44 protein-coding genes, 3 tRNA genes, 1 rRNA gene, 1 other RNA gene and 1 riboswitch (2 of these 50 cut by a window edge) are annotated in these 57,671 nt (G+C 65.1%); of the genes, 25 read left to right on the top strand and 24 right to left on the bottom strand.

The features are described from left to right. Window positions 1–1,355, bottom strand: partial view of a methyl-accepting chemotaxis protein gene (locus M9921_02370; GenBank protein ID MCO5295678.1) — the 5' portion only. The gene continues 571 nt to the left of window position 1, outside the view; only the first 1,355 of its 1,926 coding nucleotides appear in the window; its start codon is at window positions 1,353–1,355; the stop codon falls past the left edge of the window. Between the two features lie 119 nt (window positions 1,356–1,474). Here M9921_02370 and M9921_02365 point away from each other — a divergent pair, with 119 nt between their 5' ends. The 4 genes from M9921_02365 to M9921_02350 all read left to right on the top strand — a co-directional run bounded on the left by M9921_02365 (window position 1,475) and on the right by M9921_02350 (window position 5,627). Next, window positions 1,475–2,602 carry a sugar phosphate isomerase/epimerase gene (locus tag M9921_02365; GenBank protein MCO5295677.1) on the top strand — a complete coding sequence of 376 codons (1,128 nt, stop codon included), beginning with the start codon at window positions 1,475–1,477 and terminating at the stop codon, window positions 2,600–2,602. Between the two features lie 4 nt (window positions 2,603–2,606). Beyond that, on the top strand, window positions 2,607–2,966 hold the full coding sequence (locus M9921_02360) for a hypothetical protein (protein MCO5295676.1): 360 nt from the start codon (window positions 2,607–2,609) through the stop codon (window positions 2,964–2,966). A gap of 69 nt (window positions 2,967–3,035) precedes the next feature. Beyond that, window positions 3,036–4,955 carry a GAF domain-containing protein gene (locus M9921_02355; GenBank protein MCO5295675.1) on the top strand — a complete coding sequence of 640 codons (1,920 nt, stop codon included), beginning with the start codon at window positions 3,036–3,038 and terminating at the stop codon, window positions 4,953–4,955. Between the two features lie 204 nt (window positions 4,956–5,159). After that, window positions 5,160–5,627 (top strand): hypothetical protein, encoded by a 468-nt coding sequence (locus tag M9921_02350; protein ID MCO5295674.1) that lies wholly within the window; start codon window positions 5,160–5,162, stop codon window positions 5,625–5,627. A 21-nt stretch (window positions 5,628–5,648) separates the two neighbouring features. On the opposite strand, the gene M9921_02345 is transcribed toward M9921_02350, so the two are convergent. From M9921_02345 to serS, 4 genes are all read right to left on the bottom strand, one after another. Continuing rightward, the gene (locus M9921_02345) at window positions 5,649–6,638 is read right to left on the bottom strand and encodes a lytic transglycosylase domain-containing protein (GenBank protein MCO5295673.1); all 990 of its coding nucleotides are present in this window, start codon (window positions 6,636–6,638) and stop codon (window positions 5,649–5,651) included. A gap of 21 nt (window positions 6,639–6,659) precedes the next feature. Further along, window positions 6,660–6,751 (bottom strand) — tRNA-Ser (locus tag M9921_02340). 51 nt (window positions 6,752–6,802) lie between these two features. Continuing rightward, a complete protein-coding gene (gene rpoN / locus M9921_02335) occupies window positions 6,803–8,158 on the bottom strand; it encodes an RNA polymerase factor sigma-54 (GenBank protein MCO5295672.1) in 1,356 nt (451 codons plus the stop codon). A gap of 132 nt (window positions 8,159–8,290) precedes the next feature. After that, a complete protein-coding gene (serS, locus tag M9921_02330; GenBank protein MCO5295671.1) occupies window positions 8,291–9,565 on the bottom strand; it encodes a serine--tRNA ligase in 1,275 nt (424 codons plus the stop codon). A 162-nt stretch (window positions 9,566–9,727) separates the two neighbouring features. On the opposite strand from serS, the gene M9921_02325 reads away from it, so the two are divergent. The 3 genes from M9921_02325 (at window position 9,728) to M9921_02315 (ending at window position 14,410) form a co-directional block, all read left to right on the top strand. Then, complete coding sequence (locus M9921_02325) at window positions 9,728–11,701, top strand: S-layer homology domain-containing protein (protein MCO5295670.1); 1,974 nt, start codon at window positions 9,728–9,730, stop codon at window positions 11,699–11,701. Between the two features lie 269 nt (window positions 11,702–11,970). Further along, on the top strand, window positions 11,971–13,860 hold the full coding sequence (locus M9921_02320) for an S-layer homology domain-containing protein (GenBank protein MCO5295669.1): 1,890 nt from the start codon (window positions 11,971–11,973) through the stop codon (window positions 13,858–13,860). Between the two features lie 127 nt (window positions 13,861–13,987). Continuing rightward, a complete protein-coding gene (locus tag M9921_02315) occupies window positions 13,988–14,410 on the top strand; it encodes a hypothetical protein (GenBank protein MCO5295668.1) in 423 nt (140 codons plus the stop codon). A gap of 19 nt (window positions 14,411–14,429) precedes the next feature. Here the strand turns inward: M9921_02315 and rnhC are convergent, their stop codons facing one another. From rnhC to M9921_02300, 3 genes are all read right to left on the bottom strand, one after another. Further along, window positions 14,430–15,065, bottom strand: a complete 636-nt coding sequence (gene rnhC / locus M9921_02310) for a ribonuclease HIII (GenBank protein MCO5295667.1) — start codon at window positions 15,063–15,065, stop codon at window positions 14,430–14,432. A gap of 26 nt (window positions 15,066–15,091) precedes the next feature. Beyond that, window positions 15,092–16,402, bottom strand: coding sequence for a hypothetical protein (locus M9921_02305; GenBank protein MCO5295666.1), 1,311 nt, complete (start codon window positions 16,400–16,402; stop codon window positions 15,092–15,094). A 191-nt stretch (window positions 16,403–16,593) separates the two neighbouring features. Next, window positions 16,594–19,773: a PDZ domain-containing protein gene (locus M9921_02300; GenBank protein ID MCO5295665.1), complete on the bottom strand. Its 3,180-nt coding sequence runs from the start codon at window positions 19,771–19,773 to the stop codon at window positions 16,594–16,596. A gap of 234 nt (window positions 19,774–20,007) precedes the next feature. Here M9921_02300 and M9921_02295 point away from each other — a divergent pair, with 234 nt between their 5' ends. Both M9921_02295 and ssrA read left to right on the top strand, forming a co-directional pair. After that, window positions 20,008–20,667, top strand: a complete 660-nt coding sequence (locus tag M9921_02295; protein ID MCO5295664.1) for a 50S ribosomal protein L25 — start codon at window positions 20,008–20,010, stop codon at window positions 20,665–20,667. A gap of 286 nt (window positions 20,668–20,953) precedes the next feature. Continuing rightward, window positions 20,954–21,306: a transfer-messenger RNA gene (gene ssrA, locus M9921_02290) on the top strand. Between the two features lie 16 nt (window positions 21,307–21,322). On the opposite strand, the gene M9921_02285 is transcribed toward ssrA, so the two are convergent. Beyond that, window positions 21,323–23,674 (bottom strand): MFS transporter, encoded by a 2,352-nt coding sequence (locus M9921_02285; protein ID MCO5295663.1) that lies wholly within the window; start codon window positions 23,672–23,674, stop codon window positions 21,323–21,325. 38 nt (window positions 23,675–23,712) lie between these two features. Between M9921_02285 and M9921_02280 the strand changes: the two genes are divergently transcribed. Further along, on the top strand, window positions 23,713–24,156 hold the full coding sequence (locus tag M9921_02280; protein ID MCO5295662.1) for a response regulator: 444 nt from the start codon (window positions 23,713–23,715) through the stop codon (window positions 24,154–24,156). Between the two features lie 28 nt (window positions 24,157–24,184). Here the strand turns inward: M9921_02280 and M9921_02275 are convergent, their stop codons facing one another. Further along, on the bottom strand, window positions 24,185–26,368 hold the full coding sequence (locus tag M9921_02275) for a fused MFS/spermidine synthase (GenBank protein MCO5295661.1): 2,184 nt from the start codon (window positions 26,366–26,368) through the stop codon (window positions 24,185–24,187). Window positions 26,369–26,717: 349 nt separating this feature from the next. On the opposite strand from M9921_02275, the gene M9921_02270 reads away from it, so the two are divergent. After that, window positions 26,718–28,226 (top strand): 16S ribosomal RNA (locus tag M9921_02270). 184 nt (window positions 28,227–28,410) lie between these two features. On the opposite strand, the gene M9921_02265 is transcribed toward M9921_02270, so the two are convergent. Next, on the bottom strand, window positions 28,411–28,881 hold the full coding sequence (locus tag M9921_02265; GenBank protein ID MCO5295660.1) for a hypothetical protein: 471 nt from the start codon (window positions 28,879–28,881) through the stop codon (window positions 28,411–28,413). Window positions 28,882–28,928: 47 nt separating this feature from the next. Further along, a complete protein-coding gene (locus M9921_02260) occupies window positions 28,929–29,705 on the bottom strand; it encodes a PEP-CTERM sorting domain-containing protein (protein MCO5295659.1) in 777 nt (258 codons plus the stop codon). A 170-nt stretch (window positions 29,706–29,875) separates the two neighbouring features. Here M9921_02260 and M9921_02255 point away from each other — a divergent pair, with 170 nt between their 5' ends. The 4 genes from M9921_02255 (at window position 29,876) to M9921_02240 (ending at window position 33,302) form a co-directional block, all read left to right on the top strand. Next, window positions 29,876–31,231 carry a replication-associated recombination protein A gene (locus M9921_02255; GenBank protein ID MCO5295658.1) on the top strand — a complete coding sequence of 452 codons (1,356 nt, stop codon included), beginning with the start codon at window positions 29,876–29,878 and terminating at the stop codon, window positions 31,229–31,231. A gap of 81 nt (window positions 31,232–31,312) precedes the next feature. Next, the gene (locus tag M9921_02250) at window positions 31,313–31,723 is read left to right on the top strand and encodes a hypothetical protein (GenBank protein ID MCO5295657.1); all 411 of its coding nucleotides are present in this window, start codon (window positions 31,313–31,315) and stop codon (window positions 31,721–31,723) included. Window positions 31,724–31,737: 14 nt separating this feature from the next. Further along, window positions 31,738–32,214, top strand: coding sequence for a hypothetical protein (locus tag M9921_02245; protein ID MCO5295656.1), 477 nt, complete (start codon window positions 31,738–31,740; stop codon window positions 32,212–32,214). Beyond that, window positions 32,211–33,302, top strand: coding sequence for a hypothetical protein (locus tag M9921_02240; protein MCO5295655.1), 1,092 nt, complete (start codon window positions 32,211–32,213; stop codon window positions 33,300–33,302). The genes M9921_02245 and M9921_02240 overlap by 4 nt, the downstream gene beginning before the upstream one ends. Window position 33,303: 1 nt before the next feature. On the opposite strand, the gene M9921_02235 is transcribed toward M9921_02240, so the two are convergent. From M9921_02235 to M9921_02215, 5 genes are all read right to left on the bottom strand, one after another. Beyond that, complete coding sequence (locus M9921_02235; protein ID MCO5295654.1) at window positions 33,304–35,325, bottom strand: SpoIID/LytB domain-containing protein; 2,022 nt, start codon at window positions 35,323–35,325, stop codon at window positions 33,304–33,306. Window positions 35,326–35,406: 81 nt separating this feature from the next. Then, window positions 35,407–35,907, bottom strand: a complete 501-nt coding sequence (locus tag M9921_02230) for a zf-TFIIB domain-containing protein (protein MCO5295653.1) — start codon at window positions 35,905–35,907, stop codon at window positions 35,407–35,409. A 22-nt stretch (window positions 35,908–35,929) separates the two neighbouring features. Beyond that, window positions 35,930–37,417: a DUF1501 domain-containing protein gene (locus M9921_02225; GenBank protein MCO5295652.1), complete on the bottom strand. Its 1,488-nt coding sequence runs from the start codon at window positions 37,415–37,417 to the stop codon at window positions 35,930–35,932. Between the two features lie 5 nt (window positions 37,418–37,422). After that, on the bottom strand, window positions 37,423–40,356 hold the full coding sequence (locus M9921_02220; GenBank protein MCO5295651.1) for a PSD1 and planctomycete cytochrome C domain-containing protein: 2,934 nt from the start codon (window positions 40,354–40,356) through the stop codon (window positions 37,423–37,425). A gap of 54 nt (window positions 40,357–40,410) precedes the next feature. Next, window positions 40,411–41,334, bottom strand: a complete 924-nt coding sequence (locus M9921_02215; GenBank protein ID MCO5295650.1) for a hypothetical protein — start codon at window positions 41,332–41,334, stop codon at window positions 40,411–40,413. 98 nt (window positions 41,335–41,432) lie between these two features. Between M9921_02215 and M9921_02210 the strand changes: the two genes are divergently transcribed. The 4 genes from M9921_02210 to M9921_02195 all read left to right on the top strand — a co-directional run bounded on the left by M9921_02210 (window position 41,433) and on the right by M9921_02195 (window position 45,499). Beyond that, window positions 41,433–42,026, top strand: a complete 594-nt coding sequence (locus tag M9921_02210) for an RNA polymerase sigma factor (protein MCO5295649.1) — start codon at window positions 41,433–41,435, stop codon at window positions 42,024–42,026. Beyond that, on the top strand, window positions 42,023–42,310 hold the full coding sequence (locus M9921_02205) for a hypothetical protein (protein MCO5295648.1): 288 nt from the start codon (window positions 42,023–42,025) through the stop codon (window positions 42,308–42,310). The genes M9921_02210 and M9921_02205 overlap by 4 nt, the downstream gene beginning before the upstream one ends. Window positions 42,311–42,432: 122 nt before the next feature. Further along, window positions 42,433–43,917 carry a hypothetical protein gene (locus tag M9921_02200; GenBank protein ID MCO5295647.1) on the top strand — a complete coding sequence of 495 codons (1,485 nt, stop codon included), beginning with the start codon at window positions 42,433–42,435 and terminating at the stop codon, window positions 43,915–43,917. 334 nt (window positions 43,918–44,251) lie between these two features. After that, window positions 44,252–45,499 carry an OFA family MFS transporter gene (locus M9921_02195; protein ID MCO5295646.1) on the top strand — a complete coding sequence of 416 codons (1,248 nt, stop codon included), beginning with the start codon at window positions 44,252–44,254 and terminating at the stop codon, window positions 45,497–45,499. A gap of 114 nt (window positions 45,500–45,613) precedes the next feature. Here M9921_02195 and M9921_02190 read toward each other — a convergent pair whose 3' ends face one another. From M9921_02190 to M9921_02165, 6 genes are all read right to left on the bottom strand, one after another. Further along, window positions 45,614–46,387 carry a DUF817 domain-containing protein gene (locus M9921_02190; GenBank protein MCO5295645.1) on the bottom strand — a complete coding sequence of 258 codons (774 nt, stop codon included), beginning with the start codon at window positions 46,385–46,387 and terminating at the stop codon, window positions 45,614–45,616. 116 nt (window positions 46,388–46,503) lie between these two features. Beyond that, a tRNA-Gly gene (locus M9921_02185) sits at window positions 46,504–46,578 on the bottom strand. A 26-nt stretch (window positions 46,579–46,604) separates the two neighbouring features. Beyond that, window positions 46,605–46,678, bottom strand: a tRNA-Gly gene (locus tag M9921_02180). Between the two features lie 102 nt (window positions 46,679–46,780). Beyond that, window positions 46,781–47,539, bottom strand: a complete 759-nt coding sequence (locus tag M9921_02175) for a fibro-slime domain-containing protein (protein ID MCO5295644.1) — start codon at window positions 47,537–47,539, stop codon at window positions 46,781–46,783. Window positions 47,540–47,630: 91 nt separating this feature from the next. Continuing rightward, window positions 47,631–49,358, bottom strand: a complete 1,728-nt coding sequence (locus M9921_02170) for a carbohydrate ABC transporter permease (protein MCO5295643.1) — start codon at window positions 49,356–49,358, stop codon at window positions 47,631–47,633. Continuing rightward, window positions 49,359–51,803 (bottom strand): extracellular solute-binding protein, encoded by a 2,445-nt coding sequence (locus tag M9921_02165; GenBank protein ID MCO5295642.1) that lies wholly within the window; start codon window positions 51,801–51,803, stop codon window positions 49,359–49,361. A 166-nt stretch (window positions 51,804–51,969) separates the two neighbouring features. Further along, window positions 51,970–52,114: riboswitch (cyclic di-AMP (ydaO/yuaA leader) on the top strand. 25 nt (window positions 52,115–52,139) lie between these two features. Between M9921_02165 and M9921_02160 the strand changes: the two genes are divergently transcribed. The 4 genes from M9921_02160 to M9921_02145 all read left to right on the top strand — a co-directional run bounded on the left by M9921_02160 (window position 52,140) and on the right by M9921_02145 (window position 53,760). Beyond that, complete coding sequence (locus tag M9921_02160) at window positions 52,140–52,418, top strand: hypothetical protein (GenBank protein ID MCO5295641.1); 279 nt, start codon at window positions 52,140–52,142, stop codon at window positions 52,416–52,418. 117 nt (window positions 52,419–52,535) lie between these two features. Further along, entirely contained in the window at window positions 52,536–52,871 is a 336-nt protein-coding gene (locus M9921_02155) for a hypothetical protein (protein ID MCO5295640.1), read from the top strand. A 120-nt stretch (window positions 52,872–52,991) separates the two neighbouring features. Further along, window positions 52,992–53,426: an MOSC domain-containing protein gene (locus M9921_02150; GenBank protein ID MCO5295639.1), complete on the top strand. Its 435-nt coding sequence runs from the start codon at window positions 52,992–52,994 to the stop codon at window positions 53,424–53,426. Continuing rightward, window positions 53,419–53,760, top strand: a complete 342-nt coding sequence (locus M9921_02145; protein ID MCO5295638.1) for a hypothetical protein — start codon at window positions 53,419–53,421, stop codon at window positions 53,758–53,760. The genes M9921_02150 and M9921_02145 overlap by 8 nt, the downstream gene beginning before the upstream one ends. 4 nt (window positions 53,761–53,764) lie before the next feature. On the opposite strand, the gene M9921_02140 is transcribed toward M9921_02145, so the two are convergent. Continuing rightward, complete coding sequence (locus tag M9921_02140) at window positions 53,765–55,753, bottom strand: hypothetical protein (protein MCO5295637.1); 1,989 nt, start codon at window positions 55,751–55,753, stop codon at window positions 53,765–53,767. A gap of 90 nt (window positions 55,754–55,843) precedes the next feature. Here M9921_02140 and M9921_02135 point away from each other — a divergent pair, with 90 nt between their 5' ends. Beyond that, window positions 55,844–56,227, top strand: a complete 384-nt coding sequence (locus M9921_02135; GenBank protein MCO5295636.1) for a hypothetical protein — start codon at window positions 55,844–55,846, stop codon at window positions 56,225–56,227. A gap of 54 nt (window positions 56,228–56,281) precedes the next feature. Next, window positions 56,282–57,671 carry the 5' portion of an SEC-C metal-binding domain-containing protein gene (locus tag M9921_02130; GenBank protein ID MCO5295635.1) on the top strand. 1,667 nt of this gene lie beyond the right edge of the window, so only the first 1,390 of its 3,057 coding nucleotides appear in the window; the start codon lies at window positions 56,282–56,284; the stop codon falls past the right edge of the window.

Genomic DNA, 57,671 nt, shown 5'->3' with positions numbered 1-57,671 from the left:
GCGACGACGGCGAATCCGCGGCCGTGCTCTCCGGCCCGGGCGGCTTCGATCGCCGCGTTCAAGGCGAGCAGGTTGGTCTGTTCGGCGATGTCCTCGATCGTCCGCACGATGCGCCCGATCGTCTCGGACATTTGGGACAGCGAGCGGACCTCGTCGGCGGCCAGGGTCGTTTCCTCTCGAATCGACGCCATCGCGTCTCGCGCGCCCTGCAGCACCTCGCTCGTGCGGTTGGAGAGCACGGCGGCTTCCGTGGCCGAGTTGTCGACGCGTTGGATCTTCTCCATCAACCGGCTCGACACCGAGGAGACGGACTGGATCTGCTCGAATCCGCGGCCCGCGGACGTGGCTGTCTGTTCCGCGCCGATGGCCACCTCGTGGGCGGCGGAGGCGATCTGCGAGAGGCTCTCGTCGGCCTCGGTCAGCGAGCGGTACTCCTGGGTCACGTTGTCCGCCACGGCGTTGGCGTGTTGGCTCACCTGTTCGGCGACGTCGCTGGACTCGCGCGCGGCCGAGACGAGTTGGTAGGAGAGCTCGGACACCTCATGGGCGACCGACATCGTCCGGTCGACCATCTGGGAAAGCGCTTGGGTGCCTTGGTTGAAACTCTCGGCCATCGCTCCCATTTCGTCGCCCATGCTGGCATCCATTCGGGTACGCAGATCGCCGTCGGCCAGCGAAGCGAGCGCGGCGCGCGCGGTTTTGACCGAGCGGGTCAGCCACCGCGTGATCGCCCATGCCGTGAGGCAGGAGACGATGACGACGAGGATCTGGAACAGCCAACCCAGGAAGATGCTGTGCGTCATCTCCGCGTTGCTCCGCCCCACGAGGTCGGTGCGGTGGCGCGCCAAGAGACCTCCAAAGGCCTCGAACTGTGCATCGAGTTTGTCCAGTTGGGGCAGGTAGCGCGTTTCGAAGACCGATCGCGCCTCCGAGTTCTCGCCGCGGGCCGACAGGGCGAAGATCTCCGTCGCGATGGGTTGGGCCGCGGACCACTGGCTGCGCGTGTCGCTCCACTCGGAGTTGAGGTCTGTCGATCGGTCGAGGTTCTGGATCGACTTCGAGGCGGCGGCGAACTGCCGATCGGTCTGCTCGGCGAGTTTGGTGTAGCTCGTTTGGTAACTCTTCTGGCCGCCGTAGACAAACTGGGTGAGGTCGTTGGTGGTTCGCAGCACGTCGGCCCGGACGCCTTGGCTCGTGAGCGCGGCCGCGTGCACCGTCGCGATCTTGCCGTTCATGGAAGCCGAGTAGGCGTACAGCTCGCCGACCGCGCCCATGAACGCAAAGAAGCCCAGCGTGATCACCACGCCGAAGCCGACCGTCAGTTTCTTGCCGAGACTCCAGTTTTGGAAGCGCATCCCCACACCCTGGCCCTGTTGCCGGGCCCCTGATTACTCTCGGTTCGCCCGCGTTCGTTTTGGAGGGCCCGGCGGCCCTGACCTCACACGCGGTGTAGACTTCCCTCCAAGGAGAGACCATGAAGTTCGACGCGGAGCGGTTGGCCCAGTTGGGCGAGTTCGACGGGTACTTGGAAGGCGACGCGGTGGACGCCTTGTTCGAGCGGTTCGAGATCCGCTTCGCCGCCGGACACTGGTGCGCGGGCGAGTTCTTCGACCGGTTCTGCCCGGTGGGCTACAACAGCGACAACCCGGATTTCGATCCGTCCGTGCCCGCCCAGATTCGGCGGGTGCGAGAGGCTGGCATCGACGGGGTGGAGTTCCACGAATCGTGTTTCATCGACGCGCATCGGCAGCGCGATTCCGCCAAGATCCGCGAGATCTTGGCCGCCCTCGAGGAGCATGGCGTCCAGCCCACCAACATGAATTTCAACACGTGGACCGACCCGAAGTGGAAGTTCGGCGGCGTCACCCACCCGGACGCCGGCGTGCGCTCGGAGTGCCGCGCGCTCGTGCGGCAGGGCATCGAGATCGCCAAGGAGATCGGATGCGTGAGCTGCGGGCTGTGGCCGGGATCCGACGGGTGGGACTACCACTTCGAGGTGGACTATGGGAAACGGCTCTCCTGGTTTATCGACGCGTGCGCCGAGGCCGCCGAACACTGCGACCGGCTCGGGCTGAAATTCGGAACCGAGCCCAAGCAGAAAGAGCCGCGCGAGGGGAACATGGTGTGCAACACCGTGGCCAAAGCGGCTTGCGTGGCCGTCGAAGTGAACCGCACCGTCGGAAAGACGGTGATGGGGGTCGCCATCGACTACGGCCACGAGCAGATGGTGGGCAACACGCCCGCGGATTCGCTGTACATGCTCAAGCGCCTTGGGGTCCCCATCGCGAACTTCCACGTCAACGCGGCGAAGTACAACTCGAACGACGAGGATCGCATCGCGGGCACGGACGACCTGTGGCGCTTCGTCGAGTTTTGCTACGCCGCGCTGGACACGGACTACCAGGGGTGGTTTGGCGAAGACCAGTTCACGTACCGAACCGAGCAGGTCGCGTCCATGGCGCTCTCCCGGGAGTTCTTCGCGAACTGCATGAAGAAAGCGCTCAAGATCTACGCGAAGAAGCCCGATCTCGACCGGGCGATGGACACGGGGGACGCCGTGCAGACCATCAACCTCGTCAAGCGGATCCTCTACAACGGGTGACCCCATGCCACACATCGTTTTGGAAACCTCGGCCGACGTTCTCGAGAACGACCGTATTCCCGACATCCTGGAGGGGCTCGTCGCGGAGCTTTCGGGTTGCGAGTCCGTGGATCCCGCCTCGATCAAGGCGTACCACGGCCTTCGCGGGAACTGGGTGATGGGGGCGGGCGCCCCTCGCGGGTTCGTGCATTGCGAGGTGCGCCTGCTTGCGGGCCGCTCGGCGGAGTTGCGGGCGGAGATCGCGGAGCGGATGCTGGGGCGGCTGCGGAGCCACGTGTCGGAGTCGCTCGAGGCCGGGGAGATCTCGTTGACCGTGGAGGTTCGCGAGATGGACTCCGACGCGTATCGCAAGACCACGAGCTAGGCTCGACGATTTCGCAACCCTCAACCTGCAAATCAGGGTTGAACGTTCCGAAACCTAAAGTGACGCTTTATGGTTGAGCTGAGCATTCGACTCCTGATCGCCGCCGGCGCCATCTTGACGGCAGGGTGGCTCGGTCGCCCCGACTTCGATGTTGCGTGGAAGGTGGGCGCCCTGGTGGCTGTGTATGCCGTGTTGGCGTACCGGATGGACCTTCGCGACCTTCGCAATCCGGGATTGCGCGGCTTCGTGGCCGTGGCCGACGCGTTTGCGATCGCGTTCTTGGCGACGTCTGCCGGCGTGGCCGGCGAGTTTGGATTCCTCGTGCTGGCGCCATGCGCCTACGCAGCCGCGCGGTTTGGCTCCCAGCCGGCGGCGATGGCCCCCTTGGCGGGTGCGGCGCTCCTGTGCGCGGCATCCGCGGTCGGAGAGCCGGGGTCCGTCGGCGTGCGCGTTCTCGCCCAGGCCGGGGCTGTCCTCGGCGTCGGCCTCCTGCTCAACCACCGTCGGATCGTGATGACGGTGACTCGACCCATCGAACCTGTCTCGGAAACCCCCCAACACGCCGCCGAACCTGACGGATACCTCGAGCTGCGCGAGAACTTCCGCAAGCTGCGGGACGCTTATCACGATCTCGAGCGCAAGAGTCGGCGCGATCGTCTCATCGCCCAGCTTCAGGAAGCGAAACTCGGGCGTGGGGAGCGGTTCCTGCCTCGCCTCGCGGCTCGGATTCAAGAGCTCACCGGCGCCCAGAGCGTTGCGTTGTACACCGTCGCCCAGTTCGCCGAGAAGCTCGTGCTGCGCACCGTGACCGGAGACGTTCCGGAGGAGTTGCGCACCCACGCGTTCGAAGTCGACCTCGAACGCGCTCCCGGACAGGTGCGCCACGCCGTGGGCGCCCTCACATCGGCTCTGCTCTCCGAGGCGGACCGCGCGAAGATCGCCCAGGTCGTGCTGACCGAGGGCGGCGCCGTCTCGGGCATGATGGTCGTCTCCCACGATCGCCCGGGTCACCTCGACGAGGCCCGCGAGCGCGCGGAGGAGTTGGCCCCGTACGTTGCGGCGCTGCTTCGGGATCGCGACGAGCGGGAGCAGGCCGATCGCCGCCTGCGCGAAACCGAGATTCTGTACGAAACCGCTGTCGCGTCCGTCGGGGCGGAGACACCGCTGTCGCTTTGCGCGCGGGTCGCCAAGCGCTCGACCGGACTGTTCGAGGCAGACCACTTCGGCGTGTTCCTCCTCGAGGAGGGCGAGGCGATGGCCGCGGCCCACGCCGGGCGGGCCGTCCGCTTGCTCGAGGCGCTGGAGTTCGAATCGGGGTCGGGGGTCGAAGGCTGGCTGGCGTGCGGGGCGCCGGAGTTGGCCATGCACGATCTGGACGCGGACCCGCGATGCCCGCCTCGCGAGGCCCTCAAGCGACGGGTCCACAGTTTCTGTCTGGTTCCCCTGCGTTACGGTTCCGAGCCGTGCGGCTTTGTCACCGTGGCATCGCAAGTCGTCGGCGGCGTCGACGTCCGCGACTTGGAGGTGCTCCATACCGTGGCCGCCGAACTGTCCCTGGCGCTGGGGCGGCTCATCGAGGGGGCGCACCGTCCCGAGGGTCTTGTGACCGTGCCGGAGTTCCAGCACGCGGTCCAGGGTGCGACCGAAGGTGCGTTGGTCCACATCGAGCTCTTGCGCGTGGCCGAACTGGTGGAGCGGTTTGGGGCGCCCGCGGTGGAGCAGGCCGTAGGGGTGTTGATGCGGAAGCTGCGGGACCGTTTGCCCTTGGGGGCGGCGCTTTGCCGTCGGGAGGGCGGCGATCTGGTGGTGTTCCTTCGAGGGATGGACGCCGCATTCGCCCAGAGCTGGGCCAACGAAGCGACGACCTACGCGTCCCTGGTACCTCTGTCGACGCCCGACGGGAGTGAGACGATCCCCCTTGCGGTTCGGGCAAAAGCGGCTGCTCTGACCCGGCAATCCGGCGGGATTCTCGGTGAAACCGCCGCCTAGCTGCCAATCTCTGGCAAATTTGCCTGTTCGCCCAGACAGGTCACTAGGGCTACTCTAGGAGCGGCACTTGCGTGTGTTGACGAGCGTTTTTCGCCGTTCGTTCGCGGCACGCGAAGGCCTCGATTTTTGGGACCGTCGTTGCTGGGTTGGCAATCCGCGTGCCGGAGTCGTTGGTTTGACATGAAGAACGTAGGGAGGGATGCGATGGACCTAGCGAAGCGCCGAGTGGCTGCGGATCCGACCCACCTGGGGCACCTCGAGGAGTTGGCTCGTCTCCAATGGTCGGACGGCGATTGCAGCGGCCTGATCGACACCCTTCGCCGGCTCACCGCCCTCAATCCGTTCGAACCCGGCTACCACTTCCTGCGCGGGGCGGCCCTCCAGTGTCTCGGGATGTTCGGCGACGCCCTCACCGCGTACGACCGGTGCGCCCGATTCACGGATTCGAAGCTCGCCGAGGACGCACGCGCGGCGGCGAGCGAGTTGCGGCGCTGGCCCCGCGAAATCGTCTCGCGGTTGGCCGAGGCGGATCTTGCCTTCCGCCACCGCTACGAGAGGGACCCGGAGGGAACCTGGCGGATGCTCGGCTTCAAGGAGTCGGAAGAGGAGAGCCCCGGTGTTCGGCCGATGGCTCCCGACGCGCAGTTTCGGGCGATCCACCGCCCGAGCTGAGGGAGTTGGGAGCCGGAGTGCCTAGCGGCCGCTGAGGCGTTCGTACAGGGCGATCACCTTTCGGATGTAGTTCTGCGTTTCCCGGTAGGGAGGCACTCCGCCGTGGCGGGCGACCGCGCCCCCGCCCGCATTGTAGGCGGCGAGGGCGAGCACCAGCGACTCGTACGATCCGGCGTTGCCGGTCTGCTTGCCGTACTTGTCCAGATGGCCGCGGATGAGCCGCACGGTTCCATAGAGGTTTTCGATGCTGTCGTACGGGTTCCCGACCCCCATCCCTCTGGCGGTGCCGGGCATGAGTTGGCCCAGTCCCATCGCCCCGGTCCGGCTGGTGGCGCCGGGGTCGAATCCGCTTTCCACCATCAGCATCGCCATGATCAGGCGCGCGTCGACGCCGTACCGAACGCTGAAGCCGATGACGCCCGTGGCGATCTTGACGGCCTCTTCGCGCGTGAGCTTCTGGTTCTGCTTGCGGATGAACGCGACGTAGGGCTCGAGCGCCTCGTGCGGGGAGAGGTTCCACTCGCGGGCCGGCGGGGTTGTGCCCCGGGACGGAAGTCTGGTGTTTCTCTTGGCCGCGGCGGCTTTGGCTGCGGCGGCCTTCGCCTCGGCGCGGGCCTGGGCGTCTTCGAAATCGCGCACCACGCGCTCCGGTGCGGCGGCGATCAGGGTCGAGTCGGGCTCCAGCATCTCGGATTCGCGGCTGGCCCGGATCAACAGCCGCGCGTGCACTTCGTTGCCTTGGAGCCACTCGGGAACGGCCTTCGTGGAGACGAACAGCGGTTTGCCGCCCGTGCCCTCCAGGAGCAGCAGCGAGTTGCCGTTGCTGCTCATGGTGCCTTTCACGATTCCCTGAACTTCGAGGACGCGCACGCCCACGAGGGTTTCGAGCGCCTCGACGCCCACCGCTTGGGTGATGCCGAGGCCTTTGCGCGCCCGCAGGTACTCGTCCGTGTTCTGCGCGAACCCGAAGGTCGCGGCGAGGACGGCGATCAAGGCGGCGGTGAGTCGCATGGCACGCTCGGTGGAGTTGTCTGGCGGAGAGATCGGGATTCGAACCCGAGAGGCGACTTTCGTCACCTACCCACTTAGCAGGCGGGCGCTTTCGACCACTCAGCCATCTCTCCGCGCTCCCCAGTATAACATCTCGGGTTGCGAGTCCGGTGTGCGCAGGGGTGTCAAGCGCTTCGGCGTTTGCGGGAAGAGAGGAGCTTGCCGCGGTCGCGGTACTTGTTCACCGTCCGTCGGGCTACCGAAACGCCCTTCTTCTTGAGAATCTCCGCGATCTCTTCGTCGGAGAGCGGGTTGTTCGGATTCTCCGTGGCGAGGATCTCGGCGATCATCTTCTGGACGCGGAGCGCGGGTTTGAAGAACACCTCGAAGCCGAGCAGCTCGCCGTTGGCGATCTGGACGAATTTGCCCATGGTCGCGCGGCTCACGGTGCTCTCGTGCACGCCGAGGTCTTTGGCCATCTTCGAGCGGGTGAGCGGTTTGAGGAACTCGTAGCGACCCGTGGAAACGAAGCCGTTCTGGTGCCGGACGAGGTACTCCCCGATCGCCTTCATGGTCTTGCGCCGTTGCTTGATGCTCTCGATGAACCGGCTCGCGCGGTTCACGTACTCGTTGACGTGCCGTGTCTCGCCCTTGGGCGGTCGCTTCATGGCCTCGAGCTGCCTTTGGCGGGCCTGGTACGTGCGGTCCACGCCAAGGATCGCGGGATCGGCTCCGCGCACGTGAACTTCCCAGCCCGCTTCCGAGTGGACCAGGACGAGGTCGGGGACCACCCCCACGGGGCGAGCCTGGTTTTGGTGCGTCGTCTTCACCCGGAAGAGCTCCCCGGGATACGGGGTGAGGGCAAGGATCTCGTCGAACGCCGCTTCGACCAGTTCCGTGACGATGCGGTAGCGGCGGGCGATTCGGGACGTGCGCCGAGCGATGAAATCGTCCATATGCGTCTTGAGGATCGCGCGGGCGAGTTTGCGCTCCATGGTGTCGGCGTCGCGCAGTTGGAGCAGCAGGCACTCCTTCACGTCCGCGGCTCCGACGCCGCTCGGCTCGCACTCCTTGAGGGCGGCGACGACCGTTTCGGCGTCCGCCAGCGAGCAGTTGTTCTCAAGGGCGATCTCCTCGACCGGAGAGTCGAGGTAGCCCCCTTCGTTCACGCACTCGATCGCATACTCTCCCACCTCGCGCAGCTCTTCGGGAAGCATGGGCAGAAGTTGGGCGCGCAGGTGGTCCCAGAGCGTCGTGGTGCTGGCGGCGAAGTCGATCCAATCGACGCGGTCGCCCTCGTCTCTGGGGATGCTGCGCAGGAACTCGAAATCCTCGCTGGACGGGCCGAGCTCTTGCGGGGCCACGGTGCGGAGGATGATCTCTTCGCTCAGGGGCTCGCTGTCGTCGTGCAGGCGCTCCAGGGCCGGATTGTCCGCCAGTTCGGCCTCGATCGCCTGATCCAGCTCCTGGATCGTGTACTGCATGATCTGGCTGTTGAGCACGACCTTGGGATCGACGCGAAGCCCGGTCGTGGTTTGCACGCGTTGAGACGCTCGAATGCCTTGACCCACTTGTTCCTCCGAAGCCGACCCAGACGGTCCAGCCTCGAGAAAATCATCGGCGCAAGGGGGGGCGCCCAACCCGCTCGAACTACCGGGGTCCTGGAGAACCTGTTAGGAACGCGTGATCCGGTCGGTGCCCACATAGGGCCGCAGGGGTTCGGGAACGAGCACCGAGCCATCGGGCTGAAGGAACGTCTCGAGGATCGCCGCGAACAGGCGCGGACAGGCGAGGCCGCTCCCGTTGAGGGTGTGGACGAACTCCGGCTTCTCCCCCTGCGCCCGCCGGAAGCGGATGTTGGCCCGCCGCGCCTGGAACGCTTCGAAGTCGCTGCAACTGGAGATCTCCAGGAACTTGCCGACGCCGGGCGCCCAAAGCTCGAGGTCGTACTGCTTGGCGTTGGAGAATCCCAGCTCGGCGGTGCACATCTCGGCGACCCGGTAGTGCAGGCCGAGGGCTTGGAGGATCTGTTCGGCGTCCTGCACGAGCGCCTCCAGCTCGGATTTGCTCTCCTCGGGCTTGGTGAACTTCACCAGCTCCACCTTGTCGAACTGGTGGACGCGCAGCAACCCGCGGGTGTCCTTTCCGGCAGCGCCGGCCTCCTTGCGGAAACAGGCGCTGTAGGCGGCGAGTTTGATGGTGAGGTCGTCTCCGTCAAGGATCTCGTCGCGGTAGAGATTCGTGACCGGCACCTCGGCGGTGGGAACGAGGTACAGTCCGTCGCCCGCCTTGTACAGGTCCTCCTCGAACTTGGGCAGTTGGCCGGTGCCGAGGAGACTCTGGTCGTTGACGAGATACGGAGGGAAGATCTCGCGGTACCCGTTGCGCAGGGTCTGGTGATCGATCATGTACTGGATCAACGCGCGCTGGAGCCGCGCGCCCCAGCCCGTGTAGACGATGAATCCGCTGCCGGAGATCTTGGCGCCCCGTGCGAGGTCGAGCAGCCCGAGATCTTCGGCGATCTCCCAATGCGGCTTCGGGACGTCGGGTTGCGCGGGCTCGCCCCACGTGCGCACGACGACGTTTTGCTCCTCGCCGTCTCCGTGCGGGACGCCGGGGTCCGGGATGTTGGGGATGCGCAGTTCGAGGGCGGCCATCTCCTCTTCGAGCGCGCGCTGGCGCTGCTCGCCGGCACGCACCTTCTCTTTGAGGGCGCCGGTTTGGGCTTTTGCCTGCTCGGCCTCTTCGCCTTTGCCCTGGGCCATCAGCGCGCCGATCGACTTGCTGAGCTGGTTCATCTCGGCTTGGTCGCCCTGAAGCTCGGCCAGCAAGGCGCGCCAAGACTCGTCCACCTTGAGGAAGGCGTCGATGGGAGCGTCCACCTTCTTGAGGCGGGCCCCTTCGCGGGCACGGTCGGGATGGGTGCGCAGCAGATTGCGGTCGAGCATCAACCTCGTTTTACCTTGGGTGGGGCTCCACATCTGCTCGTGGGAGCCGACCATTTGATTGGGTGGCGTCAAACGGACCCGAACGTGGATTCGCGCCATAATGGGGGTGTTCTCCCAGGGTCCGCGAAACCGTCGTACCCATCCGGGGGCAGATTGCCACGCATGAATCGGACGTTGAGAGTTGCCTTGGGTCTCGTGTTGGGAGCCGCGCTGGCCGTGCCGGGGTGGGCGCAGTCCGACGCGTTCCCCGACACGCCCAAGAACCACTGGGCGTACGAGGCGCTGGCTGCGATGAAGGCGAACGGGCTCCTCGTCGGCTATCCCGACGGGCTATGGGGGGGCGACCGTCCGACGAGCCGCTACGAGATGGCGGTGGCGGTCCACGCGGCGTACAAGCGCCTGAAAGAGATGATGGACCGCGTCGACGGCCAGATCAACGACATCAAGATGCTGACCGATCGCGACACCTCCTTCGGTGGCGATCAAGTCACGTTGGTCAGCCCGAAGCGCGCCTTGGAGGATTTGCGCGCCCAGGTCGCCAAGATGGGAGCCTGGGGGGACGACGTCGCCCGGCTTCACAAGCTCGCGCAGACTTTTGAAAAGGAGCTTGCGTCTCTGGGCGTGGACGTGGCGGCGATGCAGCAGGGGCTGGGATCGCTGGACAAGCGGGTGGGGGACCTCGAGAAGCAGTCCCTGCCGGTGAACATCGGGGGCGACCTCACCTTTGCGGCTTACGGCGGCTACAGCCAAGACGGGCTTTACGGACTGACGGTGGACAGTAGGCCCGTTGGAATCGGGCACGGCTCGTACAACGGGTTGCCCAGCGGCGCGACGCGCGACCTCTCCGTATTCCACGAGGCCGCGCTCACCCTTTCCAGTCGGGACGACAGCCCCACCCAGTGGCGAACGACGTTCGTGACCGGCAACGCGCTCGAGGGGTTTGGAGACCAGGCGTGGGTCGTGCCGGGGGCTCCGCTCAACTACGCCCCCGAAAACGAGTTCTATCTGAGCGAGGCTTGGCTCAAGTTCGACACGAGCCTGATGGGCCGCGATCTGAGCGCTTCGGTCGGGCGGGTCAACTATCGCGTGGGCCCTTATCTATTCCAGCGCGTGGACAACACGCCCTACTTCTCCAACGAGCGGTGGGACAACCGCGCGTGGACCCTCGACGGCGCGATCGTCGGGTTGGAGTTCGGCGGCGCCCGGCTCGATGTGTTCGGCGGGAGGACCAGCACGGGCATCTCGGGCGATGGCACCGTGCTCCAACCCATGTTCGCAGGGAACTTCACCGGCCCCGGCTACGCGCCGGGCGGGCCGAGGCCGCGCGGGATGAACTCCGGGCTCGACGTGCTGGTCGACCGCTCTCTTGGCGCCAATCTCGTCGTCCCGATCGCCTCCCTGGGAACGTTGAATCTTGCGTACCTGTGGTTGGACGGCGACACGGTCTCCACGGCATCCGCCGGCTTGGTCAACGGCGTGAACGTGTACGGCGGCGATCTGAATCTGAGGCTCGGCGAGGTCCGTCTGGAGGGTGGCTACTCCCAGTCCGACGTGCGCTACAACGAGACGCCCGTGGTCAACGAAGACAACCGCGCGTGGTACGTGAATGCCGGGCTGTCGGGTTCGCGCTGGGGTGTGAAGGGCTTCTACAAGGCGATCGATCCCTTGTTCGCCGCGCCGGGGGATTGGGGCCGCATCGGGGATTGGTGGAACCCTACGGACATCCGCGGCTACGGCGTGAACGCCCATTTCGACTTTTCCGACCGGGTGAGCATCTTGGGCTCGGCCGAGAGATACCAGGGAGCAGGCACGGCCAGGTCGGCGCTCACTTCGGACGACGAGCTGCATCGGTACCTGCTCGGCGTCGGGTACCAGCTCAACCGCAACTGGCAGTTCGGTCTGGGGTACGAGCACGTCGAGTGGTCGCTCGGCAACGTGGGCGGTGCCGGCAAGCCGACCGAGCGGTGGTGGAACATCGGTTTCGGCTACGCGATGGACAGCCGGACGACCGTGAACATCTTGTGGCAGATCTCCGACTTCGACGGCAAAGGCGCCGCGGGTTTCCAGCCCTTCGGAACCACGGGGGATCGGGCCAAGGGCGGGCTGATCACGACCCAGTTGAGCGTCAAGTTCTAGGATTCGACTGAGGAGATTCAGGTTCGAATCCACCCTTTTTACAACTCTTTTTCCCGGAGGGGTTGTGTTTTGCCTCCGGGGCGTCTATACTACACCTGAACCTGTAGTACTTACGGGTTCACGTTGCAGGATGCACGCTATCTGAGCTACGGCCGCGGAGCTTGGACTCATAGGAAACTCAAGGAAAGTTATGAGGACGGTTGCGGCGACCCGGAGTCCGGGGTGTGTCTCCTGCAGAGAAAAACTAATGCAAGGAGCATCAAACGGACATGAAGCGAACCCTTAAAATCGCTCTCAGCGTCGTCTTGGGCGCCGCGATGGTTGTACCAGCGCTGGCCCAGTCGGACGCTTTTCCCGACACTCCCGAAAATCACTGGGCGTACGACGCCCTGAAGGAGATGAAGAACAACGGCCTTCTCGTAGGCTATCCGGACGGACTGTTCCGCGGTCCTCGCCCGGCGAGCCGATACGAGCTGGCGGTTGCGATTCACGCCACGTACAAGCACCTGAAGAACATTACGGACGGTCTGGACAGCCGGATCTCCGATCTGAAGCGGATCGTCGACAACCTTCCTAAGGCTGGTGGCGGCGGCCCGAGCCAAGCCGATGTCGACAACCTCAAGCGGGGCCTCAGCGACCTTCAGGGCCAGCTGGGCAACATGAAGGCTTGGGGCGATGACATTGCCAATCTGAAGAAGCTGGCGAGCACGTTCGAGAAGGAGCTCAGCTCCATGGGCGTGGACGTCGAAGCGCTGAAGAAGGGCATGAGCGACCTCGCGGATCGCGTGGGCGCCCTTGAGAAGAAGAAGCTTCCGGTCGACATTCATGGCGACCTCGGCTTCGCGGTCTTCATGGGCTACAGCGACGACGAGTTCGGCGTGACCCGCGACGGTCGCCCGACCGGTTACGGTCGAGACGACTACAGCGGTCAGCCCGTCGGCGCGACGCGCGACACCTCGGTGATTCACGAGGCTGCGGTCACCCTTTCGGGGACGAACGACGAAGGACCCAAGTGGGGCTTCACGGTCGTCAACGGCAACGCGTTGGACTTCTTCAACGGGCAGAACTACCTCAACAGTGGCAACCCGTTCGATGACAACGTGGATTCCGAGTTCTACATCCAGAACGCATGGATCAAGTTCGACGACAGCCTTGTCGGTCAGAACTTCAGCGCGACGGTGGGCCGGCTCGGCATCAAGGTGAGCCCGTACATCTTCCAGAAGCAGGATACGACTCCCGACTACGACAACCCCCGGTTCGACGATGGCAAGTTCATGGTTGACGGCGGTTCGCTCGACTTCCACTTCGGTGGAGCCAAGCTCAACGTGTTCGGCGGTCGCATCAACTCGCAGACGGGTACGGACTTTGACAGCATCCAGACGATCATGGCGGGTGGCCACTCGTGGCTCGAGCCGCATCGCGTGCTCGGCACCACGTTCAGCACTCCGCTGACGCAGAACGGCAGCATCAATCTGTCGTACCTGTGGCTGGATTCGGACGAGGTCATCGGTTCCTCGCCTGGCGTCAACCGCGTCAACGTGTTTGGCGGCGATGCGAACTTCAAGTTCGGCAAGATCATGGTCAACGGTGGCTTCGCCCAGTCGGACGAGCGCTACAACACGACTTCGGTCTTCACGGACAACAACACGGCGTGGTATGCCAAGGCTGCCTACAATGCCGAGAAGTGGGGCGTCAAGGGCTGGTACCGGAACATCGAAGAGTACTTCGCTGCTCCCGGCGACTGGGGCCGAATCGCCTGGTTCTACAACCCGACCAACATCAAGGGTTGGGGCGCTGCCGCGCACTTCGACCTGAACGAGAACGTTCGCCTGTGGGCGTCCGGCGAGATGTACGAGCCTGAGAACGGTTCGGGCAACGACGTCGACATCTACAAGGCGGGTCTGGGCTACAAGCTCAACAGCAACTCGAAGGTCGGCGTGAGCTGGGAGAACGTCCGGTTCGACAACTCTGGTTCCGGCGGCGACCCCGAGGTCACCTGGTGGAACTTCGGGTTCGACCACATGCTGGGCGGCAACTCGACGTTCAGCATCAACTGGCAGATCAGCGACTTCGACGGCAAGGGTGTGATGACCACTCCGTTCGGAGCCGGCACCGCCAAGGGCGGCCTGATCACGACCCAGATCGGCGTCCGGTTCTAAACCCGATCGCCTCTCTCGGTTGCGGGCCCCGGCTTTCGAGCCGGGGCCCGTTCTTTTTGGCAAGCACCTGTCCCTCGCAACAAGGGGGCCGCCTCAATCGTCCAACTGGAAGGAGAACTCCCAAACCATGAAAACGAATCGCAAACTCATCCTCGCCCTTGTCGGAGCCTTGGCCCTGTCTACGGCGGCGGCCCCTCAACTCAAGCAGTTGATCAAAGTCGTCGGCATCGGCGCCGCCGTCAAGCAGTTTGGTCCCCAGATCAACTCGACCATCAACAAGGCGACGAAGCACGAGGACACGAAGGCCTCGGCCACCAAGGTGGTGCCGATCCTGAGCGTCGGCTCCGGCAGCGGCGCGATCGGCGCCGCTCAGGTGATGGGCGCCAAGGAGTCCGTCGATAAGGTGCAAGCCGTCGCGCAGATCGAGGGGGGGCTGTTTGGAGAAGTGCGTTTCCGCGCGTTGATTCCCGTCGAGAGCAAAGATGTGCTCAGCAACATCCGCCGAGTGGACGGTGTAGGCGTGAGCGGCATCGTCGACTTGAAGCTGTAGGAGCTGCGGGTACCGGGCGTTATCTTTGAGCGGCCGCCAAGACGTTGGCGGCCGTCTTGAAGTGCATCTTGGCGACGTTCTTCAACGCGTCCCGGCCGTGGGCCTGGACGTAGCGGACCCCGGCGTCGATCACGGGAGACGTGGCGCCTTTGGGAAGCGCGACGCCGTACTGCTCGCCCAAAGACCGGAGCTTCCAGAGGAACTCCGCCCGGGCGAGAATCGAAGCGGCGGCCACGGCGATGTCGCTCTCGGCTCGGACCATCGAACGCAGTTCGACTTGGCGGCCCCTTTCGAACAGGGCTCGGCGCAGGCCGGCCGGATCGGCGAACTGGTCGGAGATGACGAGCTGGCAAGGCGCAAGCTCGAGCACGTTCTCGATCGCCCGCGCATGACCCCATGCAAGCAGCTTGTTGAGGTTGCGGAACTTCTCGTACAGCTCGTTGTACTTGGCGGGTCCGATGGCGATCACCGAGTGGGGGCACACGGCCTTGATCCTCGACGCGAGATGGGTCGCGACGGCATCGGTGAGCTTCTTCGAGTCCTTGACGCCGTCGAGCTCCGCGAGGTGCTCGGGCCCCACGTAGCATGCGGCGATGACCAGCGGTCCGAAGAAGTCGCCCTTGCCGCTTTCGTCCACACCGATGTGTCCATCCATAGAAGGAGCAGTGTACCGGCGGCCGATCAGACGGAGGCGGGCAAAGCCCCGTCGAGGCGCGCCCGGCCCCGCCGCCAATTGCGCGTCAGCGCCCACAGCTCCGCCGCCATGGCGAAGCTCATCGCCAAGCCGGCCGTGACGACGCCGGGCCAGCGAAGCCCGACCCCGACTGCCAAGCCCGCGACCAGGCACGCCATCGACACGACCACGGCATGAAGCCTCGCGACGGTCAGGTGGTGGGCCGTCAGCATGCCGCGCACGTAGGATTGGAGCGCGCCGAGAAACGGCATCAGCATGCCCACCATGTAGGCGAGGTGCGCGGTCGCCACCGTCTCGGGTTGGCTCCCCAATCCCCGGGCGAAGAACAGGGTGTCCACTCCCGTCACGGCGAAGAGCACGATCGAACCGCTGGTTGCCAGGCCCACGTGGATGCAGAACCGGCGCAGCACGGCCGCGGAAGCCGAGTCGCGGTAGAGCGCGACGACCACCTCCGGGAGGGCGAACACGATCGTGCGGTGGAGGAAGAGGACCGTCGTCGCCACCTGCCACGCGGCCAGCGAGAGCACCGAGTTGGGTGCACGGGCCAGTGCGGCGCTGATCACCAATCCCGACATCAGCATCACCATCGTGGTGGCGGTGAGAGGCAGGTGGAACTTGGCGACCCTCTGCATCGTGAGATGCGCCTCGTCGGGCCGCTCGGGATGGTCGAGCGACTGGGCGACGGTCTTTCGACTGACCAGGTGGATGAACAGCGCTTCCGCGGCGACCGCGCAAAGGAGGGAGGTGGCCGCGATCGGAATCCCCGGCCACTCCGTCGCGTGGAACAGGATCCATGCGGCCGTGGCCATCATGGCCACGCGGACGCCGGTCCCCCAACCGATGAGCCGCGTCTGGCCGTGGCGAATGAGGACGCCCTGAAGGTACCGCCTCCATCCGATGAGTCCGCTCCACGGGATCATGACGATCATCCCAAGGTGGGCCGCCGCGGCCACGTCCGGGGGCAGGTCGAGGATCGAGCGGGTGACGAAGCCGTACAGGGGCGTGGCTGCCAAAAGGAAATGCACGCACGTCACTGCGGCGATGACCCATTGCACGAAGCGGGTCAAGACCACGAAATGTTGGCGGTTCCTGGCGAGGGTCGTCGCCGTCGAGAGAAGGTCGATCACCGGGCTCTCGATCCAGAGAGCAAGGCTCATCAGGACGAAGAAGGCCGCCGTATTCACCTGGCTGTCGGGCCGCCGTGCGATCAAAGCGACCGAAACCGGCCCTTCCACGGCCATGAACATCCAAGACAAGGCAAGGGGCCGGTAAAAGCGCAGGACAAGACTCTGCGTCAAAGGTGGATGAGGGCTCGCGCCGGACTCAGCAAGATCGGTGGGAGCGGCCAAGGGCAAGCAAAGAATACCCCTGACCAGGCTCCCAAGCCCCAAGCCCCAAGCCCAAGGCCCAAGCCCCAAGCCCCAAGCCCCAAGCCCAAGCCCCAAGCCCAAGGCCCAAGGCCCAAGGCCCAAGGCCCAAGGCCTAACGACTAGCTCCCGCCGCCGCCTCCGACACGCGGATACCCTTTCGGCTCCACGTACTTCACCGACCCTTTCTTGAGTTGCTCCATCAGGTACTCCACGGCCTTCGCAAGCTGCGGGTCCTGTCCCTTGGCCACGAGGTCGGGGCGTGCGTCCACCTCGATGTCCGGCGTCACGCCCGTGTTCTCGGCGATCCACTTGCCGGTCTTCACGTCGTAGATGCCGAACTCGGGCGAGGAGAGGAAGCCTCCGTCGATCAACGGCGCGCCGCCTTGGATGCCCACAAGCCCGCCCCAGGTGCGCGTGCCGATCAGCGGACCCATCTTCGCGTTCTGGAACAGCCACGGGAACATGTCGCCGCCCGATCCCGCATACCCGTTGATCATCATCGCCATCGGGCCTTGGAACGTCTGGGTGGGGAACTTGATGTCCTCGCCGTTGCGCTGCTTGAGCGCGGTCGCCACTTGGCGCCCGAGGCGCTCGATGAAGAACGTCGGGATCATTCCGCCACCGTTGAAGCGCTCGTCGATGATCATCGCCTGCTTGTCGCTCTGCGAGTAGTAGCCTTTGATGAACTCGATGACGCCGGGCATGGACGTGTCCGGCACGTGCATGTAGCCCACTTTGCCCCCGGTCGCTTCGGAGACCCAGCGGCGGTTGGCCTCGACCCACTCGATGTAGCGGAGTTGGCCCTCGCTGGCGATCGGGTGGACGCGGACTTCGCGCGATCCCTCCATCCCCGGGCGGTCGTTGACGGTGAGCGTCACGGTCTTGCCCGCCTTGTTCACGAGCAGCGAGTCCGGATTGGTGTCGGCTCCGAGAGGCTTGCCGTCGATCGCCAGCAGGTACTCACCCTCTTTGATGTTCACTCCGGGCTCGCCGAGGGGGCCGCGGCGACTCTCGTCGAAGTTCAGGCCGTAGTAGATCTTCTTGAATCGGATCTTGTTGGCGTGGCTCTCGTAATCGGCGCCAAGCTGGCCCGTGGGGATCGGCGGGGGCCCGTCGCCCATGTCGCCTCCCCCAACGTACGCGTGGGACGTTCCCAACTCTCCGATCATGAGGCCGATCACGTAGTTGAGGTCGTTGCGGTGCGCGACGTAGGGCAGAAGTTCGGCGTAGTGCTTGCCGATGGCGTCCCAGTTGAGTCCCAGCATCTCCGCGTCGTAGAAGTGGTCGCGCTCGTAGCGCCAAGCCTCCCAGAAGATCTGCCGCCACTCGGCGCGCGGGTCGATCACGGCTTCGACGCCCGAGACGTTGACCTTGCCATCCCCCAGCTTCTGGCCGGGTCGGGCGTCGATGATTCCGATCACGCCGCCACCTTGATAGGCGAGCTTGGTGCGCTTTGCGTTGAACGCCAATGAGGACGCTCCGGCGATGATCGGGGACGCCTCGCGGCTTCCAAGGTCGAACTTCTGGAGGGTGCGGTCGCTGAAGAAGTAGACGCCGTTGTTGGCGCCGACCACCGCGTTGTACGTGCCGGGAGGCATGGGCAGTGGCAACACCCTGGCCGCGAGGCCGTCGAGGTCCACCTTCATTCCTTCGGGCTTCTCGTTGCCCCCCTCCTCCTTCTTGCCATCGTCACCTGCCTTCTCCTCGTCGGAAGGGGGTACCAGGGGGTTGGACTCGTCCTTGGAGAGCGTCATCAGGTAGACGCGCTGCGAATTCTCCATCTGCATGATGAATTCGAAGTCGCCGGGGGTCGGAATGAAGGTCCGGCCGGAAATGAGGTAGAGGTACTTGCCGTTGAGGTCGAAGCTCACCGCCTGGTCGGGGAAGTAACCCTCGGTGACCTTGTGCGACGTGCCGGTTGCGACCTCATAGAGATAGAGCGCACCGAACAGGTTCTCCCCGTTGGCGATGTAGGCGATCCAGTTGCCGTCGGGCGACCAGTCGTACGGCGGCGTTCCCCCGAATCGCTCGGCGAAGATCTCCTGGCTTGACTTGGTCTTCGGATCGAGCAGGTAGACCTGCCCTTTGACGGTGGAGAAGCTGATCTTGTCGCCCTTGGGCGACCAGCGGAACGCTTGGATGCGGTTTGTCTTCTCGTCGCTGACCTGGGTGGCGGGTCCGCCCATCTGGGGGCGCGTGTAGATCTGGACCTCGCCCGACTCGTCGCTCATATAGGCGATCGTCTTGCCGTCGGGCGACCAGTCGGGAGCTTGTTCCCGGGCTCCGGGAGTCTCCGTCAGGTCGCGCGTATCGCCGTGCTTGGCCGGCACGCTGAAGATCTCTCCACGGGCTTCGGCCGCCAAGCGAACCCCCGAGGGAGAGAGCGAGAAGTTGGAGATCTGGTTTCCCAGCTCCTTAAGCTCGGGCCGGGCCGAGAGCATATCGCCGCGCACCGTCGGGGTGAGCCGTTCGACCTTCTTCGACGCCAGATCGTAGTCGTACAGGTAGCCGTCCCGCTCGAAGACGATGGTCTTGCCGTCGGTGCTCGGCCACTTGATATCGGCGTCGGTGAACTTGGTGAGCTGCTCGGTGCGCTTGCTCTTGGTGTCGTAGGCATAGAGGTTGACCGTGCTCTGGTTCTTGTCGCTGATGTAGTAGATGGTGTCGCCCACCCACATCGGCTCCCAGCTGTTTTCGCCGGCCGAAGGAATTTCGCTGTACGTCTGGGAGGGGAAGTCCCAGAACGAGATCTTGCCTTGGGACCCGCCTCGGTAGCGCCTCCAGTTGAACGCGTGCGAGCCGAAACGGTTGTAGGCGGCTTTGCGCCCGTCGGGGGAGTAGGAGAGGTCGGAAACCTCGATGAGATCGGTGGAGATCGGGAGACCGCCTTTGGGGTCCACGAGCCACAGGCGCTGCTGGCGGTTCGTGAAGCTGCCGTAGGTGGAGGCGTAGGCGATTTTGCCGTCGGGAGTCCAGTTCAGAACGATGTCGGTGTCGGGTTCGAACGTGAGCCGCACAGGCTCGCCGCCCTCCGCGGGCATCACGTAGACGTCCGCATTCCCCTCGTAGGTGCCCGTGAAGGCCAGCCACTTTCCATCGGGCGAGAAGCGCGCCCGCGATTCGCCCCCGAAGTGCGACGTGAGGCGACGCGCGAAACCGCCGTCCTTCTTCGACGTCCAGAGGTCGCCCGCGAACGTGAACACGACGGTGTCGCCGTGGACCGCGGGAAACCGCATCAGCCTCATGTCGGCGGTGCCGAACTGCACGGTGAGGGCGAGAGTCAGTGCTTGAATCAACATCGGTCTTGGTCACTCCCTGGGGCACGAGGGCCACACTGCCCGATTATGACGGACGGCTCGGTTTCGACCGGGCACTTTGCCCCTGAAAGTGTCGATCGAGCCGCCCCGCGGAATTCCCTTCCCGTCGCGATGGCCCGATGGAAGAGGCGTCTGCGAGCCGATGCCGCCTTCCGGGGTAAAATCCGCTCTCGTTGCCCGCGCCGATCGTGCGAGGCTGGACCAGGAGCTTTTTTGATGTCTGTTTTGAATGTGACCCCGAGGGACGGGACCAAACCGCACGCCCTCCGCCGAGAGGGCAAAGTGCCCATGGCGCTGATCGAGCGTGGGAAGGACCACCTTATGATCCAGGCGGACGCCGCCGAGCTGCGCCACGCGCTGGCGCACGCCTCCGGCACCGGAATGTTCGACTTGGTGATCGAGGGCGAAAAGAAGCCGCGCAACGTGATCGTGAAGCAGGTGGACCACGACGCGATCAAGCGGGCGATCCTCAACGTCACCGTGATGCAGATCAAGATGGACGACCTGATCACCGTCGATCTGCCCGTGGTTCCCGTGGGCACGCCGCCGGCCGTGGAAGAGCACGTGGCGATTCTCAACCACCCGACGACCCACGTCACCGTCCGCGCGAAGGTGTCCGACCTTCCCGACCACATCGAGGTGGACGTCGCGGGAATGGAGGTCAACACCACGATCATGGCGGGCGAGTTGAAGCTGGCGGAAGGACTCGAACTGATGAGTTCGCCCGAAGCCACGCTCTTCACCTGCACGCCGCCCCCGGTGGTGGTCCTGGAAACTCCGACCGAAGAGGAGGAGGGCGAACCCGAACTGCTCGGCGAAGAGACCGAGGAGGGAACGACCGAGTCCGCCGAGGCCTCTTCGACCGAATCCGAGTAGCGGCGGGCCTGCGCGGACCGACGCGCAGCCCAAAAGGGTGCCATGCCCGCTTGGCGGGCATGCAACTGTCGAACCCACGCCCGTCCAGCGGGCGTGGCACGCTGGTAAGGCCCATCCGACTCCCATCTCCGGTCTCCCACCCGTCTCCCGATTCCCGTCTCCCGACTCCCGATTCCCGATTCCCGATTCCCGTCTCCCGACTCCCGTCTCCCGATTCCCCCTTGCGTGAAACTCCCCGCGTGAGGAACCACGAACCGCCCGCCGACGTTCTATACTAATGACAACTGGGGGCGTCAGGGTTCGACAGAGCCGGATCAACCTTTCGTTGCGAGCCGAGGCGCCGTTGGCCTCGTAAAAAGCGGCAAAAAAAGTAACTGCGAATAACAGCTACGCTTACGCGGCTTAATTGACCGCGCGTCCCCTTTGGCCGAGCCGGTAGGCCGAAGTCGGGGTGTCAAACAAATCCGGATCGTCGGGCGAGCTTCTGTTCGGAGCGAACCCGCCTAGAACAATCGAACTGGACGACCGCTCAGGCATCCCCGGCAGAGAGCGGCGTCGAGACAAAGTACAGGGGAGACGCTCGTGGTAACGGCTGGACGACGGTTTTGGAAGCGAGTTCAATTCTCGCCGCCTCCACCAGTTCTTTCGATGGCTTCTACCGGCCCGCCACCAGGCTGGCGACCAGAAAGGCCTCTTCCACCGGGTTCGCCGCCAGGTGGTGCAGGGAAGCGTTGTCGGAACGGCGGGCCAACTCGGCCAGGGCTTCGGGCTCGTTTCCTGCCGAGTATCGCTCCAGGGCAACCTTCATCGCCGGCACGGATTTGATCGCGCCGCGCAAGGCCTCGAGCAGGGCCGAGTCTCTGGCCATGCCTTCGAGAAGCATCAGCTTGTAGGCGTCGGGCTCGACGCCCAGGAGGCGCGCCACGCCCAGGAGGCAACGCCGTCGCGTCGTCATCGAGACGCCTTGGGACGCTTCGTGCAGGATCGTCGGGATATCCTCGACCGTCCCCACGCAACCCAGCGCGTAGGCCACTTCGCTCGCCGCCTCGTCGTCGAAGTACTCGAGCGACTTGCGCAGGTGGGGGGCCAGGTCCCGCATCGCCATCTCGGCCACCACCTCTGCGGCGGCGATGCGGACGCTCGGGTGCGGATCGTAGAGGGCGTCGCCCACCACGGGCTGCGCCTCGCGTGCCCCGAGCACGCGCAGGGCCTGCAGGCTGGCGCGGCGCAGGTCGGGATCGCCCGGCTCGGCGGCCGCGGCCATCAACGGGCCGATGGCCTCGGCGTCGCCCACCCGGCCCAGCGCCTTGGCTGCGGCTCGCCGGACGAGCGAACGCGGGCTCTGCAGCAGGTTCACGAGCGCAGGGACGGCCTCGGCGTGCCGCAGCTCGCCCAAGGCCTCCACAGTCTCCTCCTCCACGAGGTCCGGGTGTTCGACGACCATGTGCACCAGGGCCTCGCCGGCACTCTCGTCCTGCAGTTGGGCGAGGGCTTGTGCGGCCCGCCGGCGCACGCGAGGCGAGGGGTCGTGCAGGGCCTTGACGATCTCGTCGGCGCCCAGCGCAAACCCTTTTGAAGCCACGCGGCCGATGGCGTCTTCGCGGCTCAGGGCGTCGGAACTGCGGGTGAGGCTGCGCATCGCGCGGATGCCGCCCGGTGTGGTGCGCCGAAGGTGCTTGAGCGTCGTCCGGATGCGGATCGCCCCCTCTTCGCGGACGGGGGCGAGGAAGAACACGGCGATGAGGCGCAGGGCCATGCTGGTGGCGAAGACCCACTTGTACGCCTGATCGGCCGGTACGAACCCGCGCATGGCCGTGAGCATCGATGCTCCAAGCAGCGGCGAAACGCCGCCGATGATCGCTTGGATCCCGAGCCCGACGCCGATGTAGGTCGAGCGCTCTTCGGGCTTGGCCGTCGCGAGCAGCAGGTTGAACTGGCACAGCGCCACCCCGGCCCAGATGATGCCGACGAAGAGGTGGCTCGAGAGCAACACGACGGCGTTGTGCACGTCGCGTCCGGGGTAGCAGAACAGCCACATCACCGGAGTCAGGGTGAGCCCGAACCCGACAAGGGTGAGAATGGGCTTGTTGCCGTACTTGTCAGCCAGGAACCCCCACATGCGCGCGGAGAGCAGATTGCCTGCGGCGTGCATGAACCCCGCCCCTTGGATGATGGTGAACGGGAGGTCAAGACTCTCGAGCGCGAAGGCGCTGAACAGGTTTCCCGCGAAGCTCTGGCCCGCGACGAAGAGCGCGAAGAAAAGAAGGACCTTGCGGAAGTTCGCGTCCTTGAACGGGACGCCGAACGCCCGGGTTCCCTCGCGCACCGTCTGCTTCACCGGATTCGGCCGGGGGATGTCCCGCATGCGCAGGTACATGGCAAGACTCGCGGTCGCACAGACGATCCCCAGGGCGAAGATCGTCGAGAAGCCGATCCCCTCGTTGCCGTTGCGGCGGAACCAGTCGAGAATCAAGGCTCCGATCACGCCGACGGAGGCTCCGACGCCGGTTGCGACGGCGTTGCGGCGGCTGAAGTACCAGCCGCGGGAACTGGGCGGGACCATCTCGGCCAGCCAATCGTTGTAGATCGGGCTGACGATGAGGACCGCGGCAGAGGCCGTCCCGATGCAGGTCGCGAGGATCCAGAGCTTGAGCTGGTTGTCCAGGGGAAGAAACGGAAGGACGATCAGCGGGACGTAAAGCGCCCGCCAGATGGAGCTTCCGACGAGCACGAACGGCTTGTAGCTGGGAAAGCCCCGCCCCCAGATCCCGCCCGGAATCTGCAGAATGCCGAGAAGGCTGGGAACCGCCGCCAGCAATCCGATCCAGATGTCCGAGCCGCCGAGGAACTTGATGAACCCAACGAGGAACGTGCCGGTGACGAGGGTGCCGAACGCGGTGGCGAAGCCGACATCGAGGTTGGCCATCCGGAGCGTGCGCAGGTTGTCGAGCCGGCTGGGCTCGCTTTGAAGCCCCGGGTTTTCGACGCGCGCGCTCGGACCTTCCATGGCGGTGCACTCATTGTGGCAGGGCTATACTCAGGTCCATGTGTCGCGTGCTCGTGATTGACGATGAAGAGGATGTTTTGAATGCGGTCCGGCGAAGGCTGGAGCGCGAAGGCTACCAAGTGTCGCTCGCATCGAACTCCGAGGACGGACTCGAAATGATCCAGAGCGCCGAGAAGCCGTTCGACATCATCGTCACCGACATGAGCATGGAGGACCCGGATTCCGGGTTGAAGGTGCTGAGCGGCGCGTTTTCGAGGGACCTCTTTGCCGAGGTGATCGTCATGACCGCGTACGGCAATGTGTCGAATGCGGTGGAGTGCATGCGGCGGGGCGCGTTCGACTACATCGAAAAGAACTCGCCCGGCGCCGACGCCTACGAGGTGCTGGCGATCAAGATCGGGCAGGCGATGGACCGCCGCCGCCGCGACGTGCGTACCGTGGCGATGTGGGAGCGGGCCGCCCAGGCGAAAGAGAAGCACTGATCGCGATCGGGGTCTGCGCGGCGCCCAACTAGCGATCCCCTTTCGTCGGCGCGAACACTTCAAGCAGGTTGGAGAAGTCGTCCGACCACGCCTCCATGCCCGTGGGTGCGAGATCTTCCCAACCGCCGCTCGAGGGCAAGGAGAGCAGGTCGGCCGGAGATCGCGCCATGACGACCCACTTGGAGGGCTCGATCCCGGTGGACTGTTCGTCCTCGCCGATGTAGAGGTCGAAATTGAAGAGCGCGACGAGGTCCAGATCGGCCGCGGCGGCCGCAAGCACGGGGCGCAGGTCGAGGTAGCGGTTCGAAATGTGGAACGCGAGAACTCCGTTCGGCTCGAGCTTCGCCAGGTACATGCGGATCGCCTCGAGGGTGAGGAGGTGTACCGGGATCGCATCGGAGGTGAACGCGTCGAGGACGATGAGGCCGTACGCGCCGTTGGGTTCGCGCGCGAGGGAGAGGCGCGCGTCCCCGAGGACGACATCGACCTTCGCGCGCGAATCCCTGAGGAACGTGAAGAGGGCAGGGTCCTTTGCGATCCGGTCGACCTCCGGGTCGATTTCGAAATAGGTCATGCGCTGGCCCGGCACGCCGTAGGCCGCGAGGGACCCGACCCCCATCCCCACGAGCGCGACCCGGTCCTTCGTATTTGGGCCGGAGAACGTGGCGAACACCTGGCCGATCGGGCCTTGGCGGCTGTAGTACGTCAACGGTGTTCCCGGTTCGCGGAGGCTCTGAATGCCGTGCGTGGTGTTGCCGTGCACGAGGTGGTGGAACACCCCGTGCTGGTTGGTGGTTTCCAGGACCCGGTGGACGCCGAAGAAACTTCGTGCCTTCACGAGCACCTGACCCGGAGCCGCGGTGTCGACGATCTGCGCCGCGAGGAACAGGGCGCCGAGGGCGAGACCGAAGCGCAGCGGGCGGTCGACCGCGAGGAAACAGAGGATCGCCGGCACGCCGATGGTGACCGCCGAGCGCCACGCGTTGGCCTCGTATCCGGCGGATCGCCAATAGAGCGCGGTGGCGGCCGCGAACAACCCGATCGCAGCGGCATAGCCCACGTCGAGCTTAAGCGGGCCCGGAGGGCGGTCGCCGCGGGGCCTGAGAAGACATGCGGCGACGAGCGCGACCGGATACTCGGCGAGGGTCTTGAAGACGACCGGGGCGACCAGCGCATTGAACGCCCCGCCCAGCACGCCTCCCACCGCGATCCACAGATAGAACTCCGTGAGATGGGACGGGTGGGGCCGTTCAGAGGCGAGGCGGGCGTGGCACATCCACGCCGCCACGAAGAAGGTGGCGAGATGGAGCGCGCCTAGCTCGCGGATCGGCTCGGTCGCCTCGAGGACCATCACGAGGGCCAACGGAGTGGCCAGCAGGGGCAAGACGCGGGCCAGCACCGAAGGGCCCGCGAGCGTTCGCCTGGCGAACGCGAGAATGAAGGTGATCAGATAGAGCGCGAGCGGAACGACCCACAACAGGGGGACGGGGGCGAGATTCGTCGTCAGGTAGGTCGTGACGCCCAGCATGAGGCTCGAAGGCACCGCCGCGAGGGCCGTCCATCGGAGCCGATCCGCCCGGCTCGGCCCTACGGGCGCGCGTTCCAAGTCGCTGCCCTCGAGTGGCAGCGGCTTGCGGATGCCCGTCGCCGCCGCCACCAAGCCGATGCCGAGAAGAGCAAAGCCCCACGACCAGTCGACGCGTTGGGCGTCCAGGCGCAGTCGGGGTTCGACCAGGAGCGGGTAGCCCACCAGCGCGATCATGCTGCCGAGATTGCTCGCGGCATAGAGGAAGTAGGGATCGTGGCCCTCGGGGTCGCCGGTGGCGGCAAACCAGCGCTGCAGGAGCGGGGCTCCCGCGGAGAGGGCGAAGAACGAGGGGCCGACGACCACGGCCAGGAGCCCCAGCAGGAGCCACGTGGGCTCGGCTCCGCCCTGAGGGAGCCAGTCCGGGACGCCGAGCGGCAGGGTGAGGGCCGCGAGGCCGAGTACGGCGAGGTGGGCGATCGCCTGCCAGCGCGGCGTCAGCCACCGCGCCCCCAGATGGGCGTAGGCGTAGCCGAGCAAGAGCACCGCCTGGAAGAACAGCATGCTGACGACCCAGACTGCGGGAGAGCCGCCGAACCGCGGCAGCAGCAGCTTGGCGATCATCGGCTGAACGAGAAACAGGAGTCCCGCGTTGAGGAAGATGGTGCTGGTGTAGAGGGCTCGCACGGGACTGAACGCTTCCTGACGGCTTGATCGAGGTGCTCCGTCGCGCTACCAACCTAGTGAAGACGAGCCGGGGGCCCGATCCGTCTCAAAAAAGCGCCTCAGGGGTTGACATTCGGGCATCCGCCTGCCTATAATATCCCCTGTTGCCCCGCTTGGGGCCGCACGCACCTTGACAGTTGGATAGAGACGCGCGATTAAGAAGTGTTCAAACGAGAACGTTCTTCGGAACGATTCTCAACCCCGGAGTCCCAAACCCTACGAGGTTCGCCTCGGTGGGCCAGGGAATCTCTATTTTGAGAAACTCCAATATAGTCAGAAACCAAACCCTTACGGGAAATTGGTAACAATTTCTTCGGAGAGTTTGATCATGGCTCAGGACGAACGCTGGCGGCGTGCCTAAAACATGCAAGTCGAACGGTGCCTTCGGGCACAGTGGCGAACGGCGGAGTAATACATAAGCAACGTGCCCCAAAGACTGGGATAGTCGCTGGAAACGGCGGGTAATACCGGATGTGGCCCACCCTTGGCATCTTGGGTGGATTAAATGGTTTTTCGCTTTGGGAGCGGCTTATGGCCTATCAGGTTGTTGGTGAGGTAACGGCTCACCAAGCCGACGACGGGTAGCGGGTCTGAGAGGATGATCCGCTCGAGTGGGACTGAGACACGGCCCACACACCTACGGGTGGCAGCAGTTGGGAATCTTGCACAATGGGGGAAACCCTGATGCAGCGACGCCGCGTGGAGGATGAAGGATCTAGGTCTGTAAACTCCTTTTATCGGGAAAGACTTAGGACGGTACCCGATGAATAAGCACCGGCTAACTACGTGCCAGCAGCCGCGGTAAGACGTAGGGTGCAAGCGTTGTCCGGATTTACTGGGCGTAAAGAGCGCGTAGGCGGTCTGTTAAGTGTGAAGTGAAATCTCCAGGGCTCAACCCGGAAACTGCTTCGCATACTGGCAGACTGGAGGGATGCAGAGGTAAGTGGAATTCCTGGTGTAGCGGTGAAATGCGTTGATATCAGGAGGAACACCCATGGCGAAGGCAGCTTACTGGGCATCTCCTGACGCTGAGGCGCGAAAGCGTGGGTAGCAAACAGGATTAGATACCCTGGTAGTCCACGCCCTAAACGATGGATACTAGGCGTAAGAGGTATCGACCCCTCTTGTGCCGCAGCTAACGCATTAAGTATCCCGCCTGGGGAGTACGGCCGCAAGGTTGAAACTCAAATGAATTGACGGGGACCCGCACAAGCGGTGGAGCATGTGGATTAATTCGATACTAACCGAAGAACCTTACCCAGGTTTGACATCGATCGAAAGCCCTAGAGATAGGGCCCTCCCCCACAAGGGGACGTGAAGACACTTGTTGCATGGCTGTCGTCAGCTCGTGCCGTGAGGTGTACGGTTAAGTCCGCCAACGAGCGCAACCCTCGTTCTATGTTGCCAGCACTAAAGGTGGGAACTCATAGGAGACCGCCGGTGTAAGCCGGAGGAAGGTGGGGATGACGTCAAGTCAGCATGGCAGTTACGCCTGGGGCTTCACACATGCTACAATGGGCGAAACAAAGGGCAGCAATACCGCGAGGTGGAGCTAATCTCAAAAATACGCCCCCAGTTCAGATTGCAGTCTGCAACTCGACTGCATGAAGTCGGAATCGCTAGTAAACGCAGGTCAGCTATACTGCGTTGAATACGTTCCCGGGTCTTGTACACACCGCCCGTCAAGTCACCTGAATTGTCTTCACCCGAAGTCCGTGGCCTAACCGTAAGGAGGGAGCGGCCGAAGGTGAGGGGAGTAAGGGGGACTAAGTCGTAACAAGGTACCCGTACCGGAAGGTGTGGGTGGATCACCTCCTTAAGGATAAGCACTCTTGGCTGCAAGTCAGGCAAGACATATCCTGGTCGATCGCTTTGAAATCGCCGTCTCTATCGAGCTGTCAAGGTTCGCAACAAGCCCGCTTTCCCGCAAGGCAAAGCGGGCTTATTTGCGTCTGAAATGGCCCGCGGTCCACCAGCGGACGCCCCGGAGCCGAGCCGAAAACTCAAAGGCGGAGCTTGAGAGGCTTCGAGCGGAGGGTTCCCGTCCAGACGCCACGGACCGGAGGAAAGTCGGCCATCGCGTTCTTGTAGATGGCGGTGACCGTGTAATCGCCGGGCGCAAGGCCCCCGTGATCTCGCGCGGCCGCCAAGTTCACCACGGGCAGGTGGAGCCGCTCGTGGGGAGCGAGTACGACTGCCGTCGCAACGCCGCCCGCGCGTGGCGGGACCGGGGGCCGGTACTCGACCACCTTGCCGCCCACCGCTTGGAACTCGAACCAGAGAGACTGGAGGCCCTCCACATTGTTGGGTGCCCAGAGCCGGACGTTCCTCTCGCCCGCGTTCTCAAGCACGACTTCCACAGGCAAGTTGGCGAGCGTCGCGTTGGCCCCGAGCGCGAAGGACGCGATCTTCAACGCGGCCGGACCTGATGAGGGCAACGGCAATCCCAGGGCAAGCAATAAGACACAAAGCATCGGTGGGGTTGGGAGGCGCCCCCCTTCCGGCGCCCCCATCCGTTATCCTACGCCACTTTGCGGCGGCGGCGCTTGGCGGCGACTCCGATCGCTGCGGCGCACAGCGCCATGGTGCCCGGTTCGGGAACCGGGTTGTACGTGAGCTGACAGTTGGCGTCTCCGAGCGTCATCGACCACTCCCGGAAGGTGGCCGGGTTGTAGTTGGCATCGGTGGTGTTGATGTGCAACGCCGTGTTGAACATGTCGACCGTGGCCTGGTTGTTCGCCATTTGAAGCAGCGGCTTGGCCGTGACCGTTCCGTTGGCGGCGACCGTGAAGCCCCAAGAGAATCCACCCATGTAGCTCGCGGTCTTGGCCGTGTTGTCGATGCAGACAACGGCGGTGAACGCACAGAACATCATAGGCCCGAAGGGACCCCAACCGGCAGGCGAGTCGTTGAAGAACCGCCCCGAACCGTTGGCGATCCGGTTCGTGTTCGTGTTGCGGTCCGCAGCCGATCCGTACGTGACGTCGTACCACGGCAACGTGTCCCAAGGGCCGCCCGGCTGATCCGGAAGCGGATCGATGAAGTTCGGCCGGTTGATGTAGCCGGGAACGTTGTTCTTGTCCGTCCCGTCCAGGTTCTTCAGCTTGATATTCTGGATCCAGCGGACGTTGGCCGGGTCGCACCACGTGGACGACCCGAGATCCCAGTCGGCTTGGATGTTGACGCCCCCATTCCCATGGGTTGCGTACTGAGTGACATTGAGCGACTGGGCGAACCCGGCATGGGTTCCCGCAACCACGAACAGCGTGGCCAGAGCGCAACGAAAAGTCCGATTCATCTCCTTTGACCCCCCTCCGAGCGAACTCCGCTCGGATGTTGATATCGCCATTATAGGGCAACTGTGTTGAAAATGGGGGACTTATTCACCCCCAATCGTTGCGAGCGTGACGCCGACTCTTTGCGAACCTCGATTCCCAACGAACGGTCCGCTGCCCGTAAACTGTCCGTGTGAGCCAGAGCGACTTGTTCGGCGCGGACGGTCCCACGGGCTTGGAACCCGCGGGGAGCGACGCGCCGCTCGCCGCCAGGATGCGCCCGCGTTCTTTCGACGAGTTCGCTGGGCAGCGCCACTTGGTTGCGCCCGACGCGGCGTTCCGAAAGATCGTGGAAGCCGACCAAGCGGGCTCCTTCATCCTCTGGGGCCCGCCCGGCGTCGGAAAGACCACGCTGGCGGAGATCGTCGCCCGCACGTCGAAGGCGCGGTTCGTCCGCATGAGCGCGACGTCCGCAGGCGTCGCCGACCTGCGCAAGGTGGTCGAGGAGGCCCGTCGGTTCAAAGCTCTGCGGGGCGAACGCACAATGCTGTTCATCGACGAGATCCACCGATTCAACAAGTCGCAACAAGACGCGATCCTTCCCCACGCGGAGGACGGCACGGTGACCCTCGTGGGCGCCACCACCGAAAACCCCTCCTTCGAGGTCAACGCCGCGCTGCTCTCCCGATGCCGCGTCTATACACTGAAGGCCCTCGAGGACCACGACATCGCGAACGTGATCAGCCGCGCCCTCGCCGACTCGGATCGGGGCTTGGCGGGACGATGCGGCCCTCTCTCTCCCGAGGCGGCGGACCTGCTGGTGAATTGGGCCAACGGGGACGCGCGCGCCGCCCTTGGGATACTGGAGTTGTGCGCCGCGGCCGCCGGACCGGGCGTCGAGATCACGAAGGAGCACGTGGAAGGGGCCGCGCAACGGCGCGCGCTCCTGTACGACAAGGAGGGCGAACAACACTTCGACCTCATCTCGGCGCTCCACAAGTCGGTGCGGGGAAGCGACCCGGACGCCACGCTCTACTGGCTCGCCCGCATGTTGGAGTCGGGGGAGGATCCCCTCTATCTCGCCCGCAGGCTGATCCGCATGGCGACCGAGGATATCGGACTGGCCGAACCCCAAGCCCTCGCCATGGCCATGGCCACCCAGCAGGCCGTTCACTTCCTGGGGATGCCGGAGGGCGAACTGGCGCTTGCCCAGTGCGCCGTCTTCTTGGCGTGCGCCCCGAAGAGCAACCGGGTCTACGAGGCGTACCGCCGGGCGAAAGAAGCCGTGCACGAAACGCGCAACGATCCGGTTCCGCTGCACCTGAGGAACGCACCCACGGGGCTCATGAAGAAGCTGGGGTACGGGAAGGAGTACCGCTACGCCCACGATTACGACGAAGGCGTCGTCGAACAACAGAACCTCCCCGACTCGCTGCAGGGCTCCCGCTACTACGAACCCACGGATCGCGGATACGAAGCCCGCATCGGCGAACGACTGGCCAAGTGGCGGAGGATCCTTGTCGATCGGGACGCAGAACCTGGCAAATGAACGGGTGGCATCGTCCACCAGGTACGGCATGATCCACACGGCAACCTTGCCGGGAGTCCCATGCGCGTTCCAACCACATTGATGCTCGTCGCTCTTGCCGCCACGTCCATGGCGCAGGGGCCTTCGGCGTACCAAGGTTGGCAAGAAGGGTCCGCGTTGAACGGTTCGTTCGATCCCAGTCGCGTCTTCGTGTTCACCGGGCGGGTGATCGGAATCGACGTCTCGGCGCCGCGACCCGATGTGGCCCCGGGGGTTGCCGTCCTGATTCGATTGGGGGACGGTCGCTCCGCACTGGTCGAACTTGGACCCCAGGCGTATCTCCGAGAGCAGGGCCTCATGCCCCGCATGGGGGACGAGATCGACTTCGCCGGTGCCAAACTTTGGGATGGCCACGGCTCCAGCTACCTGGCCTCGCGGATGCGGCGAGGCAAAAGCGAAGCAAGGCTGAGGACCGTGGAAGGCCGCCCGCTTTGGGTCGCCTCCGCGGAGTAAACTCCCGCGTAGGCATGGAGCATTCCAAAGCGACCGCGACGCGGTATCTCACCGTTCAGGACATCCTCTGGACCAACCTGCAGGCGACGAAGGCCGTCCAGGGGTTCCGCTACGCGCCCTTGGAAGAGGTCGCGAGCTACCAGTACGCATACGGTTCCAGCAACGCACCGATCGATCGGGCGGACCGGTTCCTGATGGGCTTCTTCAAGTTGCGCCCGTTCGATCGTGGAAACGAGGCCACCGGATTTCTCGCCTGCTTCGCGTTCTTGATGCTCAACGGGATCCAACCCACCCTGCCCGATGCCGAAGGCGCAAACTGGTTGGAGAAGATCGGCACCGAGGCCGTGCAGGCCCACAAAGCACTGGAGATGGTGGTCGAGCCCGCCGAAGGCCACGCTCCCGAGACCGTCGAGGCGGCCGTGAGAACCCTCCTCGATCGCTACCCGGCGACCCTCGCCTCGCTTCGGGAAGCGACGCCGTCCGCAGTTTGAACGCGCCGGATCCTTGGGCTCCCATCCGATGGGGCCGGTGCGAGGTCCCCAACCGCCTCGTCGTCGCGCCGATGACGACCTACTCGAGCCGACCGGACGGCGTCATTTCGGACGACGAGATTCCGTACCTGCGCAGGCGTGCCGAAGGCGGGTTCGGCGCGGTGATGACGGCCGCGTGCTGCGTCCATCCGGGAGGCAAGGCCTTTGTGGGCCAGTGGGCGTGTTGGGACGATCGGTTTCTCCCTTCGCTAAGAAGGGTTGCCGACTCGATCCGGGAAGGGGGAGCCGTTTCGGTCCTCCAGATCCACCACGGAGGCAGAAGGTGTCCCTCCTTGGTCTGCGGGGGACAACCCGTTTCGGCGTCCGCCGTTCCTTTGGACGACGCGGCCGAGGTGCCGCGCGCCCTGGCCGGGGACGAAGTCGAAGAGCTTGTGGAGGCCTACGGGGCCGCGGCGGCCCGGGGCCAGGCGGCTGGATTCGACGCGATTGAGATCCATGGGGCAAACACGTATCTTCTGCAACAGTTCGTGAGCCCGCACAGCAACCGCCGCACCGATGCGTGGGGACGCGACCGACTGCTCTTTTCGGAACGCGTCAGCCGCTCGGTCCTCGAAGCGGTGGGGCCGGAGTTTCCGGTGGGTTACCGGTTCAGCCCCGAGGAGCCGCTCACGCCCGGGATCCGCCTGGCCGACACGCTCGCGTTGATCGACCGCTTGATGGCCCTTCCGCTGGCCTACCTCCACGTTTCCCTGCGTGCATGGGACCAACCGAGCCTTCATGGTGGGACCGAACCCATCCTGGCCACGCTGGCCTCGCACATCGATCGCAGAGTGCCCTTGATCGGCGTGGGCGCCATCCGTTCGCTCGAGGACGTGCGAGGGGCCATGGCCCTGGGCGCCGACCAGGTGGCTTTGGCACGAGTCGCCATCAGCGATCCCGAGTGGCCGCTCAAGGTGCGAGCGGGAGCGGCGGTGCGGCTGAGGGTTCCACGCCACGAGCCGGGAACGCTGCTCACCCTTCCCAAGGGGCTGGAGGCGAAGATCCTCTCGACCCCGGGTTGGTTCGACGTGGAAGACCCTCCCGCTTAGGCTAGAACCCGCCCCAGGGCATCATCGTGAAGATCTTGGCTCGGGCGGTTCGAGTCGGGTCGGCGACGCTGGCCGCCTGCACGACCGTCTCGCCGCCCGCCGTGGACGAAGCGGTGAACAGGCCGTTCGCCGAGATCGTCCCGGGTCCCATCAACACGCTCCAGGCGACCGCCGTGTTGGAAGACCCCGTCACCTCCGCGTGGAACTGTTTCGACTGGCCGCGGCCGAGTTTTGCCCAGATCGGGGATACCGATACGGCAATCGGCGAGCGGACGCGGAGCGCGTTGTTGAACCGGCCGTCTTCGATCACAAAGTCGCCCGAGTCGATGACGAAGTTGTTGTTGCGGTCGTAATAGAGCGCCGCCAGCACGTCGTGCATTCCCCAGGGTTGGCCACTCGACACCGTGAACGGGCGGGTCTGCACCGAAGTGCCGGGTGGAAGATCGACGCGTCGGTCCCCCGCGGGGTTCGAAGACCAGTTGGAACTGCCCGAAGGAGCGATCGACGCCCCCAGCAGAACGCGAATGATCGGTTGGTTGGCATCGATCGCCTCGTTGAAAGTCGTCGTTTGGCCGACAACCACTTCGCTGGGATCGGCGCCAAAGCCGACAAACGTCGCCCGCCCACCCTGCTCGAGTGCGTAGTTCGGGTAGTAGTGCGCCAGGATCTGCTGCCAGTTCTTCGTCCCGTAACCGTGCAGGGGTGCGCTCGAAGTGCACGATTGGCTGCTGGAAAGGCGACGGCCGGTGGCCCAGCGTGCCGACCCCCATTGGCACAGGCCGCGACCATGCCCGTTGTCGGCGAATCCGGTGCACACGGGGTCCGAGATGCACGGCCAGGTCGATCCGGTTCCCGACCACCCGTCGCCGCAGCCGTTGTTGTTGTTCTCGGCGGAGTACTCCGATCGTGCGACGGAACCCGAACTGGTGAGCAGCACCCACCCTGAAGTCTGGTCGGTCGCATTGTTCGCGTTGGTGGTCGTCGTGTTTCCGAACACCTGGCACGCGGTGGTGTCGCAGATGTCGTAGTTGGAGGTCGCGGGCGAGTAGACGAACGACACCCCGTAGCTTCGAACCGCGACGGCTCCAGCCCGAAGGGAGTCCATCCCGCCAGCCACGTTGCCCCAGCACGAGTACCACTCCGCCGGCAAGACGCCCTTGACGTAGCGGTCGAGCGTGTACACCTCGACGATCGTGCACGTCGTCCGACTCGAGCAGTTCCGGCCGACCCGGATGTACTTGGGAAGGGCCGGACCGGTCATCGAGTCCTCCCCGCCTCCCCTAGGCACGTAGGCGCCCTCCTGCTTCGTGCACGAATCGCAATCGGAGTTGTCGGCGAGTTCGCCTCCGGCACGATCGCGCAGGCGCGCCTCGTCCACGATGCGCTCGCCGCGCCCCTTGGCCAAGGCGATGCGGAACAGCGTGTCTCCCCCGGGCCACGTCTCGAGATTGCGGTGCTCTTCCGACTGGTGGCCGGGCAGTTCGAACCGGATCGCGAGACCCGGTTTGACCGGGACGTACGCGCGGAAGAAGCCGTCGGCCTCTGTGGACGTCTCGCCTCCGGGGACGAGGACGCGAACCCCGCCGAGCGGTTCGCCGGATGCCTCGTCGGCCACGTAGCCGACCACCAGATGCGCGTCCGGCCGGGCTTCGTTGCGGAGGGTGCCCGATGCGATCTTCGTCGGAATCTCCTCCGGATCCATGTGGAACTTGAGGTTGGCCGGACCATTCGGCGAGAGGGTCGTCTCGCTGCTCATCGTGCCGTGGTCTTCAGACGTGGCCACGATTTCGTAGGTCCCCAAGACCAGGCGGGCCGTCAGAATGGCGGCTCCCGAGCCTCGGGCAACGACCTTTCCGGTCGTTCGATTCCGCACGATCGCCGTCGTGGGCTTGACCGCCAAGCCCGTCATGCTGTCGCGAAACGCGATTTGGAGGGACTGGGTCGGGGCGGGGTTTCCAATCACCGCCGCGCAAAGCGCGAACAACAAGGCCGTTCCCAGACACCAAAGGGTGAGTCGCCGCATCCTTTCAAAACACCTCGACCCCCTCGAGGGGCCGGAACTGCCTCTTATGGTACACCGATTCCCCGCGCAGGGCCGGCCGTGCTAGGGCGAGCTGGCGTGTTCGCGCCAGTGCCGCAACGCATGAAGCAACGTGGCGACGCTGCGCTCGAGGGAGTGCGTTCCGATGCTGGCCGAACGCCCCTTGTGCATGCGCCGGGACGCCACCACCGCATTGACCTTCTCCCTCTGCTCCGTCTCCATGATGTGGTAGATCGCCTCCAACTCCTGGTCCTCCACGAAAATGCCCGCGCACTTCGGACACGAATCGATGACGACCGGAGAGTCGTAGCGGTAGCGATAGGATCGGAGATGGACTGTGCAGCGGGGGCACTGTTTCAGGGATCCGGGAACGTTCAGGACCTCGAATTCGGGAGTGAGGCGCGAGTCGAGCGCTTCCAGCGCCGCAGGGGCGGCCTGCGACAACTTGGCGAGCTCGCCGTCATCGAACCACACACCAGCGCAGTCCGGGCAGACGTCGATGGGTACGCCGAGATAGTCCAGCGCTTCCATCTCGATGCGGCAACTAGGGCAGAGCAGTGCCATGCCCTATTGTGGCCGAACCCCGCTAAGCGAGAAGGTCCTGGACCACGTGGCCGTGCACGTCGGTCAGCCGGAAGTCCCGACCCTGATAGCGGTAGGTGAGCTTGGTGTGGTCGACGCCGAGGCACCGGAGAATGGTTGCGTTCAAGTCGTGCACGTGGACCGCTCCAGGAACGAACTCGTCCGGTGTGGGATCGAGGGGGTTGCCGGACGCGTCCACGATGTTGTAGCCGTACTCGTCGGTCTTTCCGTAGGTGATGCCCGGCTTGACTCCGCCGCCGGCCATCCACATCGTGAAGCAGCGCGGGTGATGGTCGCGGCCGTAGTTCTCGTGGGACAGCGGTCCTTGGCAGTAGACGGTGCGGCCGAACTCTCCGCCCCAGATCACCAGGGTCTCGTCGAGAAGCCCTCGCTGCCGCAGGTCCTTGACCAGCGCCGCGCTGGCCTGGTCCACGTCTTTGCACTGCGCCGGCAGGTCGCGGGCGACGTTGTCGTGTTGGTCCCACCCGCGGTGGTAGATCTGGATGAAGCGCACATCGCGCTCGGCGAGGCGCCGGGCGAGCAGGCAGTTCGCTGCGAACGTTCCAGGTTTGCGCGCGTCGGTTCCGTACATCTCGAACGTCGCGTCCGGTTCGTTCGAGAAGTCCATCAGATCCGGCACGCTGGTTTGCAGGCGGTACGCCATCTCGTATTGCGCGATGCGCGCGGAGATCTCGGGATCGCCGAAATGGCCGAGCTGCATGTGGTTGAGCTCCGCGAGGCTGTCGAGCATCTGCCTGCGCGACATGCGGTTCACTCCGTCCGGATCGCTCAGGTAGAGCACGGGGTCGCCTTGGGTGCGCAGCGCGACGCCCTGGTGTTGGCTGGGCAGGAAGCCCGCCCCCCACAGGCGCGTGTAGAGCGCCTGCGCGTCGCGTTTGCTGCTCCAGGTCGAGTGCAGAACCACGTAGGTGGGCAGGTCCTTGTTGTCCGTTCCCAACCCGTAGCTCACCCAGGCGCCGATGCTGGGTCGGCCGGGAAGCTGGCTGCCGGTCTGGATGTACGTGACCGCAGGATCGTGGTTGATCGCCTCGGTGTACATCGAGTGCACGACGCAAAGCTCCTTGGCCACGGTCGCCGTATGCGGCAGCAGCTCGCTCACCCACAGCCCGTCGGCGTTGTTCTCGTAGCGTTGGAACTTGTACTTCGAGGGCGCGATGGGGAACCGGGTCTGGCCGCTGGTCATCGTCGTGAGGCGCTGGCCGTTGCGGATGTGCTCGGGAAGGTCCTCGTTGAACACCGCCTCCATGGCGGGCTTGTAGTCGAACAGGTCCATCTGGCTGGGCCCGCCGTTCATCACGAGCTGGATGACGCGCTTCGCCTTGGGAGGGAAGTGGGGGGCGCCGGAGTGGCCCTGGAGTCCCGGTTCCGCCCTCAAGATGGACGCGAGGGCGGCGGTGCCCACGCCCAGGGCGGTCCGCCCGAAGAGCTGGCGTCGGGTCATCAGCAAGGCTTGTTCGTCGTGGAGGTTCATGGTCGTTAGTGCATCGTCACGGTTTCATCGAGGTTGAGCATGAGGTTGCAGACCATGGTCCATGCCGCATGCTCGGCGGGGTCGAGGGATTCGTCGCGGGGCGCCTCCCCGGCGGAGATCAGCTTCTTGGCGTTGTCCACGTCGAAGTGGTACAGGGCGCGCTGCTCGCTCAAGGCGCGCAACAGGACGCCCTGCTCGGACGGCGAGGGATCGCGCGCGGTGGCGAGTCGGAACGCGAAATCGATGCGGCTCGCGTCAGGCCCTTTCTGGTGCAGCACGCGTTCGGCCATGACGCGCGAGGCTTCGAAGTAGGCCGGCGCGTTCATCGCGGTGAGGGCTTGAAGCGGGGTGTTGGTCCGCGCGCGCCGCACCACGCATGACTCCCGCATCGGCGCATCGAAGAGCAGCAGAGCCGGCGGCGGGCTCGTCCGCTTCCAGAAGAGGTAGAGGCTTCGCCGATAGAGCGCCTGCCCGTGGTCCTGAACGTACTTCGACGTGTCGCTGGCGGGGTAGGCAATCTCCTCCCAAAGCCCGGGCGGCTGGTAGGGCTTGACGCCGTGGCCGCCGCGCTCTTCGTTCAACAGCCCGGCCGCATAGAGGGCCTGGTCGCGCAGCACCTCCGCGTCGAGCCGGTATCGGGGGCCTCGCGCCAAGAGGCGGTTTTCCGGGTCGAGCGCCCGCTTCTCGGCGTCAACGGCCGCGCTTTGGCGGAACGTGGCGCTGGTCACCAGCAGCCGATGCAGCTTCTTCACGCTCCACCCGTTCTCGCGGAACCAGACGGCGAGCGTGTCGAGGAGCTCGGGATGGCTGGGGAAGTCCCCTCGGCTGCCGAAATCCTCGCTGCTCGCGACGAGGCCGGTGCCGAACTCCTGCTGCCAAATCCGGTTGACGATCACGCGGGACGCAAGCGGGTTCTTTCGGCTCACGATCCATTTGGCCAATCCAAGGCGGTTGACCGGCGCGCCGGAGGGGAGCCACCCGAAGACCCGGGGAATCGCCCGCGTCACGGGTGCGCCGCGCTTGTCGTACTCGCCGCGCTTGAGCACGTAGGCGGTGCGCGGCATCGGAAGCTCGGCGGCGACCAGCGTGCGGGGCAGCGAGGCGTCGAGCTGATCGCGCTGCGCGGAAACGGTCCGGTACCGCTTGGCGTCGGCGGAGTCGGGGCCCGACGCGAGAAAGGCCGAGGCGAACAGCCGGTGGTCGGCCTTGGCGCCTTTGTCGAGCTCCGCCTTGAGGCGTCCGGCCAGCGGGTCGGCCAGATCGATCGCCACGCCGTCGTCGCCGGTCGCGTTCACGATCTTCACAAGCAGTTCGTTCGCGCCCTGCTGCAGCGGCAGCCGCACCTTGTCGGCGCCGGGTGCGACCGCGCGGAGGGTCTTGTTCTTGTGGACGGACTTGCCGTTGAGCCAGACGGCGACCCCGTCGTCGCTTCCGAGCAGCAGTTCGGCCTCCCGCGCCAAGGGGGAATCCACCGTGGCGCGCAGGTAGACGGCGGCGTTCGCCTTGCCCACGACGCCCAGTTGGGCCTTACCCGGAGGCAGGTCGATCGGACGCCACTCGACGGTGTTCTTGAGCGCGCCGGGCTCCGGTCCGTAAGGCTGGTCGAAGGCCGCATCGAACGAGCCGGCGGCATACGGTCCCGCGAGGGTCCACGCGCCGACCGAGGGGCGGCGGGCGGCCTCGCGCTCGGCCCATGCGCGCGCCTCATTCGGATCGACCCGGGCTTCGAGAGACCGGAGGGCGGCGTCCCACTCCCTCAACTGGGCTTCCTGTTCGGGAAGCGCGGCCTTGACCGTGGGGCCGTGAAACTTGTCGTTGCCGTCCAGGGGCGCGTCTAGGGTGCTGTTGAAGAACGCGAACAGGCCGTAGTAGTCGCGCTGAAGGAACGGGTCGTACTTGTGGTCGTGGCACCGGGCGCACCCCAGGGTGACGCCGAGCATGACGGTGGAGGTCGTGTCCACGCGGTCGAACGTGTTCTTGGCGAGAAACTCCTCCGCGATGGCGCCCCCTTCATTCGTGGTGGGGTTCAGACGAACGTAGCCTGTCGCGATCAACTGCTCGGTCGTTGGGTTCGGAAGGAGGTCTCCCGCGAGCTGCCAGGTCACGAACTGATCGTAGGGCAGATCCTCGTTGAAGGCGCGCACGACCCAGTCTCGATACGGCCAGATGGACCGCTCGTTGTCGAGGTGCAGGCCGTGGGTGTCCCCGTAGCGTACGGCGTCGAGCCAGTAGCGCGCCTCGTGCTCGCCGTAGCGCGGGCTCGCCAGCAAGCGGTCCACGGCGCGTTCGTAGGCGCCGGCCGCCTTGTCCTGAAGGAAGCTGTCGAGCTCCTGCGGCGTGGGCGGGAGTCCGGTGAGCGTCAGGCTGGCGCGCCGCAGAAGCGTCGCCGGGGCGGCCTCAGGCTCGGGTTTCAGGCCGTTCGCCTCCATCTTTGCGCGCACGAAGGCGTCGACGAAGTTGCGGACCCACCCATCGCCCGGCACCTGCGGAGGATCGCTCCGCACGGGAAGTTCGAACGCCCAGTGCCGTTCGAACTTGCCTCCCTGCTCGATCCACTGGCGGACGAGCGCCTTCTCCGCGTCGTTCATCGGCTCGATGCCCGACTCGGGGGGAGGCATCTGGAGGGCGGGAATCTCGGGGTTCAACCGTTGCCAAACGAGCGACGCTTTGAGGTTTCCGGGCTCGATCGGCTTGGACCCGTGGCGCAGCTCCGCGATGCCCTGCGGCGTGTCGAGGCGCAGACCGGCGCGTCTCGATCCCGAGTCGGCGCCGTGGCACGTCCAGCAGTGTTTGGCAAGCAGCGGGCGGATTTCCCGATTGAAATCCACGCGGGTGGACTTCTGGACGGGAGGCGGGGTTTGGTCGAGGGGGCTCGAACTCCACCCATAGAGTCCCACGGCTACGGAAGCCAACGCGAAAGTCCACCTTCCCCAATGCATCCCGTTCAGTATACGAGCGTTCCCCTGGGTTCGCGCATTCGATTGCGGAACCACCTAGCGGGGGAGGGTCGGAGCGTGGAACGCGAGGGGAATGTCGGGGCCTTCGGGCGTGGTTTCCAGATCCGCCATCGCCGCGAGGAAGCGCTCCAGAAACAGGCGTTGGAGGGGGCGTCGGGAGCGTTTCGTGCGGTAGAGGTCGGACATCACGGTCGGGTTGGTGTTGATCTCCCACACGCGGATGCGGCCGTCGACCCAACCGTAGTCGATGCGCCCGTACTCGATTCCCGCGATCTCGAAGGCGCGCATCGCCTGGTCGGCGTGCGGGTTCTCGTTCGCGTAGGAGCACTCCTCCTCCGCCCGCGTGGCAAAGTGCGGGCTCACGACCTTCAGCGCCCAGTGGTCGCCCACGATCTGGTGTCGGGGGATGATCGCGTCTCCGACGCGGAAGGCCGCGAACTTGCGGTAACAACCGTCGCCGCCTCGGCAGTCTTCGTACTCCACCACGAGCAGATCGTCGCACGGGTCGTCCTGCACCGCCAGTCGGACCAGCGCACGCTCCAGCGCCTCCCGATCTTCGAGAAGGTCCGTTCGGGGGCCCAGGTGGTCGTTGGCGCCGCGCACGAACACGGGATAACGCAGATCCGCAGGAACGTCGTCGGGACGGAACGCGCGGTGCTCGTTGATCCCGGCCTCGAACATCGAGTGAAGCAGGGGAACTCGGGTGAGCACGGTGTGTGGGTTGTTGAGCGCGCGGCAGTGCGGGCTCACTTGATCCCACAACTGTCGGGCCAGTCCGAGCAGATCGGGGCTCATACGCTCGTGGTCGGTGAAGACGATCGTGGCGCGTGGGATCGAGCCTCGCTCGACGATCTCCTCGTAGGTTGCGCGAACCAGGGTCTTGCGCAGGGAGCGCGCCCAATCCCGGAACAGGTACCGGAAGATGTTGCTGGACCGGCGCGTCGTCAGGTACACGATCACTCCCGTAGCTTGGCAGATCGTGCGGCGCGCGCGGCATGGGGCTCGATTTGACTGAACGGAAGGAACTTTTCCGTCTTCGCCAGGGCTTTTAGACAGCAGTGGAGAAAGCGCTCGAGCGGGGCAAGGAGGGGCGACTGCGCGCGACGCAGGCCTCGATGCTGCCTTCCGAGCCGGGCCGGCGAAAGGCGCTCTTTCTCTCGCTGGTCCACACGAACGAGCCGACCCTGATCCGAGTGGCCCGCCGGCTCTGCCGTTCGCGCGACGATGCCGACGACGTGGTGCAGGAGGCGATCGTCTCCGCGTACAAGGCGTTCATGGCCGGCCGCTTCCAGGACCTACCGAACTTCAGGCCGTGGATGCTGACGATCGTGCGCAACACGTTTCTGCGCGGAGAGCGTACGCGGCGCCGCTGGGTGTTGACGGACGGGGAGACGTTGGCCGCCCTGCGCGAGTCCAAGAGGGAGCCCCCGGCGACGACGGACCGCGAGTACGACCTCGAGCAGGCGCTGATGGCGTTGAACGACGAACAGAGGCTTTGCGTCGAGCTCGTCTACTTCGAGCAGTTGGAGTACGCCGAGATTGCGGCGATGCTGCAGATTCCGATCGGGACCGTGCGCTCGAGGTTGGCGCGCGCGCGCTACTCGATGTACGAGTCGCTCACGGAATCCGAGCGAGCGAGGAGCGAACCATGAACTTCCACTCGGCGCACGCGCGCCCCTGCCCTTGGATGCGGATCGCCATCGCCCGATTGGCGGACGACAACCTGCATGGGTTCTGGGGCTGGTTGGCCCGCGAGCATCTGAAGCGGTGCTCGGTATGCCGCAAGGCCTACGAGACGCTCAGGGCGTTGCGGGAGCGGCTGTTCGGCACTGTGCCAACGGAGGAGGAGCCGCGCTTGGACGAGTCGCGCTGGTCGATGATCGAGCGCCGACTCGAGGAGGAGACGCCGCCGAATCGGGCGGGGCCACTTGAATAGTCCGGCCCGAGATGATCCTGCTAAGGAAACCAGGTGTTCTGTGCGACAATTCCCTTTGAGACCTGCAGAGGTCGCGTGGATTGCGCGTGCCGGAGAACCGGCGTTACGCGAAGGGGTGATTGATGAAAGTACTGAGTGGTGGGTTCCGAAAGGGCCTCCTCGCGTCGCTGGCTTGCGCCGTCTCGGTGACGGGCTGGTGTCAGCAGGGAGACCTTCACGCATGGGGCGACAGCGCTGGCGGCCAGTGGTTGGTGCCCGCAGGGGCGAACTACGTCGCGGCGGCGGCGGGTGATTTGCACGGGTTGGCCCTGGATGCCGACGGGTATCTCCATTCTTGGGGAACGAACACGAACGGCCAGGTGACGGCCACGCCCACCTGGGGCGGATTCATCGCAGTTTCGGCAGGCCTCAAGCACTCGGTGGCGCTCAATGCGGACGGCACGATCGCATGCTGGGGCGATAACTCCTATGGGCAGATCACCGGAACGCCGGTGACTGCCGACTTCGTGGCCGTTTCGGCGGGTGACTATCACACGATCGCGCTCAGGTCGGACGGTTCGCTCGCGGGTTGGGGGTACAGCAACTTCGGCCAAGCCAACGTCCTTCCCGGCAACGACTTCATTGCGGTGGCCGCGGGCCTTTACCACAACGTGGCGATTCGATCGGACCATAGTCTGGCGGCCTGGGGCGCAGACACGGGACAGGGCCAGCTCAGCGTGCCAGCCGGCACCGACTTCGTGGCAGTCGCCTGCGGGAGGCTGCACGGCGTTGCCTTGCGGACCGACGGGACGCTCGCTTCTTGGGGCGACGACTCCCAAGGTCAGGTGACGGACACGCCGGTGGGGGATGGTTTCGTGGCAGTGGCCGCGGGACAGTACCACAGCATCGCACTTCGCAACGACGGGACCCTCGTCGCTTGGGGGGATGACGTCAACGGCCGGGCGACGCCTCCGGTCGGCTCGAACTTCTTTGCGGTGGCTTCGCGAGGTTACTTCAGCGTCGCGATTGCCAATGCCGCCCCCGCGGACACGGACGGAGACGGTCTCAACGACGCGGACGAAGCGTTGTACGGGACAAACCCCAACAACCCGGACACGGACGGCGACGGCTTGTTGGACGGGACCGAGGTGGATATGGCGCAGGGAAGCGGTTGCCCGAGCCCTACCGATGCGGACTCAGACGACGATGGCCTGTCCGATGGGTCTGAGGTCACCCTTGGAACGTCGCCCTGCAACCCGGACAGCGACGGGGACGGGATTGGGGACGCATCCGATCCGACGCCGTTGACTCCGGGCGCTACGAACTCCTGGATCGAAGGCGAACTACGAATCGTCGCGAACTCGATCGGCGACCTTGCCCTGGTTGAGTTCGACGCTCCCAACAACAACGCACGGAAGGGACGGCGCAACGCGGCGAGCAACAAAGTCTCATCGGCTGCGAACGACGTGGCCCACGGCAGGCGGCAGGACGCCATCGAAACGCTCAACGAGTTGCTGGACAAGTTGGATGGCGACCCGCATCCGAAAGACTGGATGGTCGATGGCGCGGCGAAGGACGCGCTGTACGCCCAGCTCCTGTGGTTCAAGGCGTTGCTGGAGCTACCCTAACGGACGGGTTCGGGGACGGTGTCAAGGGGTGTTCTCGCTAGGGCGAGGGCACCCCTTCGCCATTGCGGACGTCGGGTGTACGCCGTCGACGACGAGCAGCGGATCGGCGCTGAGCACCCCATCCAGGTCCACGTCGGGACGGTCGGGCGCCAGATCGTGCGTCTTGACGACCAGTTTCCACGATTTCGGCGTTGCAGCGAAGGGGATGGGGCCCGAGTAGAATGGTGGTGTGACCCATTGCCTGACGCGCGAATCGAGTTCGCGCTCGGCTTCGAGCGGTCGTGCGTCCCGCAGCGGGCACCGGCGAGGGTGAAGCCCCGCCAAGGAGAGTCCGTTGACCGACGCCCCCTTCGTTCCACGAGCGTCCGTGCGCCATCGTGGTTGGATTGTCACCTTCGCCGGTACCGGCATCAACCTCGCATTGGGTGTGCTTTACGCATGGAGCGTGGTCAGCAAGAAGATCCCAGCCGAATGGGGGTGGACCGAGGCCGACAAGTCCCTGCCCTACTCCATCGCATGTCTGGTGTTCGCTCTGACCATGGTTCCCGCGGGGAGGATGCAGGATCGCCTCGGTCCGAGGGTGGTGGCCTCGATCGGAGGCGCGCTTGTGGGAACCGGGATGATTCTCGCAAGCCTGACCACCTCCGTGGTCGGCTACGTCGTCGGCTTTGGCGTGTTGGCGGGCGCGGGAATCGGGTTCGGGTATGCGTCCGCCACCCCTCCGGCGGTCAAGTGGTTTCCGTCGTCGCGGACGGGTCTGATCGCAGGGATCGTCGTGGCTGGTTTCGGGCTGGCGAGCGTTTACGTCGCCCCGCTGGCCAACAGCTTGATCGCAGCGAACGGGGTCCCGTCCACGGTGCTCGCGTTTGGGATTGCGTTTTTGATCGTCGTGGTGGGTTTGGCCCAGTTGCTGACGCCGCCACCGCCCGGGTTCGTCGTGGAGCCCTCGTCGGCCCGAGCCCGGCCGACGTCGCCCGACGTCGAGCCGGCCAAGATGTTGCGCACGTGGCAGTTCTATGCCATGTGGTTCATGTACGCGAGCGGTGCGGGCGCGGGCCTGATGATCATCTCGAAGCTCGCCAAGCTGGTCGAGGTGCAGGCGGGGCTGGCGCTCGGATTCATGCTGGTCGCCGTGTTGGCGTTGGGGAACGGAGGGGGCCGCATCGTCGCCGGAGTGGTCTCCGATCGGTTCGGCCGAAAGGCGCAGTTGGTCGTCTGCTTCCTTGTTCAGGCGGCGTTGGTGGCGACGCTCTCCCAGGTTTCGGAGGGAGCCCCGCTGGCCTCGACTTGGGCGATGGCGCTGTTGTGCGCCGCGATCGGCGCGAACTACGGGGCGCACCTATCGTTGTTCCCGGCGATGACCAAGGACTACTTCGGCATGAAGCACTTTGGCGCGAATTACGGGCTGGTGTTCACCGCTTGGGGGTTGGGTGGATTCTCTTTGTCGCTCCTGGCGGGAGCGGTCTTCGACCGGACGCAGAGTTTTGCGTTCGCCTACAACTGCTCGATCGCCTTGTTGCTGGCTGCGGCCTTGGTTACCGTGTTTCTTCGGCCACCCAAAGACAGCTCAAGGACCCGCTGACTCGACCGCTCGAGCGACGAGGCCCGCTGGATTCCCCGACAGAACTTGTGGGTGACGAAGACGTTGAACCGGTCGTCGGTTCCGTCCGCAAGAGAGGTTGGCGTGTGGCCCGTTTCAGTGCGACACCGTGCGAGCGTTGAGGGGCGCGTCAAGCGGTCCCTCCTTCCAAGCCCAGATCAGGCTGAACGCGACCAGGACCATCATCGACCAACTCCCAATCTTCGAGGGGTCCACCCACTGCCAACCGTGCCGTTGATGCGGGTACTGCCAAGCCCCGAGGTACGTGCACAGGTTTTCGCCCACCCAAACGAAGAACCCGATCAGTCCGAAGGCAAGGGGCAACCGCATCCGAAACCGCATGTCCGCGCACGTGAACCGCGCGGAACTCTGCATGAGCAACAATGCAAGTCCAACAATCATCGCCGCGCGGTAGTCGCCGATGGCCCGGCTCGTGAAGAAGTTCGCGTAGACCAGCCCCACTCCCAACAGCAGGCACGCCCGGTTGGGCATGTCGGAGACTTCCAGGTCGAATACCCGATACGCCTGGAACACGTAACTGGCGACGCTTGCGTACATGAAACCGGAGAATAGGGGCACTCCGAGGAATTTGGTGAAGGCAAACTCGGGATAGATCCAAGAGCCTTGGCTCACCTTGAAGAGCTCGAGTCCAAGGCCGACGGCATGGAAAGCACAGACGGCGACCAGCTCCTTCTTCGATTCAAGGCCGCTCCACACCATGCAGAACTGCATCCCAAGACAGGTCAGAAGCATGAAGTCGTAGCGGGGGAGGAGGTGCTGCCAGTGCGAGACGGCGAGCATGGCGAAGATGAACAGCGCGAACACCGACGAGCGAACCTGCTTCAGGAAGAACCCTGCGAACTCGCGCATGGAAAGCACAACAAGGCGTATCCCGATTTTGTCCCCGGGGGGTGATGTCACTGAGGGAACGGCTCGCCCGCCGTTCGGTCCTGCGCCAAGGAGCGACCATTCCGGTTCAAAAGGGCTGGAGCGGGCGACGAGACTCGAACCCGCGACCCTCTGCTTGGGAAGCAGATGCTCTACCACTGAGCTACGCCCGCTCGCGGAACTAGATTATAGCCGGGAATGGAGCGGGCGATGGGAATCGAACCCACGTGGCCAGCTTGGAAGGCTGGAGCTTTACCATTAAGCTACGCCCGCTCGCGGATCGGGTCCGATTATAGCATCGCGCGAATCGGCCCCAAAGCAAGAAGGGCGGCTCCGGCTTTGGAGTCGCCCTTCGAGAGGTGGCGGAAGGAGAGGTTAGCTGCGGCGGGCCTTGCGACGTCGCGCGGCCGTCGCAAGCGCGGCGGCGCCCAGCACCATCGTGGCGGGCTCCGGAACGGGCGGGGTGCTCGTCAGGTCCAGGTTCGTTTGAATCTTGAACGTGGACTGCGTGGTGTGGCGCTCGGCGAAGAACATCTTCATCGTGTAAGCGTTCCCGTCCGTAATGCCCAGCGCCGCTGCCGAACTGTCCAGGTTGACGCTTCCGGACGCGGTGCTGTGGATGCCGCCGAGGTCAACCGCGAGTTTGCCGTTCATGAAAACCCACAGGTCGTCGTCACCCTCGAAATCGAAGTGCTGGCCTGTTCCCGCAAAGTAAGTGAACGTTGCTTCGACCTCGTAGGTGAAGTGGAAGTTGTGGCCGTTCCCCTCGTTGCCGAACAACTGCCCGTCGATCGGGAAGAAGCTCTGGTTGTTGTACTCCCACAAGCCGCCTCCGATGTCGCTCAGCGAAATCGTGAGGTTCGCCGGGGAGTTGACGCCGCCGACGTCGTTGTACCACTGGTCGAACGTGGCCGCGCTGGTTACGCTGCCGTATCCGGGTGCACCCACGAAGACGGGGTTGCCCGCACCGTTCAGCGTGGTGTCGACCATTCCGGTCTTGACGCCGCTGATCGCAGCTTCCATGTCCGGATGCGCCTGATAGAAGTCGCGAATGCGACCGGTCAGGTCGTATGCCTGGGCGCCGGCGACGCCGGCAACGACAAATGCAGAAAGCAAAAGCTTCGAAAAACGCATATCTCCTCTCCTTCAATGCAGGACTAGAGTGTACACGAGAGGCAACCACCGTGAGGCCACAGAAGTGACAACTGGCAATTTCACCTGGCGACTACCGGCCCCCGAATCCCGATAAGGTCACGCCCTCGATGAAATACCGCTGCGCGAAGAAGAACAACAGCAGCACCGGCAGCATCGAGAGCGTGGTGAACGCCATCAGCAGCCCCGGCTCCCCTCCGCGATCGCCCTGGAAGAGCTGCACGGCGTAGGCGACCGGCATGTTCTCGGGCGAGTTCACGTAGATCAGCGGACCCATGAAGTTGTTCCAAGCCGCCATGAAGGTCCAGATCGCGATGACCGCCAGCGCGGGTTTGACCTGCGGCAACATCACCGCCCAGTACGATCGCAGGTAGCCGCAGCCGTCGATCTTCGCCGCGTCTTCCAACTCCATCGGCACGTTCATGAAGAACTGGCGCAGCAGGAACACGTTGAACGCCGAGGCGAAGAACGCCGGCACCCACAACGGGTACAGCGTGTCGATCCAACCCAGCCAGCGGAAGATCAGGAACTGGGGCAGCAACGTCACCGCCGCGGGGAGCATCATCGTGCTGAGCAGGAGCGCAAACAACGCGTCGCGACCGGGGAACCGCATGCGCGAGAACGCGTACGCCACCAGCGAGCAGCTTAGAAGCGTGCCCAGCACGTTGAGCACCACCAGAATCAACGTGTTCTTGAGGTACACGAGCCCCTTGAGCGTCTCGACCGGCAGGAAGTCCAGAGCCTCCGTGTAGTTCTGCCACCGAAGCCCGATCTTGCGGAGCGGCTCGACCTCGTTCGGCAAGGCCGTGTAGACCGCGCCTGCGAGCGCGGGCGGCTTCATCACCGCAACGCGGCGGCTTCCGTCGTCCAACTCCTGCACCACCTTGCCGGTTACCGCGGTGCCCTGGTAGGTGCCGGTCACCAGGGGGATCTGCTTCGGAACCTCCTTGAGCGCCTCCCTTGGGGTTTCGAACGTGAGCCCGCGAAGGGCCATGGGCCGCAGGATGTCGAGCTTCACGCGCCCGTCGGGCAGGGTTTCCAGCACCGAGCCCTGGACCGTCGTTCCCTCGTAGTCGCCCTCGAGCAGCGGGTCCTCCCGGTCGTAGTAGGGCACCGTGAGCTGGACGCGGGGGACCCACACGATCCCGGTCGGCGAGGCCATGTCGCGATCCTCTTTGAAGCTCGTGATGGTGAGCCACAAGAACGGCAACCCGAACACGATCGAACCCGCGATCAGCGCGACGTGCGCCACCGCGGTCTTTCCCCACCCTCGGCGCTTGGCCGAACGCCCGGACCAGGCCATCGCGCCCACCGCGGCCACCGCCAACAGCGCCACGAGCCCCAACGTCGCGGGTGAAACCGCGATCGCACCGCGAAGCACGTCGATCGGGTCCGAACCCGATCGGAACCAGAGGAAGGACGCGCAGGCCGCCACGGCCCAGATGCTCCCGGCGAGAAACCGCTGCCGTCGAGTCTCGACCCGGTGCTCCAGCATCGCCTGGCCCAGGCGAAAGGCTGCGGCAACGAAGGCGGCGAGCGCCACCCATGCGGAGAAGGGCATGAACAGCCACACGAGCGGGACCGAAAGCCCCGCCCGCTCCGCGGGGCGCGTGAGCTCGCTGCCGACGACCGTCAGCAACGCGCCGAGTCCGAGCGCGATCGCTGCTCCGCGGGAGGCTTGCGCGCGGGGCAATCCCGGGGGCGCCTGCCACGCGCGCACGGCCAAAGCGGCCGCCCTCAGACCCAGCGCGAGCCCGATCCAGACCCCCAGCGTGCCCGCCAGATAGAGAACCGGACCCATCTAGCGGTCCACCTCGTAGTGCACCCAACGGGGGGCGAGCTTGAACTGGAGGAGCGTGAGCAGCAGGATCAACGCGAAGATCGCCCACGCAAGAGCGCTCGCGTAACCCATCTTGAAATAGCTGAACCCGTTCGTGAACAGGTGGTACACCGGCACGAGCAGGGAGTCGCCGGGGCCCACGGGGCCGTCGGGCGCTTTCATGACGTACACCCGGTCGAACTCCTGAATGGCCGCAATCAGCCCCATCACGACGTTGAAGAACACGATCGGGCTGAGCTGGGGCAAGGTGACGGCCCAGAACTGTCTCCACGGGGAGGCGCCGTCGATTTCGGCGGCCTCGTAGAGGGTGCCCGGCACGCCCTTCAAGCCCGCCAGCCACAGGATCATCCCGCTTCCCGCACCCCACACCCCCATAAGGATCAGCGAGGGCTTGGCCCACGCCTCGGAGCTGAGCCAGCCGGGCGGCGGAGTGCCGAACCAGTGCGTGATCGTCGCCTGCCACCCCGCGTTGATCAGCCCGCGATTGGGGTCGCTGTAGAGGAGCCAGATCCAGAGCACGGCGCTGGCGACCGTCGGCACGATCGCGGGCATGTAGAAGAACGTGCGGTAGAAGCGCATGCCGCGCACGGCGGCGTTCAGCAGCAACGCCACGGCAAGGCCGGTGACGATGCCGAGCGGGACCCCGAACCCGGCGAGGTACAGCGCGTTTCCGAGCGCCTTGAGGGTGTTTCCCTTATCCGTGGTGCCGATGTCGATGTAGTTCCGCAGGCCCACCCAGTGCGGCTCGCTCAGCACGTTGTATTGGGTGAAGGAGAAGTAGAGGGACGCGATCATCGGTCCCAGAAGGAAGATGAGAAAGCCGACGAACCACGGGGCGATCAGCAGGTAGGCCCAGCGAGCCTCGCTGCGCGCGAGCTTGCCCAGCCGCTGGCGCCGGAACGCCACGGCCATCCACGCGGCGGCGATCAGGCAGGCCGCGATGCCCATGGCGATGGGGATGCGCTGGTCCACGACGGGGTACTTGTCGCGGTCGTAGACCGCGTCCAGCTCTCGTTGAACGACGGCCTGGCTGGCCCGCAGCGCCTGCTTGGGGGTCATCTTGTGCAACGCCGCCAGCTCCATGGCGCGCACGTGCTCGTCCCAAAGGACCTGCCCGACGAACGTGACCGGGCGGATGCGGCTGTACGGCATCATGTCGATGTGCGTCCGGAGCGCCTGGGCAAAGGCGGGAAGGACCGGCTTGAACTCCTTCCACATCTGGTCGTTCGCCTCGATGTTCCCCTGGATGCGCGGCATGAACGTGCGGCCGCGCCTCCGCTCCCAATCGCGTTGGGCGCGGTTCTCGATCATGCGCCCCTCTTCGCTCGTCGCGAACTTGATGTATCGCCACGCACCCTCGACGTTGCGCGCGCCCTCGGGAATGGCGAGGGAGAAGCCGCCCACCCACGTGATGAACGTGTCCTTCTCGTCCTTGAAACGCCCGCGTTTGAAGTACCGATCGTCGGGGACGGGTGCGGGCGCGGTGCCGAAGTCGAGGTTCGGGCCGTAGCGCGAGAGGTTGTTGAGGATCCAGTCCCCGTCGATCTTCATCACGATCTTGCCGAGGATGAACGGGTCGTTCTCGTTGCCGACGAAGCCCGTTTCGAACCCCTTGGCGGCCTCGTAGCCCCCGATGAGGTCGTACCCATCGACGATGAACTGGAGGGCTTCCTCGCTGGCGGGGGTGTCGAGGGTGCACGTGCGCCCGTCGGGCGACAGGAACTCGGCGTTGTTTTGGAACGCGTAGAGGTAGAGCCACGAGTTGCCGAAGTTCGGAATGAAGCCGATGCGCTTGTACGAGCCGTCCGGGTTGCGCTCGGTCAGGACCTTCGAGTAGGCGAGGAGCTCCGACCACGTCCGAGGGGGGCGCTCGGGGTCCAGCCCCGCGGCGCGCAGGTCCTTGGCGCGTTCGCGGAAGATGCTCTTGTTCCAGTAGAGCACGCGGTCGTCCGCGGCGACCGGGACGGCGTACACTTTGTTTTCGAACGAGGCTTCCCGCCAGACGGCCGAGTAGTACTGCTCGGGGACGGGGCAGAGGGGATCCCGTCCCCGGTCGCGGGCGATGAGGTCGTCGAGGGCTCGAAACGCGCCCCGGCTCGCCCAGTCGCCGATGGTGAACCGATCTTGGACGATCACGTCGGGCGCGACGTTGCCCACGATGCTCGTCATGAGCTTTTGTGGGTTCATGCGTCCCGCGCCCATCGAGAGGATGCGCACGTTCAGGTCGGGATTGCGCTCTTCGAAGGCGCGAATGACCGCTTCGAGGCCCTTGGAGTCTGGTCCGAGGCCCAATCCCCAAACCACGACGTCCGACTTGCCCGAACCCGGCGTCGAGGGCGCGCCTTGAGGGGCGACGATCGCGCAGACCGCGAGCGCCAGGAGTGTGCAGAACAGTCGCGTGCGCATGGGACCCGAAGACATTGTACAGTGCCGCCGCGGATCGGGTTGAACCGGTGAATACGTATTCACGCAAGCGAACTCGCGGGTTTTTGAACGCGAATGTTGAAAACAGGGGCGATTTCTGGCCGTTTGTGCCGTATAGAATAGTGAAGACGCCCATTTCGGTGAGCGTCGCAAACCAAGGCCGAGTTCCGTTCCGGTGATCGCCGGCGGAAACGGGGGACCCGATTATTGGGGTGTACTTTCGCAGCCGCGAAAGCGGGTGGTTTCTGGCCCGAACCCGACAGCTAACCTCGTAGGCCCATGCAGGAACCAGATCTTCGGATCTGGAGGAGGTCGTGGATGCTGACAGAGTTTGAAGTTCGGCGTCGAGTCTCCGAGATTCAGGTCTCGGACATTGCGCCTACGCGCAAGGCTCGGCTGATTCTTCGACTTGGGCGCAAGCTCAAGGCTCAGACTCGCTTACACGCCCGCGCCCTATCGGCCAGGTCGGTGGACCGTAACACCGCTGTGCGTTTCGAGCGCATGCTCCGGAGCTTCCAGAAGCTGTACGAAGAAGTACGGCAGGTTGCCGAGGCGCTGCTTCTCGCGCGCGCAGGCACGGTGTTCGCACCGGCTTAGCACCGACAGTGACGAGGGCCTTAGGCTCTCCATTTGGACCGCGGCTCCGACATCGTTGTCGGGCCGCGGCTTTTAGAAGCCGTTCCCGAAAGGACGGCCGCCAAGGAGGCACATGACATGACGCTGCTATCCGAAACCGAGACCCTTCGCGAGATCGTCACGATCGACGAAGAGCCGTGTGGCGCCATGCGCAAGGCAAGGCGCTATCTTGCCGTCAGCCGCAGGCTCCGTTCGGCGCAGGCCGAGTTGAGAAAGTGGGCCGAGGCTCCAGACTTCGACGAGGCGGCACCGGCCGCAAAGGGAGTGCGCGAGCAGTTGCACTGGTTGCGAAAACTGGACGGAGAGGTGCGCGTGCGCGCGTCCAAGGCGTTGCGCAGCCTTCGCAAGATCCGCCTGGGATTCGGCTACGGACCCCACGCACCCCCGAAGCTGTTCGGCCGCCGCTCCCTGTAAACGCAACGTGAGGGCGGGTGCCACGCCCGCTTGGCGGGCGTGCGGAACTTGAGCTCGCGGCCGTCCGGCGGGCGGGGAACTTGGAGCCGTTCGCGGGGTTGAGGCGGTATCCTTCGCCCCATGGCGCGCGGAACCGTTGTGGCCCTGCATCTCAAGTCGTCCGCGGACTCACTCGAGCCCGTCGACGAGTTGGTCGCCGTGTCCGGCGAGGGGTTTGAAGGCGACGTCCATCGCGGGCGCGCGAGACGCCAGGTCCTGTTCGTCGCGATCGACCAGTTGGAGGCGTTCGGCTACGCTCCGGGAACCTTGAGGGAGCAGATCACCGTCGAACTGCCGGGGCTGCAACAACTCCCGCTCGGCACGCTGGTCCGCGTGGGTGAAGCGTCCTTCGAGATCACCATGGATTGCGACCCCTGCACGAAGATGGCCCTCCGATTGGGCGAAGAGCCCGAGGCGTTCAAGCAGAAACTGGACCATCGTCGCGGCATGCTGGCGGTCGTTCGCGACGGCGGCACGATCCGGGTCGGGGACGAGGTGCTCGTCGCCAGTGGCTAACGCCAAGCGACCCGTGTTTGCCGGGAGGGTCGTCGGGATCCTCACGTTCCTGGTGGGCATCGGGCTGCTGTTCTGGACGTTCCAACTCGCCTACCACATGTTCACGGTGCCGCAAAGCGTCGCCCTGGGGATGAAGGACGGACAGGCGGTGGATCTGCCCAAGGCGGGGGAAGCGCTGGCGAACGTGCTCCTTCGTATCGTGCTGCTGCTGGTGATGGCCATCGTGGGTTCGGTGATCGCCAACCGAGGCATCAAGCTCTACGACACCCTCGGCCATCCGCCCGAACCCAGCGCTCCAACCGAAGCCCAGCCCGGAAGCGCGCCTTCGGAGTGACGCCTCAGAACCGGAACTCGATCGGCAGCACGGCCTTGAAGATCACGCTCGGGCGGAAGGAGTCCGAATTCGGGTCTCCGATGATCAGGTAGTACTCGTTGCCGGCATTGCCGCTCTGGCGGAACGCAAGGTAGAAGCTTACATCTGCGTCCCGCTGCACGAAACGCGCGGCGACGGCCCGGTAGGCGTCGAAATCGTAGTTGGCGGATAAAACGGACTGCGTCTCGACGCCGTCCCGCTCGAAGTACTCGTAGGACCCCCGGATCTGAAGCCGGTCGTTGGCACGGTAGCTGAAGGAGGGCCCGAGGCTCTGGTAATCGACGCCGCCGACCCGGCCCCACCCGAGCTCGATGCCCCAGTGGTTGTACGGATTGCCCCTCGGCCACCCCACATCGACCGAGTACGAGTGATCGTCGTAGCCTCGGAACGTCTGATGGAACGCGCCGAGATCGATCGCCACACCCGCCCGGAAGGTCAGTTCGACCGAGAGCGAGATCTGCCTGCGGTAGGGGTCGCCGGCGATGGTCGTCTGATCTCGGTACGAGCTGCCGACTTGGACCTCTTCCAGCGGACCGGAGTCGTACGGGCGCGAGTACTGGACGAACACGCTTGGGCCCTTGTAGTCGGTTTCGGGCGCATAGCCCACCCTCGGATAGAGGTCGGGGCTCACCTCGGTGTAGCTGACTCCCGCCTCCCAGAGGGCGTCCCCGTAGTAGAAGCCCGCATTGTGCCGGTAACCCTTGCCACGGTCGGGGTCGGACGTCATGGTGTGCGATCCGTAGAGCGAGAACAACCCGGAGCGCGTGTAGATCCCGAACGACCCGGCCTGGCTTGTCGTCCCGTCGCGCTGATCGGCCACGAACGCACCGGAGAGGCTGGACTGGTCCCCCAGCTTCTGGCTCACGTTGCCCACGACGGTGTTCCCGCCGTGGGCGTCTCGCGTTCCCAGCACGCCCAGAGAGGTGGTCTCTCCCATCTTGCCGAACGCTTTCGCGCCGAAGTCGATCTGGCGGATCCGCTGGCTGGCGAAGATCCGAGGCCCCTCGTTGTCGCCGAAGTAACCCTGTCCTTCGAGGAAGAACGGGCGCGACTCTCCCGCGAGGCGCTCGAAGTAGCTGAAATCGAGCGAGAGGATCTGGTTCTCCACGTTGCGAAAATCTGGGTTGAGGGTCATCACGCCCTCGATCTGGTCCGTCAGCTTCCCCTTGAGATCGATCCCCCCGTCCAGCGTGCCGCCGTGCTCGTCGAGGCCTGCGTACCCGTAGGGCAGGGCGAGGATGCGGCGCCCGTGGTCGACATCGGGGATCTCGACGTCGGTCCAGTAGCCCGCGTTTTGGTACTGGCCGCGAGTCGTGTCGCGCCACTCGAACTCTCGATTGAGCCGTTGCAGCTCGCGCGAAACATTGACCCTCAGCGTCCGCTTGCCCGCACCGGGGAGCCGCAGGACGGCCCATGGGATGCGCGCTTCCGCCTCCCATCCCGTCTCCGTGATGCGGCCTGCGGCTTGGAACTCGCCTTGCCATTCGCGTTTGTTCGCCGTTCCGCCTGGGATCGAGAGGTCCGTGGCGCCGCGCGGGTTGATCCGGAATCGATGGCGGTCCGAGAAGTTGCCGAACGGATCGATTTGGAACTCGATGTGGTCGTCTCCTCCCAGGCTCGCGTTGGTCCGGTACTCCACCGCTCGGATCGAGTCGGGTTGGCTGTCGTCCAACTGGATCGCGAAGTAGATGTATTTGGCGTCGTAGGCCAGCCAGAAGCGCATGCCCTCGGGCGCAGGCTCGCCCGTCTGATCGTCGAACGCCCCCTCGCCGCCGGGTACGCCTGCCCACTCCCGCTCGAGATCGACGATCCCGTCGATCGTCGGCGCGGTGTCCAGGCGGCGGCCCGGAACGGTGCCGTCGCGGGATAGGCTGGGGAAGGGGGCCGGGTGGACGACGCCCTGAGACCATCCCAGGACCGGAAGGAGCAACGCGAGGACTGGTGTCAAGCGCACCCCCCTGTTGTACTCCAGGAATCGCCTCATGCGCGGTGCGCCAATGACGCAAGGACCCCCGGCCAAACGTCTATAATCGTTGGGAAGCCCATGCTGCCGATTCTTCCAGCCCTGTTGCTGCTGCTCGTCAACACGCCGTCCAAATTGGATCGCGTGGACTGCGTGCGCGCCTGGGGGGCGTTGGAAACCCTGCAGCGCCAACTGGAGGCTGGCTCGGCCGGACCCGATGGGGACCGGGAGCAGACGCAGCGCGCTTTGGCTTCGCTGCTCGCGTTGCGCATTCCGCCGGCCGAGTTCGGCCGGGCGCTCGCCACGCTCCTTCACTTCGACGCGGTGGAACCTGCCGCGGCTGGCGGCGAGGCGCCGGAAACCGCGGCAACGGGCGGTCCGGTCGAAGCTCCACCTCCTCTTGCAAGGCTTCGCTCAGGCTCCCTCGAGTGCCGTCGTTCTCGCGACGGGCCCTGGATTCGCTAGAACCCTCTCGCCGCCGCACCCGTCCGGGTGCCCGACCGTTCCTAGCGAAAATCCATGCAATTCCTCAGAAAACTATTCGACACAAGCAAGAAGGACGTTGAAGCGCTGCAGCCGCTCGTCGACCAGGTCAACGAGCTCGAGGCCGAGATCTCGGCGCTCACCGACGACGAACTTCGGGCCAAGGGCCCCGAGTACCGGGCGCGAATCGCGCAGGGCGCCTCTCTCGACTCGATGATGCCCGAGGTGTTCGCGGTCGTCCGCGAAGTCAGCAAGCGCCTGATCCACATGCGCCAGTTCGACGTGCAGATCGTGGGCAGCGCCGTGCTGCACCAAGGCCGCATCGCTGAGATGAAGACCGGTGAAGGCAAAACCCTCGTGGCCGTCGCGCCCATGGTCCTCAACGCCCTCACGGGCAAAGGCGCCCATCTGGTCACGGTGAACGACTACCTGGCCCGCCGCGACGCGGTGTGGATGGGCCCCGTGTACGACTTCCTCGGCCTGAGCGTCGGGATCATCCAGGGGCAGTCCGCGGACTCCGACGAGTTGGGCGGCAGCTACCGGTATGTGCCGGGAGCCCCCCACGAGGATCCCCGCTACCAGGACCTGGTGCCGTGTTCTCGGCGCGAGGCCTACCTTTGCGACATCACGTACGGGACGAACCACGAGTTCGGATTCGACTACCTGCGCGACAACATGGCGTTCGACGTCAGCCAGCTCTCCATGCGCGAGCTGAACTACGCGATCATCGACGAGGTGGACTCGATCCTCATCGATGAAGCGCGCACGCCGCACATCATCAGCGGCCCCTCGATGGAGGACGTGTCGGTCTACAAGGAGGTGGACAAGACGGTCCGGCTCATGGAGCCCGAAGTCCACTACGTGGCGGACAAGAAGAACCATAGCTGCTCGATGACCGAAGAGGGCATGGACTTCGTCGAGCAGACCATGGAGATCGGCAATCTGGCCAGCGATCCCAAGCTGTTCCACCACGTGAACGCGAGCGTGAAGGCGTACGGACTCTTCGAGCGCGATGTGGATTACGTCGTGCGGCAGGGCGAGGTGGTGATCGTCGACGAGAATACGGGACGCATGATGTTCGGCCGTCGGTACTCGGATGGTCTGCACCAGGCCCTCGAGGCCAAAGAGGGCGTCACGGTCCAGCGCGAAAGCCAGACCGTCGCGGTCATCACGTTCCAGAACCTGTTCCGCCTGTACGACAAGCTGTCGGGCATGACGGGGACGGCCAAGACCGAAGAGGACGAGTTCCGCAAGATCTACGGCCTTGACGTCGTGTGCGTCCCGACGAACCGCCCCATGGTGCGCCAAGACCAGCCCGACATCGTCTACAAGACGCAGGAGGCGAAGTTCCGCGGGATCGCCTGGGAGCTCTTGCGCCTCTACACGAAGCAGCAGCCGGTCCTCGTCGGCACCCGCTCGATCGAAA

It is taken from the genome of Fimbriimonadaceae bacterium (genome assembly GCA_023957775.1).
In the GTDB taxonomy this organism is placed as follows: domain Bacteria; phylum Armatimonadota; class Fimbriimonadia; order Fimbriimonadales; family Fimbriimonadaceae; genus JAMLGR01.
This window is presented reverse-complemented; position numbering and strand designations above follow the sequence as displayed.

Bases quoted from the DNA above. Each gene is read 5' to 3' on its own strand.
- M9921_02365 (MCO5295677.1), top strand. From the start codon at position 1,475: ATGAAGTTCGACGCGGAGCGGTTGGCCCAGTTGGGCGAGTTCGACGGG.
- M9921_02360 (MCO5295676.1), top strand. From the start codon at position 2,607: ATGCCACACATCGTTTTGGAAACCTCGGCCGACGTTCTCGAGAACGAC.
- M9921_02355 (MCO5295675.1), top strand. From the start codon at position 3,036: ATGGTTGAGCTGAGCATTCGACTCCTGATCGCCGCCGGCGCCATCTTG.
- M9921_02350 (MCO5295674.1), top strand. From the start codon at position 5,160: ATGGACCTAGCGAAGCGCCGAGTGGCTGCGGATCCGACCCACCTGGGG.
- M9921_02345 (MCO5295673.1), bottom strand. From the start codon at position 6,638: ATGCGACTCACCGCCGCCTTGATCGCCGTCCTCGCCGCGACCTTCGGG.
- serS (MCO5295671.1), bottom strand. From the start codon at position 9,565: ATGCTCGACCGCAATCTGCTGCGCACCCATCCCGACCGTGCCCGCGAA.
- M9921_02325 (MCO5295670.1), top strand. From the start codon at position 9,728: ATGAATCGGACGTTGAGAGTTGCCTTGGGTCTCGTGTTGGGAGCCGCG.
- M9921_02320 (MCO5295669.1), top strand. From the start codon at position 11,971: ATGAAGCGAACCCTTAAAATCGCTCTCAGCGTCGTCTTGGGCGCCGCG.
- M9921_02315 (MCO5295668.1), top strand. From the start codon at position 13,988: ATGAAAACGAATCGCAAACTCATCCTCGCCCTTGTCGGAGCCTTGGCC.
- rnhC (MCO5295667.1), bottom strand. From the start codon at position 15,065: ATGGATGGACACATCGGTGTGGACGAAAGCGGCAAGGGCGACTTCTTC.
- M9921_02300 (MCO5295665.1), bottom strand. From the start codon at position 19,773: ATGTTGATTCAAGCACTGACTCTCGCCCTCACCGTGCAGTTCGGCACC.
- M9921_02295 (MCO5295664.1), top strand. From the start codon at position 20,008: ATGTCTGTTTTGAATGTGACCCCGAGGGACGGGACCAAACCGCACGCC.
- M9921_02285 (MCO5295663.1), bottom strand. From the start codon at position 23,674: ATGGAAGGTCCGAGCGCGCGCGTCGAAAACCCGGGGCTTCAAAGCGAG.
- M9921_02280 (MCO5295662.1), top strand. From the start codon at position 23,713: ATGTGTCGCGTGCTCGTGATTGACGATGAAGAGGATGTTTTGAATGCG.
- M9921_02265 (MCO5295660.1), bottom strand. From the start codon at position 28,881: ATGCTTTGTGTCTTATTGCTTGCCCTGGGATTGCCGTTGCCCTCATCA.
- M9921_02260 (MCO5295659.1), bottom strand. From the start codon at position 29,705: ATGAATCGGACTTTTCGTTGCGCTCTGGCCACGCTGTTCGTGGTTGCG.
- M9921_02250 (MCO5295657.1), top strand. From the start codon at position 31,313: ATGCTCGTCGCTCTTGCCGCCACGTCCATGGCGCAGGGGCCTTCGGCG.
- M9921_02245 (MCO5295656.1), top strand. From the start codon at position 31,738: ATGGAGCATTCCAAAGCGACCGCGACGCGGTATCTCACCGTTCAGGAC.
- M9921_02235 (MCO5295654.1), bottom strand. From the start codon at position 35,325: ATGCGGCGACTCACCCTTTGGTGTCTGGGAACGGCCTTGTTGTTCGCG.
- M9921_02230 (MCO5295653.1), bottom strand. From the start codon at position 35,907: ATGGCACTGCTCTGCCCTAGTTGCCGCATCGAGATGGAAGCGCTGGAC.
- M9921_02225 (MCO5295652.1), bottom strand. From the start codon at position 37,417: ATGAACCTCCACGACGAACAAGCCTTGCTGATGACCCGACGCCAGCTC.
- M9921_02220 (MCO5295651.1), bottom strand. From the start codon at position 40,356: ATGCATTGGGGAAGGTGGACTTTCGCGTTGGCTTCCGTAGCCGTGGGA.
- M9921_02205 (MCO5295648.1), top strand. From the start codon at position 42,023: ATGAACTTCCACTCGGCGCACGCGCGCCCCTGCCCTTGGATGCGGATC.
- M9921_02200 (MCO5295647.1), top strand. From the start codon at position 42,433: ATGAAAGTACTGAGTGGTGGGTTCCGAAAGGGCCTCCTCGCGTCGCTG.
- M9921_02190 (MCO5295645.1), bottom strand. From the start codon at position 46,387: ATGCGCGAGTTCGCAGGGTTCTTCCTGAAGCAGGTTCGCTCGTCGGTG.
- M9921_02175 (MCO5295644.1), bottom strand. From the start codon at position 47,539: ATGCGTTTTTCGAAGCTTTTGCTTTCTGCATTTGTCGTTGCCGGCGTC.
- M9921_02170 (MCO5295643.1), bottom strand. From the start codon at position 49,358: ATGGGTCCGGTTCTCTATCTGGCGGGCACGCTGGGGGTCTGGATCGGG.
- M9921_02165 (MCO5295642.1), bottom strand. From the start codon at position 51,803: ATGCGCACGCGACTGTTCTGCACACTCCTGGCGCTCGCGGTCTGCGCG.
- M9921_02160 (MCO5295641.1), top strand. From the start codon at position 52,140: ATGCTGACAGAGTTTGAAGTTCGGCGTCGAGTCTCCGAGATTCAGGTC.
- M9921_02155 (MCO5295640.1), top strand. From the start codon at position 52,536: ATGACGCTGCTATCCGAAACCGAGACCCTTCGCGAGATCGTCACGATC.
- M9921_02150 (MCO5295639.1), top strand. From the start codon at position 52,992: ATGGCGCGCGGAACCGTTGTGGCCCTGCATCTCAAGTCGTCCGCGGAC.
- M9921_02135 (MCO5295636.1), top strand. From the start codon at position 55,844: ATGCTGCCGATTCTTCCAGCCCTGTTGCTGCTGCTCGTCAACACGCCG.